This is a genomic window from Chryseobacterium populi (assembly GCF_000282115.1).
Lineage (GTDB): Bacteria > Bacteroidota > Bacteroidia > Flavobacteriales > Weeksellaceae > Chryseobacterium > Chryseobacterium populi.
This window is the reverse complement of sequence record NZ_AKJY01000005.1, coordinates 1-56,421: the sequence shown is the minus strand read 5'-3', so window position 1 is coordinate 56,421 and position 56,421 is coordinate 1. Positions and strand designations below refer to the sequence as shown.

Sequence of the window (56,421 nt, the reverse complement as noted above, 5' to 3'; positions counted from 1 at the left end):
GGGAAACAGACTTATCTCGTTTTTAATGATATCTGCATCAGAATTCATTTATTGATGTTCGGCTCTTACAGTGTTGATGAGCAGACAAAACCAGACAAAAGCCTCAGGTTGGCACTGCAATTTCGAAAAAGGGGTAATGTACTTTTATACCTGTTCTGTAAAAGCAGTTGAACCGGAATTTTTAGCGACAATCAACTGGAAAGCCGATGTACTGAGTGATAGCTGGAGTCCTGGAAATGCAGAAAAGAAATTAAAGGCCAAACCGGGAATGATGGTTTGTGATGCCCTGATGAACCAGGATATCTTTTCCAGCGTCAGGAATATCATTAAAAATGAAGTATTCTTCAGAATCGAAGTACAGCCTGAAAGTATTGTTGAAAATCTGCCGTCAAAAAAATGGAAAGAACTGATCGTTGAAGCCAGAAACTACAGCTTTGATTTTCTGGATTGGAAGAGGGATTTTGTATTGAAAAACCATTGGTTGGTCCATACTGCCCGAAATGGGGACAAAACTTATTAAGAAACAGACCGGGGACTTGGAAAAAGATCAGAAATTATATTAAAAATCATGTTTTTTAAACAAGAAAGTGTTTTACATTTATAATAAGTTAAAAGGATATAATGACTGATAAAACCTGGCTTAGCCGATGGGATGAAAGATACAGCAATAAAGGGTTTGCCTATGGTACAGAACCTAATAATTATTTGAAAAACCAGCTGAAAAAACTCAATCCTGGCACGATCCTTTTTCCTGCTGAAGGTGAAGGACGCAATGCCGTTTTGCTGCTCAACTCGGATGGAAAGTGTCTGCATTTGATATCAGCTTTGAAGGGAAAAACAAAGCATTACAGCTGGCAGAAAGCAACAATGTAAGGGTCGATTACCAGGTAGGCGAATTGCAGTCTTTAGATTTCCAGGACGGGCAGTTTGATGCTATTGCACTTATTTATGCCCACTTCCCTGCCGATATTAAATCATCCATTCATACAATTCCGGATCAATATTTACGAAAAGGAGGCCTTATAATCTTTGAAGCCTTCAGTAAGAGCCATCTTGACTATGTTTTAAAGAATGAAAAGGTAGGTGGCCCTAAAGACATTGAATCGCTATTCTCAACTGATGAAATCAGATCCGATTTTCCTGGGTATGATAGAACTGGCAGAAACCGAAATAGATCTTCAGGAAGGCCTGTTCCATAACGGAACCGGCTCAGTAATAAGGTTTGTCGGACAAAAGAAACCGTGAAATCTTATTTTCTGAAAATTTACAGATCAGTATTAAGAAATCCGTTCGCATATTTTGCAAAAAAATCGGATTTATAAACTTCCCCCAACGGAACTTCCGAGTCACCGATATAAATATTATGGCTGTCGAACGAATCGATATAATCGATATTTACGACATAGGATTTGCTTACCCTTAAAAAGGAATCTGATAAAATTTTCTGATGAATTGTTTTCAGATTCATTGCCGTGATCAGCTTTTGATTTTGGGTATGAATGACCACATAATCTTTCAGTCCTTCTATAAACTTTATTTCTGAAAAATTGATTTTATAAAATCGTCTTTCTGCTTTGATGAATAAAAATTCAGATGTATTGGATTCAACGGTATTTTTTACGGTGTCTTTTGATAACAGCTCAGTATAGAGCTCTGCTTTTTCAATAGACTTTTCCAGTCTTTGCTTATCAATAGGCTTCAACAGATAATCTATCGCATCCAGTTCGTAACTTTTCAGGGCATATTGTGAATAGGCCGTTGTGAAAATAATCAGGGTGCTTTTCGGCAGCATTTCTGCAAACTCCAATCCGGTCACCAAAGGCATCTCAATATCCAGGAAAATAAGGTCAACTTTATTGGTCCTAAAAAAATCCAGTGCTGAAGGGGCGTTGGAAAATTCTCCCAAAACTTCAATCTTTGAAACTTCATTAATCAGCGAGCGCATTTCTGCTCTTGCCAATGGCTCATCATCTACTATTATACAATTCATACAGGAATAATTAAATCAATGGTATATTCTTTTTCTGTGGATATGATCTCCAGATTATGGGTATCATCATACAGAAGTTCCAATCTTCTTTTGATATTGGCCAGCCCCAGCCCGCTGTAATGCTCATCTGAAGCAGGATAATCCGGGTCACGGGAATTCCGGCATACGAAATACAGCTTCTGATTTTGTATTTCAATATTTATTTTCACACTGGATTCTTTGTCGCTCATATCTACACTGTGCTTCACCGCATTTTCTACGAAAGTGGTGAATAAATTGGGTGGAATAAAAGTCCTGTTAAGGATTCGTTTATCGGTTTTACTTTCAATCTCAAAAGAGAAATTTTCCCGCCTTATTTTTTCAAGATTAAGAAAATTGGATAGAAATTCAATCTCTAAAGACAACAATGTTTTCTCTTCACCATTTTCGTAGAGCTGGTACCTTAAAAATTCGGATAATTTAATAATAACTGCTGATGCCTTTTCAGGATCAGTTCTTATCAATGCTTTTACATTATTCAGCATATTAAATAAAAAATGGGGATTGATCTGATTACGCAGTTCATTAAGCTCCATACTCAAAGTAAGGTTGCTGAGTTCAACAATCTTTTTATTATCCCGCGTCCATTTCTGGAGGAGTTTTACGGTCGTACTGATCAGAATAATCGAGATACACATCATAAAGCCCTCATACATTCCACCCTTACGGTCAAGCCTCTTCATAGCTTCTACCTTATAGTCTGAAAAATAGTGATCAAAGCAATAGCCTATTACATTCAACCCGACAGCCCCCATTAAAGCCAGTAAAATAAAATACGTAGTATAACGGGTTTTAAAAAAGTACAAAGGCACTAATATATAGGTATTAACATATACCATTATGATGAGTGAAGTATATACAAAGAACAGAACATAGTATTTATAAATCCCTACATACCAGTTCCAGAAGCTCGTAAAAAACAACATCAGAAAAAAGAAAATGAGAAATACCACATGGCGCAGAATCCGGTATTGATCTTCTACAAGAAAATCAATAACTAATGCATTTTTCAACTCCTGGGGGGTACACTTCATATGGTTTGAATCAGGTTCTAAAGAAACACAAAAATAAGTAATAACGAAAGTAACATGCATAATATTATACAAAAACAGGAATTTATTATACAAAAATTTCCGGCCCTGAATTTTGTATAAAATATCATCCGTTTTGTATAAAAAAATAAATATAAGACGGAATTCTCTATTCCTTTGTCCTGTTTAATTTATCATCTATGGACCTAGCTGTTTTTCAAGAATTAACTGAAAAGATAACTTTGGAATGTTTTTTTATGACTGATTCCCAACAGGAAGAAAAAGTAATTCAGCTTATCGATCTGCATCATTTTGTTGAATGCTATAATTCGAAAATAAAAATCTTTGACTACCTCCATCATTCCGTTAATATTGTTGAAGATAATGGTATTAAAAAAGGGATTTTCTTTTATGATCTTAAGCATTCAATGCCTTTGGATTTAAACGCGTGTGAAGAATTTAAAAAACAGCACCGCTTACAGGAGCTCTGGTTTGTTTTTGTAGAAGAAGAAATGGTCCGTGATTCCAACCGTCACACTGATTTTATCATAGAAAACCGTATCGAAGTTTTTTATGATAAAATATTCCTGTTCAATTTTTTCCAATCTGTAATCAGTACCCTTAAATAATTTATGAAAATCATCAGAAAAGCCCTTGTTCCGCTGGCCATGCTTCCGTTTAAAAATATAGTGTCGGCACAGAAAAAAGACAGTATTCCACATAAAGTAGTTGCTTTCGTTACCGATAAATTTCCGCAAACCCGAGATCTTAACATCGAATACATCCAGCTTACGCCTTATAAGTATTCTTCAGCCTTTCAGGGGATGGATCTTCCTGATAATAAAGTCAAAAATTTCAGCCAGGTCAATGCCAATGCCAATATCTATTTTATTAAAAACAGAAAATGGATACTAAGTACAGCTTTAAATTACCGTTTCACTTCCATAGAGACTGAAAATCCGACCTCTCTATTTTCCGGGGAAAGCAGCAATAAGGGAAATTTCCATTATCATTCCGAAGCATTAACTTTTACTCATTTTTCAAAATTATTTAATAAGATCGCTGTATATTCAGCAACAGCTTCAGTAGATGGAAGTGACCAGCATTTTGAAAGAGTCCGGGGAATGGCAACCGGAAATATCATTTTAAAGGCGAATGCTAAAACTAAAATGTCTGTAGGGTTAGCTGTTCTGATCGATCGGAGTGCACAAATTCCCGTACTTCCCGTTTTCACTTATGAACATAAATTTGATAACGGCTGGACTGCTGATATTATCCTGCCTCAAAAGCTCCTGATGAGAAAAAATATTTTCTCAAACGGACGGATCTCTTTAGGTTCGGAAATGAATAATACTTCTTTTTATCTTTATAATTCAGATAAAACATATGAATTCAGACAGCTGGCCATCAATTCGGGAGCTATTTATGAACATAATTTAGGTTCTAATTTTATTGGGACCCTGAAAACCGGATTAAGGTTTATGCCGAAAGCAAGAATATTTGATAAAGAGGAATCTTTTAAAGATTATATTTTTGAAGCTACTCCAAAACCTTCTTTCTATTTCAATATCGGGATTTCCTACAACCCTTTTGGAAAGCCGAGATCAAAATGATTTTAATGCCTTAAAAGTAATCCCGGTTAAGAAAAATATTAATTATAACTACATAATTATAATACACTTGCCCTTTTTTCGAGCGCATACATCAAAATAATTTTAATTTTTTTTTAAGGTAATATTTAACTTTTTTAAAAAAAATTTATCTATAAACAATTACCACGTATTGAATTTTCTCGCGCAGAACCTGTTATTCATTCACTACATTACTGTTGAGTGAATCATATATTACCTGTGCTTCTTTAACTTGTTAAATATGGCCATACCAAAACAAATATTTCAAACTTTTAAGTCCAAAAAGCTTCCCTGGCTTACAAAACTTCACATCTGGAATATGAAAAGAAAAAACCCTGAATATCGTTATCATTTTTATGACGACCACGATATACAAAAGTTTATCACCGAAGAATTTCCACCGGAATATATAGAAAACTATAACAGATTAACGATTGGTGCTGCAAAAGCTGACTTTTTCAGATATGCTATTTTATATAAAAAAGGCGGAATCTATCTGGATGTTGACAGCGCAATAACAAAACCGCTAAAAAATCTGATAAAAGAAGATGATGAAGCTGTGATCAGTAAAGAAAGGCATCCTGATTTATTTGTGCAATGGGGGTTGATCTTTAATAAAAACCATCCTTTTCTGAAAAAAACTTTAGAGCTGATGCTCGATAATATAAAGACCCATCGTTATCCTCATGATATACATTCTACAACGGGGCCTACCGTATTTAGTAAAGCTATTCAGCGAAGCCTGAATGAAAATCCGGATATCCCGCACAGATTATTCAACGGAATAGAGTTCCGTGGATATCTGAAATTCAAATATAAACTGGGAAAATTCTTTCTGTATGAAAAGAGAGCCGAGCATTGGAAACAAAAGCAAATCACGCAGGATATTATTAAAATTTAGCAATGTAAAATTTTAATCAGATTAATATTTAAATTTGTTCTCAGTATTCACTTGTTAAACATTAATCTGATTACATGATCAACATCAGCGATTTTATCGAAAATTTTTCCACTTTCAATTCAAATACCCGCCTTCAGCCCTGGGAAATCATTAATAATCTGGATGACTTTCTTCAGGAAAAGTTTAGTAATCTCGGAGAAGATTATATCATTTCCGGAGATACTGCTATTCATAAAACAGCAGTCGTAGAACAGAATGTAATCTTAAAAGGAAGAATTATTGCCGGAGAAAATACGGTTATTGGTGCCAATGCTTATCTGAGAGGTCCTGTTTATATCGGAAAGAACGTAAAAATAGGTCCCGGAAGTGAAGTAAAACAGAGTATTATTTTTAATGAAACGGCTGTTGCCCATTTCAATTATATCGGAAACAGCATCATTGGGAACGGAATTAATTTTGAAGCGGGTTCCATATGTGCCAATCATTACAACGAAAGGAGAAACAAAGAAATTTCAATCCTTTTTAATGGCAAGGCAGTCAGAACCGGAAGTGTGAAATTCGGTTCGCTGGTTGGTGATAATTCAAGAATCGGAGCTAATGCGGTGTTGTCACCGGGTACAATATTGGGTAAAGAAAGTATTGTAAAAAGACTGGAGCTTATTGAGCAGCTACCATTGGAAAACAATTAATTTTTAATGATCATTTCATTCATAAAAATAAGCATTCCGTTATTTTAAGTAACAAAATTAAATTCTTAAACCATTAAGTAATAAAAACTTTAAGACAAGAAATTACATTCATTAAAACATCTCAATGCACCGCATTTCATTTCACTACCCGAAGTAATGCATATTTTCAATGATTTATAATTAATGAACTCCCATTTTTGAGAACAGGTTAATTACAATAACACCGATAACGATTAAAGCAATTCCTATGATAGCAGGCAGATCAGGAACCTGTTTAAAAGCAACTATCCCAATAACCGTAATAAATATTATCCCTACTCCGGACCATATCGCATAGGTAATCCCTACAGGAATCTGACGGAGCGTTAAGCTCAGGAAATAAAATGCTGCTGAATATCCGATTACAGTTACTACTGAAGGTAGAAGCCTGGAAAATTCTTCTGATTTTTTCAAGAATGTTGTAGCAATAATTTCAAAAACAATCGCTAAAATAAGATAAAGGTAACTGCGTCCCATATGTTTATACTTTATGACAAAAATAGGAAAATTAAGCAGTCTCCTATTTTTTCTGTCCTATTTTCACTGTCATTTAAGCCATAGATATTGACAAAAAAGTACACACAAATTTCACACTGGCTAGAATAAAAAATAATTTTTCTTAACATTCAGGATCTTTATAGTATAATTTAAACCTTTCGATTCACACTTAAGTGGAATATTATGTACATCATTCTTTATTATTTGTATTATCAAGTCTGAAATATAAAGCTTAAAACAATTATCAGATTCATATTTTTTTACAGATAAGACAATAAAAATACATAAAAATTTTCAATAATATATTAAATTCATGTAAACAAATAGACACTAAAAATGAACAATAAAACAACATAACACACTGATAAACATCATAATTATTTGCTTTGGCATGTAATTTGAAAGCTGTAATATTGCAAATAAGAAATCATCAAAATAAAATCAAATAATTAAAAATAAAACAAAAATGGTAACTTACGCTTTTATCGCAACATGTGCAGTAGTATTCACTTCTTATTTCATGACTGTTAGAAGAGAAAGAAATTAATTAAAGACTCTTATCAGGTTTAAAAACTTAGAGAACTTTTACTAATTTGTATTGTTTTATGTTTTCGGTCTGATACTGTCAGGCTGCAGCTCTTTTACTCATTGGGAGTAAAAGGGCACAAAAACATAAGATACCTGATTTTATTACGTAACAAATTTTAATATCATAATTTAGCTGGGCTTTTAAGTCCGGCTTTTCTTTGTTATAAATTTCAGGAAAGCTTTATCTTTGTACCTCTAAAAGTTTTCTGATCATGAATCTGTACAACCTTATTATCCAGGATAAAGAAGAAATAACTCTTAATAATGTATTCCTTACTGAAACTAACAGAGAACAGTTTGTACAGCTCATCAAAGAGCAGACTTACAGCAAAGAACTGCTGGAATACGGGCTTCCTGTCAACAATAAGGTTTTACTGCAGGGAAGCTCAGGATGTGGAAAAACAATGACCGCAAAAGCAATTGCTAACGCTTTAGGCAAAAATATTATCATTCTGAATTTAAGCAATATCGTTTCATCAAGAATTGGGGAAACTTCGCAAAATATTAAAATGATTTTCGATAAAGCTTCCAGAGAAAGGTCTGTACTTTTTCTTGATGAACTGGACCAGATCGGGAAAGCGAGAGGCAGTGATGATAAGGATGTGGGTGAAATGAGAAGGCTTGTAAATACACTGATTCAGCTGATCGACTATTATCCTGAAAATGCATTACTGCTTTGTGCGACCAATCATGCCGAAATTATTGATACGGCTTTACTGAGACGTTTTCAGCTGAGAATTAAGTACGAAATGCCATCACAGGAATTTTTAGACCGCTTCTACGACAACCTTTTATCGAAGTTTCCGGAGGATTTAAGAACTATTGACCGTCAATACAATATTTCCTTTGCGGAAGCTAAAGACCACGCCTTTACATTAATCAAATCTGCTTTGATTAAAAAGCTTGAAACAAAGGAACTTTCTGCAAAAATTTGAAGATAAATATCATTTAAAATAGTACTAACTAAAAATGATGTATGAATACGGATAGTTAAAACCAAACTTTAACCTTATTAAAACAGCGTCATTTATAGTCTATAAATTCGGTATACTTTTTGATCATAAAAATTTAATAACCAAACAAATACATTATGATTAAAAAATTACTAATGGGCTGTCTTTTAATGACAGTATTATTCTTTTTTTCATGCGATAAAAAAAACACATCACAAGTAAAAAGTGAAACCTCAATTGAAACGATTTCAATTATCACCTGTCTTACAATGGGAATAGCTATTGCTGCAGCATATACTTTGAAGAGAAGACAGTAGAAATACAATGCAACAAACAAAAATACCGCTCAGATTGAGCGGTATTTTTTATTATTTAGAAAAAATCTATTACATATAAGCTTCAATCGGCTCACAGGTACATACTAAGTTTCTGTCTCCGTAAGCTTCATCTACTCTTGAAACAGAAGCAAAGAATTTGTGGTCCCTTACCCATTCTAACGGATAAGCAGCCTTTTCTCTGCTGTATGGCTTATCCCATGAGTCAGAGATCACCAATTGTTCTGTATGAGGTGCATTTTTCAACACATTATTCGCTGCATCAGCTTCACCGTTTGCAATCTCATCAATTTCTTGTTTGATTGCGATTAAAGCCTCTGCAAAACGATCGATTTCCGCTTTACTTTCAGATTCTGTAGGTTCAATCATTAAAGTTCCGGCAACCGGGAAAGAAACCGTAGGAGCATGGAAACCATAATCCATCAGTCTTTTCGCCACATCAGCCACCTCAATTCCTAATGATTTGAACTGACGGAAATCTACGATACATTCGTGAGCCACTTTTCCGTTTTTGTTTGAATATAAAATTGGGAAATGCTCTGCCAGAACCTCTTTTAAATAATTAGCATTTAAGATTGCATGTTCCGTAGCTTTTCTCAATCCTGAAGCTCCCAACATTTTGATATAGGCGTAAGAAATGTTCAGGATCAAACCGGAACCGTAAGGTGCTGCAGAAATACCCTCGATAGCATCTTTAGAACCTATTTTGATGTTTGCATTCGTAGGTAAGAAAGGAACCAGGTGTTTAGCCACACAGATCGGGCCAACTCCAGGACCTCCACCGCCGTGAGGAATCGCAAAAGTTTTGTGAAGGTTTAAGTGACAAACATCTGCTCCGATGTTTCCGGGACTGGTAAATCCTACCTGAGCGTTCATGTTTGCACCATCCATATATACCTGCCCGCCATGTTGGTGGATCAAGTTTGTAATTTCAATAATGTTGGCATCAAAGAATCCGTAAGTTGACGGATAAGTGATCATCACACAAGATAAATTAGCCGAATGTTCTTCTGTTTTTGCTTTTAAATCTTCGAAATCAATTTCTCCGTTTTCAAGATTTTTAACAACAACGATTTTCATTCCTGCCATTGCTGCAGATGCAGGATTGGTTCCGTGAGCAGACTGAGGAATCAATACTACATTTCTGTGGCCTTCCCCTCTTGAAATATGATATTCTCTGATCACCATCAATCCTGCATATTCTCCCTGAGCTCCGGAATTCGGTTGAAGAGAAGTTCCTGCAAAACCGGTGATTTCAGCTAAATCTTTCTCCAGTTCACGGATCATTTCCTGGTAACCTCCAGCCTGATCAACCGGCACAAACGGGTGAATACTTCCCCAGTTATCCCATGAAAGCGGTAACATTTGAGTTGCTGCATTCAGTTTCATCGTACAGGAACCCAAAGAAATCATTGAATGAGTTAATGATAAATCTTTTCTTTCCAGGCGCTTGATGTAACGCATTAATTCTGTTTCCGTATGATATTTGTTGAATACTGCTTCTGTAAGAATTTCGTCTTTTCTTAAATTCTCTTCAGGAATGCTGTATCCCTCTTTTATTTCTAATTTAAAAGTCTGCTTATCCTTAAACTGAGCGAAAGAAGCCATCAGATAATTTAACTTATCCAATGTTGTACTTTCATTGATTGCAATGCTTACAATTCCTTCTGTAAAATAATTCAGGTTAAGTTTATGATCAAGCATCATTCTCGATAGTCTCCCTTTTTCATCTTCATTCATGATGATTTTCACCGTATCGAAGATCGGTTCTTCAACCGTCTGGTATCCTAAAGCTTTAAGACCTCCTTTTAAAGCATTGGCTTTAAAGTGAATCTGATCAGCAATATAATTTAATCCTTTCGGACCGTGATAAACTGCATACATCCCAGCCATTACCGCTAAAAGAACCTGAGCTGTACAAATGTTTGAAGTCGCTCTTTCTCTTTTAATATGCTGCTCCCTGGTTTGCAAAGCCATTCTCAATGCACGTTTTCCATACATGTCCTGAGAAACCCCGATGATTCTTCCTGGAATATCTCTTTTATAATCTTCTTTACAAGAGAAAAATGCTGCGTGAGGACCTCCGTAGCCTAATGGAATACCAAACCTCTGTGAAGTTCCTACCGCACAGTCTGCTCCCATTGTAGCAGGTGATTTTAATTTAACCAAGGCCATCGGATCACAAGCTACAACAACCTGTAAATCTAATTTTTTATATTCTGTAATATCTTCTGTATAATCTAAAACGATTCCGTTTTTACCAGGATACTGTAATAAAACTCCATAGTAAGAGCCATCAAACTCATGGGTTTTATGATCACCTTCCACAATTTCGATCGCCAGACCTTCAGCTTTTGTTTTTAATACAGAAACTGTCTGAGGTAAAACAAGGTCTGAAACGAAGAATTTATTGGCATTTGCTTTTTTCTGATCTTTTGTTCTGTTGTTGAAGAACATGTGCATGGCTTCAGCAGCAGCCGTTGATTCATCTAATAGTGAAGCGTTCGCCAAACCAAAACCTGTAAGATCACACACTACAGTCTGGAAATTAAGAAGAGCTTCTAATCTTCCCTGTGCAATTTCTGCCTGGTAAGGAGTATAAGCAGTATACCAACTCGGGTTTTCAAAAATATTCCTCTGAATAGCCGATGGCAAAAGTGTATTGTGATATCCAAAACCAATATAGCTTGTATAGTCAGTATTCTTCGATGCCAATTCTTTCGAATGATTAAGCATTTCGTATTCTGAAAGCGGTTCTGAGATATCAAGATCTTTTTCTAAACGGATAGAAGAAGGGATGGTTTGAGAAATTAATTCTTCGATACTTGAAACGCCAACTTTTTCCAACATCGCCTGTTTATCGGCTTCATTTAAGGAAATGTGACGGCTCACAAACTGTTCTGTATTCATTTTTTATATTAGATTTTGTTTGTAAAAAAGATGGCTAAAATTACAATTTTTTAAGGGATTGTACAACAGTCAAAAAATTGATGGTCAATCATTGGAAAATGCTGATTAATTTTGAAAACCTGATTTTTCCGGAGACTTTTTGGAAATTATTTTAATTCCTGATTTAAAAAAAAACGGTTCAAAACTTAGAGATAACCTTCTAATAACCAGCTTTGGAAATTATTTCAAATTTTATTAATTATATTTATTCTAAATTAATATATTTGCATCATGAATATGATTATCCCATTTAAAGTTCCTGCTTTAACTCCCGTACTTGCATTCAATAATGAAGATATGTATTGTGAAAAAAAATCCTGCTGCAAAAAATTCAAGAAAGGGAAAAGATGCAAAAAGTGTCCGGGAAGAAAGAAAATGGCTTAATTAGCTAAAGCTTCTTATTAAAAAATAAATTGCAATCGCCAGGATCAGAATACCCCAGGCCAGCATTACAATTTTAGGAAACCCTCTCCGGTTGACGATTGTACGCGGCTGTGGTTTGAATAATTCTTCCACACTACTCTTAAATTTCTCAGAATCATTTTCAAAAACCTCTGTAATTGTAATTCCCTGAACAACTGTTTTATGTAACAATGAGTTGGTCGCATGAAGCAAAAGCTGAAATTTCCCGTCTTTAAATTCAGTAATTTTAAAAATTCTTTCACCGTAAGGTTTCTCAAGCCCGAAAGGAAGCACTTTCACTATATCTGCATTACTGGTCTGCCAGTTAATGATAATTTCTTCTCCTTTTTTCGCATGAACTTTATTCGATGTAAACGTTTTGATTGCCGGAGGAATGTTGTCCCTGAAACTTTTCTGGTGACTTTCCAGATTATGGTCATAGCCCCGTCTTCTGACCGGATCACTTAGTGTCTCATAAGCCTCCTGGATTTCACGGAAACGGTCTGCAAAAAAATCGTCATTTTCATTTTTATCAGGATGGTATTTTAAAGACAGTTTTCTATAGGCCTTTTTGATGTCTTCTTCTGAAGCATCCTGGGAAATACCGAGAAAATAATAGTAGTCTTTCATGTATAACCCTGCAAAAATAAGGAATTATTTTTCTTTTTAAACACAAATAACATTCATGACTTTATAGATATAGCTGATATGTGGCTTCGGAAGCCTCAGCCACCAGGGGGCGTATGACAATATATTTTTTCCTAGATTACAAAACTGCTATAAAGCCGGTGGCTGAGGCTCCCGAAGCCACCAGGTCACATAAAGACTCCGGCGCGGGAAGCTCTGCTTCCCGCGCCGGAATTAAACAATTTCAATTTAGCTTTGAAAACTTACGCTTCGTAAATTTCATCTTTCCTGCAGCATCTTGAAGCAAATTCTTTTTTAAACTTACCTTTTAATTCCTGATACTGCTCATCATTCATTTCTCTGATTTTATCTGCAAGACCGAAAGGCGATCTTTCTTTGATTCCATATTCATCAAAAATACCTTTTACAAATCTTTTTCTTTCTGCCATTTTCTTAGCAACTAATGCTACACCCACAACGGCTAATGCTCCCAGAGCACCTTTTAATGTTGAATTTTTCATTTTTCAAAATTTTAAATTTTACTACTTCCTGTTTTTTATATAGACGAATAAATTTTAATTTTACTTTACTACTTCTAAAATTTTTATTATTCGTTTGTTCTGTTGTGTCTGTTGAAAAAACCTCCTGAACATTTGTCTTTCCAGACTTCTTTGAATTTTTCCCTTTCTTCCGGAGATAGGCTCATCATTCTGTCTCTCATCATCTTCTTTTCCTTAAATTCTCTCATCCCTTTTCCGAAATGAAATCCTCCGAAAAGAATTTTACTTAAAACCAATATTCCCATCGCCTGCCAGTAAGTAATTGTTTTCGCCCCTAAAATATCGGGAAGCAGGCAATTCCAGAGGGCCATTACGATCCATGTAACCCCAAGGAAAATCAATGGTGGACATAATATTAAAAAAATCCAACCTTTTTTGTGTTTATAATTCATAACTTTCTTCTTTACTAACTATTTAAATCTTCGTATAATCTTCTCAATCTGTTTCTCAGATGTTTCACTGCGTAATTTTTTCTGCTGATGATTGTCTTTATATTTTCGCCTTGTTCATCGGCAATTTGTTGAAGAGTTTTGTCATTCAGTTCATTTTCTATATACACCAGCTTTTGTTTTTCAGGAAGCTCTTCCAGGGCTTCGAATAATTTTTTCCAGATTTCATCCTGGAACATTTTTACTTCCGGACCTGCACTTTCATCCAGCAGGAGTATATCTTTTATAGAAAAACTGCCGTCTTCATCTTCATATACAAAATCTTCAAGGTTTTCTGTTTTCTTTTTGCGGTAGCGGTCTGTGATTTTATTGGCGGTCACTCTGTACAACCATCCGCCTACATTCACAATCTCCGAAAGATTGGTAAGACTACTGAACTGATACCATACCTCCTGCAAAATATCTTCTGCATCCTCGGTATTTTTCACTTTGGGACGAATGAAAGACATCAGCTTACCGCCGTACTTTGAAACGGTTTGTGAGATGATACTTTCTTTCTCTTTCTGTGGCATTGATATTTTTTCGACAACCTCCATATTGCTATGACGATCAGTCTTTTTATTTTACTTTAATAAATTTAAAATATTTTTATGAATTTAAGCTTTTTCTTCTATCCACAGTATTTTCATTGATTTCATTAAAACTTTAAAAATCAAAATAAAGCCTGTCATTATGCAAGAATCTCAATAAAAGCTCATTAATTATAAAACAACAAACGGAAAGCAAAATACTTTCCGTTTTTATAAGGGTGAAAATTTGTCAGTTAATTTAAATAAATCCCGAAATACCAGGTCCATGCAATTAAAATAATCTGCATCGGAAGCCTTTCTTTAAAAAGATAGCCCATTCCGGGGCCTGTATAATCTGCTTTGAATAAATTTACTCTTTTTTTCGATGCGTTGATATTAGCAACAAAAACCAGAATATAAAAAATAATCAGCAGGATTGCGGTAGTTTCACGAAGGAAAGGAATCATCAAGCCGATTCCTGCGGCAATTTCAATGACTCCTGTAAAATATACCCAAAACATTTTAGCAGGAATAAAACCAGGAATCATCATCGCCATCCCTTTCTGGAACTTAAAATGGGATAATCCTGTAAAAATGATGAATACCGTCATCCCAAGGTTTCCGGAAAATAAAAAATCCCAGCTTCCCTGAAACACTTTTGTTCCCAATAAAGCCAGGATAAATGTTCCGAAAAGAATTGCCAGTAGCTTCATATATCTTTTGTCAGATTTTCACAGAATAAAAAAACTTTTAAAACTAATTCTTTTCAGCCATGTTTTTAACCACCTCCAGGCCTTTTGTAAAACCGGTATTCATATGGTCTTCCCAGTTTTTTTCAATCTGCACTTCAGCATGGAGTTTGGTTTTTCCGTCAAAATCGATCAGGAAATATTTTTCAAAAGCTCCGTTCCATTCCATGACTTCTTTACTTTGAGTATCTTCTACTCCATTTTTATCTACCATTCCCAGATGTTTAAATACAATCTGATTGGGTTCATCAAGACTGTCAATGGTAGAAACCATTCCTTCGTTTTCCGCATTAAGGAAATAAGTTTTTCCGCCTACTTTCCAATCGGATTTCATCTGAGAACCCGGACTGAAGAACTTTGTCCATTCTCCATAGGTTTCAGGGCTCCACAAGATGTTCCATACTTTCTGTAAAGGTGCATCGATTATTGTTTCGTACGATAATGTTTCCATATTTTAATTTTTTTTGGTTGGTTTTTATTGAGTTGAATCTGAACCACCCCGTCAAATCAAAGATTTGACACCCCTCCGGAGGAGGGGAATTTTAGATGCTAAAGTTGGTTTTCAGATAAATTCTTTACAATTCCCAAAGCTTTTGGAAATTTATCTTCAAAAAATGCAATAAACTCAACAGGTGAGTGAATTTCACTTTTCAGCCTGGTTCCGTCCTCGGTTTCTTCCAGAATATAAGTTTCTGTGGCATCGCCCCAATCCTGTGGGCTTTCCACTCCATCGTAAATTTCACCGAGATGTAAGAATTTCATTTCTTTATTAGGTATATTTTTTTCAACACGGCTGTACATTCCGTTGTTATTTGGATCGAAAAATTTCACGATACTTCCTTCTTCCAGTGTTCCCTGGTAAAAAGAACCGTCTGTGAAAGCTGTGGTCCATTGCCTGTAGGTAATTTCGCTCCACAATACATCCCATACTTTTTCCGGACTTGCATTGATTTGAACTTCATACAATAATGTTTCCATGTTTTTGTTTTTAATGTTGTGAGATTTCAGCTTATGCTAAGCTTTTATGACTTTACGGTTTAAAGATAAATTTAAAATATCACCCTCCTACAAAGTCTCCTCCATTAATATGAATAATTTCACCGGTAATAAAACTGGAATCCTCCGAAGCCAGAAAAACAAAAGCCGGAGCTACCTCCGAAGGCTGCCCTGCTCTTTTCATAGGGTTATCTTTTCCGAAGGTTGAAAGATCATCGAATGTTTCTTTTACAAGAGGTGTCCAGATCGGTCCGGGGGCAACTCCATTGACTAAAATTTTCTTTTCTGCAAGGTTGGTCGCCAACGAACGGATAAAAGTTGCAATAGCCCCTTTCGTTGCAGAATAATCAATCAGGTGATCACTTCCACGGTATGCAGTAACCGAAGTTGTACAGATAATCCTGCCTCCTTTTTTCATTAAAGGCAAAAAATCCCGCGTGAATGCAATCATCGAAATGATATTGACATTAAAAGTTTCCTTAATCTGATCATCGGAAATTTTTTCAATATCATTTTCAGGAAACTGAACCCCTGCATTATTAACCAGAATATCCAGGTTTTTCCAATCTTTCCTGATCCGGTCTATGCATTTAGTTCTGAAAGTTTTTTTGGAAATATCACCTTTCAGCAAAATACATTTCCGCCCTTCTTTTTCTACCAGTTTCAGGGTTTCCCTGGCATCTTTATCAGTTTCTTTATAGATGATGGCAACATCTGCTCCCTCTCTTGCAAAATGTATTGCTACAGCCTGCCCTATTCCACTGTCTCCACCAGAAATGACGGCTTTTTTGTCGAGAAGCTTTTTACTTCCCCGGTAGTTTTCACGGATGATTTCAGGGAACAGTCCTTCTTTAGGGACTTTTGATTTAGATTTTGACTTGTTCTGTGTTTTCATAAGCAAATCTTTTTCTAAATAGCATCAAACAGCAAGCCGAAAAAATTAAGACTGATATGCTTCTTCCAGATCTTTAATGATGATTTTCTGCATCTGCATCATTGCCTGAACCACTTTCTGAGCTTTTTCCTGATCCGGATCACTCATCAGCTGAATCAGCCTTTTAGGGACAATCTGCCAGCTCAAGCCGTATTTATCTTTCAGCCATCCGCACATGCTTTCTCTTCCTCCGTTTGAGGTAAGCGTATTCCAAAGATAATCAGTTTGCTCCTGGTCATTTGTCATTATCACGATTGAAATACCTTCATTGAAATCAAACTTGTGATCATATGAAGAATCCATGCAATAAAAATTATAACCGTCGATTATAAAGTGGGCATGCTTAACATTTTCAGGGGTTTCCCCCGCTTCTTCCCCTCCATCTTTATATCTTAAAACATTTCCAATTGTTGAATCAGGAAACGTCCGGGTATAGAATTCCATGGCTTCCATGGCTTTTCCACTATTTTCGTGCATGAACATCAGGGTCGGAACTATTTTCTGGTCATTTTGTTTTTCACCGAAAAACAGCTGCCATGAAACTCCGTAACGGTCCTGAACCCAGCCATATTTTTTACTCCACGGATAGGAATCTAAAGCCATTAAAGCCATTCCGCCATCCAACAGCTGGTCCCAGTATTTCTGAACCTCATCTTCTGTTTCACAGATTACCATGAAAGAAACTGAAGGATTTTTTTCAAATTGAGGACCACCATTAAGTAACATTATTTTCTGACCGAAAAGATCAATATTCATCACAACCGGTGTATCTGCAGTTATTTTTCCGTCGAATACTCCGGTATAAAATTCTGCGGACTGTTTTGCATCTCCGCCATACCAGAGACATGGGAAAATATCGTTATTCATGATTTTAAATTTAAGGGTGATTTAAATAGTTTATAGCGTAATCATTAAAGTTTAATAAGCCATTGTTTCCTTGTGTCTGTTTGTGTATTAAGAATCCGAGGAAGTCAATGACACAATAATCGCCACTTCCAACCAGAGAAATTATCCTAAAACAGACAGCCGAACTTATGTCTTTACCTGTATGCTTTAGTTTAATGTTTTAAAAGAAACCTGGTGCTCGTTCATATGATTTTTCAGTTTCGCCATTGCATTCTTTCCGAAACCATGGAGCTGCATAATCTCTTCTTCGGAATAGTCTGAAAGCTTTTCCAAAGAATCAATTTTCTCTTTTTCCAAAGCCCGTCTTGCAGGCATTGCCAGAATCCCTTCAAGAAAATTACCATTGGCAACATGATTAACAGCGCAAATGGAGCTTAAACATTTTGCCATTATGATTAAATTGATCATGATTGCAGAAAAATTTTTAGTGACTTTCAACATATTTATGGAAATTGTTAAGAATGGCATACCACCCTTCACGCTGCATTTCCACAGAATTTTGTTTCTCAGGATCGAAAATCTCGGTAACTTTTGTTGTACCGTCATCCAATTTATCAAAAACCACTTCTACTTTCCTCCCATCTTCAAGGTGGTATTTTATTTTTTCATTGGGAATAATCTCGTCATAAATTCCTTCAAAATCGAATCCGAAGCTTTTGTCTTTTGCTTCCATCCGGGTTTTGAATTTCCCGCCGACTCTTAGGTCATTTTCAGAGGCAGGGCACTGCCAGGATTCATCAGCAAAATTCCATTTCGTAATATGTCGGGGAGCATTAAAATAATCCCAAACCTTCTCAACAGGTGACAGAATTGTAATGTCAATTTTAACAGGATCCATAGTTTTATTTTTTAATTTGATGGGTAAGGGCAACCGGAAATCCAGTTACCCTTTATAAAATTAGTTAAATATAAGATTATTTTGTATATCCTTCGTTATAGTTCACCATCCAATGAACACCGTATTTGTCCTGAAAGCTTCCGAAATAATCTCCCCAAAACTGGTCTTCAATTGGCATTTCTATGTTTCCGCCTTCAGAAAGCCCTTTAAAAAGACGGTCTGCCTCATCTCTCGATTCAGGGAAAATAGAAACATAATTGTTATTTCCAACGGTCAGGCTTTGTCCGAATCCCGGAACAATATCTGAAGCCATCAATAAGTCTCCCCCAATCGGAAGAGCAATGTGCATTACTCTGTTTTTTTCTTCCTGGGACAAGTTTTCAGTTCCGGGAGCATTTCCCATTTTATGAACTTCGCCAAGGAATTCTCCTCCGAAAACAGATTTGTAGAAATTGAAAGCTTCTTCAGCTTTTCCGTCAAAATTCAGGTATGGATTTAATTTAGCCATGATATTTAATTTTTAAAAGTTAATATTATGTTTAATGTTGAGCCATTAAGGATCAGTAAGTCGTTAAGAATAAGTCAGAATAATCTAAATCTTGACAAAAATCTTAGTGGTTTAAGAATTTCTGTATCTCGTTCGTTGTTAAGCTGATCAGATTCTCATCAGTATTTCCCCCGAAATCTGCCATCATATAGGAACCATGGGTTGCCGGAAGGATCATTAACTGAGCCCCTTTGACCAGACGCCACATCTCCACAATATGTTCAGGCTTTATAACATCTTTATCTCCTGAAATAAATAATGTGGGACACTGTATTGATGTTAAAATTTTCTCATCCCAGTCTTTGAAAGTCTGCATTCTTTTGCTGTCTTTGTCAAAGAGGTTTTCAAGCTTTGAAAAGTCGGGATTCAAGTTTAAAAAATTGATTTTAAGAGGTTCGGGCATTGATTCTAATGTAGCTTCCGCCATGGACTCAAAAAAGCCGTCCATCATTCCGTTTCTTTTAAAAAATGAAGAAGCGACAACAAGTTTTTCCATCATTTCAGGATAAAGATGTGCAATCTGCATCACTGTATTTCCACCATTGCTGAAGCCCCAGAATGAAGCTTTTCCAGTATTCAGTTCTTTTAAAAGGCCTGCGACATCGTGTGCATCCTGTTCAAAAGTTTCAGGAATATCCCGGTGTTCTGTCATCCCATGGTTCTGCAGATCGATTCCGATGAGCTGAAACTGAGTTTCCAGTCTTGAAATCACTTCCTTAAAATCAAATTGGATTGAAGAGCCGCCTCCATGAATCAATACCAAAGGTTTTCCGGAACTATAGATCTCGTAATACATCTGGATTCCATTCACCTGCTTATATCCTTTTTCAACCGGATTCATTGATCAATATTTAAGATCTTTGTCAAAGTCGTATTTCATTCCTTCGTATCCGAGAATTCTGCGCATCAGTCCGATCTGTCCGCACAGATAATCTTCACGGCCTATGCACATGCCAACAAAATTCAGTACGGTTTCAGGGAAAAAATCAATATTCATTCCCATGGAGAAAGCTTTATCCAATTCTTCATCAGAAACTTCAAGCAATTTCTGATAAACAAGGGGCGAAATTTTGTGAAAATCATCTTTAAGCTACTGCAAAGAAGGGTATTTTATAGTTTCATCCAATGCTTTTCCCTGAAAGAAAAAATCTTTGTATTCAAATTCTTCACTGATCCCGAATATATTTCCCAGTGCATAACGCATATCAAGGAAATTGCCTACCATCCAAACGATATGATTGGTTCTACCTTCAATTCTTTTCAGTGCATTTTCTTCAGAAATTCCATCGAGAACCATCAGAAAATTCTGACTGTGTCCCCGATAAGCCGGAATAATAATGTCTAATTTTTTTGATTTTGGTGTGTCCATTTTATTTTGTTTTATTTTTTGTATCTCTTTGATTTTGCTTCGTCGAACTTAATTTACACAGATATTTTAGTAGTTTTCTCTCACAAATTCTGCAGATGATTGGAGTTGTTTGTGAAAAATATTTGTGAGCTCTGTGTTGGAATTAATCTTACGGAAAACACAGATTTATTTTATTGCTCCGGGCTTTCCGAGGATTCTTCTGAGATACCCCATTTGTCCGCTATGGTATGCTTCATGATAGGATAAAACTGAAATATCTTCAACCGTTTCAGGAACAAAACTTTCAAGAATGTTGAGCTTTGCTTCCAGCTTATCCTGAGATTCTTTTAAATAAGATTTTAATTCTTCAAAAGTGACGAACTCTTCTTTTCTGTTTAAAGGAATTTCCCCTCTGTTATAGCAGGAAAATTTTTCATTATCCCAAACAGATTCTTCTCCCAAAACATTCAGAAATGCATTTCTTATGTAAATTAAGTGGCCAAAAATCCAGTTCATACAATTGGCTTCACCATTCGGGAAAATCATTGATTCTTCATTGGTAATCCCTTCCATATTCAATGAAATAACTTTGTAATTGCTGGTCAACTGAATTTTTATAATTTCAATATCGTTGGATTTTGTTTCCATATATTCAGTATTTATAGATTATGGTTTAGTTCTTTAAATCAGGATTATTCTGCAGGAAGTTGAGAAATATCTGTAAATGTAACATTCCATCCATGCCCGTTGATGTCCCAGAAAGAGTTTTGATACATCCATCCGTAATCCTGGGGTTCTTCATGCTGATAAGCGCCATTTTCTACAGCAGTGTTTACCACTTTATCAACTTCTTCACGGCTGTTTAAACTGATCGCCACCAAAACCTGTGTGGTATCGCCTTTTGGAACCGGCCTTTCAGATAAAGTCTGGAAAAATTCTTCCGTTATAAACATTACGTAAATATTGTCACTCATCTTTATACAAACTGCTCTCTCATCAGAAATCTGTTCGTTGATTGAGAATCCGATTTTTGTCCAGAAGTTTTTTGTTTTTTGAATATCCTTTACCGGAAGATTCACATAAATCTGGTTGATTTTCATTTTATAATTTTTTTAATGTTAGTTTTAATTAAAACTATTGATTGGTTATTCTGCAGGAAACTGTGAAACATCAGCAAACATCACTTCCCACTGATGCCCGTTTAAATCTGAAAAAGCATTTTGATACATCCATCCGTGATCCTGGGGTTCGCTGTATTTTGAGCCTCCGTTTTCAATGGCAGTCTTCACCATATTGTCAACTTCTTCACGGCTGTTCACACCAATGGCAAGCAATGTCTGGGTTGTATCTCCTTTTGCAACAGGTCTGTTTGTAAAGGTCTGGAAAAATTCTTCATTCAAAAACATCGCGTAAATATAATCCTCTTTCATTACTACACAGATAGCTTTCTCATCAGAGAACTGTTCGTTAATAGAAAACCCCAATTTTGTCCAAAATTCTCTTGTTTTTTGAACATCTTTTATTGGGAGGTTTACATAAATCTGGTTGATTTTCATTTTAATAATTTTTAGTGTTAAACTTTAACTCAAAATTACTAAGTCGATATGAAAATCAACTTGCCATAAGACAAGATTTAATTTTTCTTCGGGTGGGAGACCAGTTCTTTACGGATTCTGCTTAAGGAAGTATCGGTAACCCCAAGGTAGGAAGCGATTTGTTTCAAAGGCGCAAATTGTATCACCTGGCATTTCTGTTCCATGAGATTAAGATAACGTTTTGTGGCGGAAAGAGTGAACATCTCTACCGAACGTTGCTTATAAACGAAAAGCTGGTGTGACATCCATGCCCTTCCCCATTCCCTGAGATTAGGGATTTTATGGAATAATTCCTGAAAAGTATCAAAGTCAAATCTCCAGCATTCACAATCGGTGATACAGACGATATTTTCCTGAGTAGGAATTCTCTGAAAAAGAGAGGAAACTTCGATAATGATTTCGTTTTCCACAAAAAAGTGGGTGGTCACTTCGTTTCCGTTAAAATCATTCACATAAGATCTGGCCAGGCCTTTTTCCAGAATATAGTATTCATTTGCAGTTTTTCCTTCTTCAAGAATGAAATCTCCTTTTTGAAATGCTACTTTTTCATGAGCCTGAAATATTTCTTCAAGCTCTTCCGATAAGAAAAATGGAAAATCATAACAGATTTCCAAAGATTTGCTGCTCATCAGGTGAATGTTTTTTAAGATTTTAAAAATAGAATTTTTATGGTAATTGAGAAAAAAAAATTAAACAAATTAATAAAACTATTTAAATTTAATCAATAACAAACTATAAATCAAAGGATTTTGTCTTTTTATAAAAATTAAACAATTCCTGTTTTGAGTTTACAGTAAATCTCCCACGTATGAAGCTTGAGAAAAATGATAAGCCTGCTAAACTAAAATAAAGACAATTGAATCGGCTTCCCGGGTTTTTCAGCGTCTCCGAAAACTGTTTTTCCTCCAAATCTCCATGAGTTCTGGCGTTCTTCTTCAATCACCTGCTGAATATCAAAATCCGGGGTGAAATCTTTTTCTGTTGCAGCAACAATCTGATGAAGCTTATTCAATGTTTTCAGTTTATCAGAATTCCCAAGCTTCGATTTTTCAATTCCGGATTTAAGAATATTAATGCTTTGGTCGAATACTTTGGTGGGAACCGGGAAAGGATGGCCGTCTTTTCCACCATGGGCAAAGGAAAATCTTGCCGGATCTTTGAATCTCGAAGGTGCGCCGTGAATCACTTCACTTACCAAAGCCAAAGACTGCATGGTTCGTGGGCCTACCCCTTCTAAAAGTAACAAATCTTCGAAGTTTTGAAGCTGCCGCTCCCGGGTCACGTATAAGAGAGCTCCAAGACGCTTTAAATCTACTTCAGCAGCCCGAACGTCATGGTGTGCGGGAAGAATCAGTCTTGAAAAATCACTCATGATTTCCGCAGAATCCGTATGAGAAATTTCCAGGATACCTTTTCTGTTTTCTGAAGCTTCCGAATCGGTAAGGTTAAGGATTTTCCCTCTGGAAATCCCATTGATTCCGGTGTGCGGTTCTTCAACAAAAGATTTTATATTTTCTGAATGCCAGTGATAACGTCTTGCTGTTCCGTCTGATTCATGCATTCCCTGCTGAACCACGCTCCAGCTTCCGTTATCAGCCAGTATAAAATTGTGCAGGTACAATTGATATCCATCATGAATAGCTGTGTTATCCACTTTTGCAGAAAGTTTGCTTGCCCTTACCAACTCAGTTCCGTTTAAGCCTGTTTTATCCGCAATCTGGATTAATTCTGACGGGGTATCTCTGGAAAATTTGCCTTTTCCCCCGCAAATATAAATTCCGAGTGACTGCGAATTGGGGTTAACGGAACGCTTCAGGGCTCCCATCACGGAAGTTGTAATTCCTGAGGAATGCCAGTCCATTCCCATTACCGCCCCAAAGCTCTGGAACCAAAAAGGATCAGCCAGCCGGCGAAGAACCTCATCTTTACCGTAATCCGTCAGAATTACTTCAATAATCGAAAGCCCGAGCGCAGACATACGTTCATACAGCCAAATAGGTACTTTGCCGTAGTGTAGAGGTAGATCTGCGGTTCCTGAGCGTTTCATTTAATTTTTTTATAGCAAACGTGCTAAATGATAAAATTATTTTGGAGGGTAAAGTTAGCTTTAATATTATAAAATTTTGATGATCTGAATCAATATTAATCTACTACTTATTACACTAATCGATTAATACTAATTTTCACAATAATATTTGTGTTTTTTTTAACATCAATACTGTTTGGCATTTAAAGCCAGTTAATGAATGGAGCAGAATACCAGGTCTTTGTGTTTATGATCCGAAACTTGCGTATTGTTTCCACCCTGAATGGCAAAACTGATCTGAACTTTTGATTCTTCATCGTTTCTGAAAGTTTTAATCCAGCCATGGTTCATCATGGTTTCAAGACCTAAAATCTCATGATAAAACCGATCTGCTTTCGACAGGTCATCGGCCTTTATATTGGCTACAATTCTTTTTACCATTTCAACTTAAATTTTTAAATAAAAAAGCCTTGTGAAATTGCATACAATATCACAAGGCTTATAAACAATTTATTATTCAGATCTGGAATGCGGAAGCGGCTAAGTCAAAAAACTTCCAAAAGCCCCTCATTTTACAGAAACTAAATGTCTATATGCTTATTTTAAAGCTGATAATGCAGCCTCATAATCAGGCTCATCTGCAATTTCAGAAACCTGTTCTGTATAAAGTACTTTATTATTTTCATCTGCAACGATCACAGCACGGCTTAAAAGCCCTTTCAACGGAGAATCTGTAATGGTCACTTCATAATCATCCCCGAAGCTGCTCCTGAAATCTGAAAGCGTTTCAACATTATTCAAACCTTCAGCAGCACAGAATCTTCCCAATGCAAAAGGTAAATCTTTAGAAACATTAATCACCACCGTATTATCTAAGCCTGAAGCCTCTTCATTGAATTTTCTGGAAGAAGCTGCACAAGTAGGCGTATCAATACTTGGGAAAATATTGAATACTTTTCTTTTTCCTTCAAAATTTTCAAGAGTTTTTACATTTAAACCTGAATCTACCAGCGCAAAATCTCTGATTGTACTTCCTACTGCCGGAAGTCTTCCTATGGTATGTACTTCATTTCCTTTTAAAGTGATAGTCGTTGACATAATTTTATTTTTTAAGTTTTTCAAATTTACTCAAATTGGGCAGTATTTTCTTTGAAATAATGGTTAAATAATTCTTAAAGTGGAAAATCTTGTTTAGGATTAATCTGAAAAAATTAAATTTTAACTAAATTTGTGGGACTTTAAAATTTCAAATAATAAATAACAGTATAATGTCAGAAAAATCAAAAATCTATTACACATTAACGGATGAGGCTCCAATGCTGGCTACACACTCCTTTTTACCTATTGTAAAAGCATTTACAAAATCAGCAAATATCGAAATTGCGGTTCCGGATATTTCTCTGGCAGGAAGAATTTTAGCCAACTTCCCTGAATTTTTAAAAGACGACCAGAAAATTGGTGATGCTTTGGCTGAACTGGGCCAGCTGGCTACAACACCGGATGCCAATATCATTAAGTTACCGAATATCTCAGCTTCAGCACCTCAGCTGGATGAAGCTATTGCTGAATTACAATCTAAAGGTTTCGCAGTTCCAAATTATCCTGCAGAGCCTAAAAATGATGAAGAAAAAGCAATTAAAGCTAAATATGCAAAGGTTTTGGGAAGTGCTGTAAATCCTGTATTGAGAGAAGGAAATTCTGACAGACGTGCTCCGAAAGCTGTTAAAAATTATGCTAAAGCAAACCCGCACAGAATGGGTGACTGGGCTTCTGACAGCAAAACTGATGTTACCCATATGAACAGCGGAGATTTCTATGGTACTGAAACGTCAACCACTCTTGAAAATGCTACGAAATATAAAATCGTATTCAAGGGAAATGACGGTTCTGAAACTTTACTGAAAGATTTTGCAGGCCTTCAGGCCGGAGAAGTTATCGATTCTTCTGTAATGAACCTGAAAGCCCTGAAAGCTTTTGTACAGGAAGCTATTGAAGAAGCTAAAAATAAAAATGTGCTTCTTTCTGCGCACCTTAAGGCTACAATGATGAAAATCTCCGATCCTATTATTTTTGGAGCAATTGTAGAAACGTTCTTCAAAGATGTTTTCACTCAATATGCCGATACTTTCAAGTCTTTGGATATCAACCCTAATAATGGGCTTGCCGATCTTTTTGAAAAAATCAAAGGGAATGCCCAGGAGGCTGAAATTAAAGCTGCTATTGAAACAGCTTTAGCGAACGGACCAAGAGTAGCCATGGTAAATTCTGATAAAGGAATTACCAACTTCCATGTGCCTTCTGATATCATCGTTGATGCTTCTATGGCTGCTTTGGTAAGAGGTGGCGGTAAAATGTGGAATAAGGAAGGTAAGGAAGAAGATACGGTAGCGATCATTCCGGACCGTTCTTATGCAGGGTTCTATCAGGCTGTAATTGATGATATGAGAGCTCACGGAAAACTGGATCCTACAACAATGGGCTCTGTTCCAAACGTAGGTTTAATGGCTCAAAAAGCTGAAGAATACGGATCTCATGACAAAACTTTCCAGGCTACCGCTGACGGAACAATTGAAGTTCAGGATGAAGCAGGGAATATTCTTCTTTCCCAAAAGGTAGAAAAAAGTGATATTTTCAGAATGTGCCAGACCAAAGATGCTCCGATCCAGGATTGGGTAAAATTAGCAGTAAACAGATCAAGGCTTTCTGATACACCTGCAATTTTCTGGTTAGACAAAGGAAGAGCTCATGACAGAGAAATTATCAAAAAGGTAGAAAAATACCTTAAAGATTATGATACTACAGGCCTTGACATCAGAATCCTTGATGTGAAAGATGCCATGACTGAAACTTTAATAAGAGCAAGAGAAGGAAAAGATACGATTTCTGTTTCAGGAAACGTATTGAGAGATTATTTAACCGATCTTTTCCCTATCCTAGAGCTTGGAACTTCTGCAAAAATGCTTTCTATTGTTCCGTTGATGAATGGTGGTGGCTTATTTGAAACAGGAGCCGGAGGTTCTGCCCCTAAACATATTGAACAATTCCTGGAAGAAGGTTATCTGAGATGGGATTCTTTAGGAGAATTCCTGGCTTTACAGGCTTCTTTGGAACATTTAGCCCAGACCCAGGGAAATACGAAATCCCAGGTTTTAGCGGATGCCTTGGATGAAGCCAACGCTAAATTCTTAGCTACTGATAAATCTCCCGCAAGAAAAGTAGGACAAATCGACAACAGAGGTTCTCACTTTTATTTAGCTATGTATTGGGCTGAAGCTCTGGCTAACCAGACTGCTGATGCTGAACTGGCGGCTCAGTTTGCTCCGGTTGCAAAGGCAATGGAGGAAAACGAAGCGGTAATTAATGAAGAATTAATTGCAGCTCAGGGGAAACCTCAGGATATTGATGGCTACTATAAAACTGACACGTATAAGACATACGCGGCAATGAGACCAAGCACTGTTTTAAATGAAATTATTGACGGAATTTAATCCCCGGAATAATATAAAGCTCCTTATTAAGACTAAGGAGCTTTTTTATTGACCTAATCTTTTTTATCCATGAAAAAATGTGAAGGAACTCAGTTTTAATAAAAATAGAAAACGGATTAAAAACCCCTTCCCATTAATATAATTTTAATCTTTTAATAAAATCAACTGCTTAAAATTCTTTCTGTTCCACAATCACCCTCCGGTGCTCTCTTCCCCAATTGATCATTTCACTTATAATTTTCCCGAAAGTTCTGCAGTATTCTGTAGGTTCATACTCAATTAAAACCGGTGTATCCGGGTAAACGGTACGCTTCACCAGTTTATTCAGCTCCATATCTTTCAGCTCTTTTGAAAGCATTCTTGTCGTGATTCCGGGGATGCTTCTTTCAATCTCACGGAAACGCCTGTTGCCGTTACAAATTGCATTAATCACAGGAATCCGCCATTTTCCCCCGATAAAATAAAGGGTATCCTGCAAAGCTCTCAATTCTTCGGTCTGGTCTCTTTCCATATCTGCAAAGTTAAATGATATAATGGATGATACTGGTATACTCTGTTATACTGATTACAAAAGTATACCAATTTGAAATAACTTTGTCAAAAAAATTTAAAGAAATGAATAAGTTTGATCACAAGCTCGCTATAGTAACCGGCGGAAACAGCGGGATCGGGTATGCAACAGCAAAAGAATTAATCACCGAAGGTGCAAAAGTAATCATTACAGGCAGGCGAAAAGAAGCAGTGGAAAAAGCAGCCGGAGAGCTGGGAGCAATCCCGTTTATTGCAGACCAATCTAATCTGGAAGATATTAATATGCTATGCAAAGAAATAGAAAGTCAATATGGCAAAGTTGATATTCTGTTTATCAATGCCGGGATTACAGGAACCTTGAGTTCTATTGAAAACATGAATACTGAGAATTTCGACAGCGTAATGAATGTCAATTTCAGAGGGGCCTATTTCACTTTAAGCAAGCTTATTCCTTTGTTGAATAATGGTGCATCAGTAGTGGTTCTATCATCCATTGTCGCTTCTACCCATAAACCTAACAGTTCGGTTTACCAGGCAAGCAAGGCCGCATTGAATTCCATCGCTAAAACAGCTGCCGCCGAATTGGCTCCAAGAAAAATAAGAGTCAATATGGTAAGCCCGGGCCCTACAAAAACTGAAATCATGAACAAGGCCGGCTTAGATGAAAAAACTTTAGAAGGAATTAATGACTGGCTGATCAACGAAATTCCGTTAAAGAAAATGGGAACTGCAGAAGATATAGCCAAGCTGGTGGTTTATTTATCTGATGATCATATTTCAAGCTTTATTACCGGAACTGAAGTCATCGTTGACGGCGGAATGGTACTGTAAAAATTTATCCATTTAAAAATACCGGCAATTATTATTTCCGGTATTTTTTATTTTACCTGTTGAGTCCAAAAAATTCCGGGTTCACCATTCAATTGGTCCGGTTGAGCTTTCTTTGGATTTCAAACCTTCTTTTCTGTCTTTACTTTTGAGCCATAAAAAACAAAAACTATTATGGATTCAATAAAGAAAAAAAGAACGGTAAGACCCGTTGCTATTCTATTTTTAGCTGTATTGGGAATTTTTGCAGGGTTACAGCTCTTCGACAAGCCTATCGAGGGGAGACCTGTTACCGGTAAAATTGAGGCGCCGCGTGAAGTGATTGCTATTCTGGAAAAATCATGCTTTAACTGTCATTCCAACGAACAAAAACTTAACTGGTATGACAAGCTTGCTCCCATTTCCTGGGCCGTCAATAAAGATGTGGAAAGAGCCAGAGAAGTTATGAATTTTTCGGAATGGGAAAAACTTTCCCCGGGAGAACACAAAGGGAATATGTATGCGATTCTGAATATGATGCAGGCCGGTAAAATGCCGCTTCATAAATATACATTACTCCATCCTTCAGCCAAAATTTCAAATAAGGATATTGAAGTGATCAGGAAGTACACCCTTTCTCTGTCAGGAATTGCACCGGCACCGGTAAAAAAAGAAGAAAAAGATCCGCATCAGGATATAAAAACAGGTTCAGTTACAAGCCCGGAAAACCTTCCGGTATCTCCAAACGGTGTAAAATATACCCCGGATTTTAAAAACTGGAAAGTGATCAGCATGAGCACTCTGTTTGACCATTCTATCCGGGTTATCTATGGAAATGATATTGCGGTAAAAGCAGTGGAAACAGAAAATTTTCACCCATGGCCGGATGGGAGTATCGTTGTCAAATCGGTTTGGAAACAACAGGAACAACCTGATGGAGAAATAAGACCGGGAGAATTTGTCAATGCCCAGTTCATGGTGAAAGATTCAAAAAAATATACGGATACTGAAGGTTGGGGTTTTGCTAAATTTTCAGGAAGGGATCTCCACCCAACCGGGGAAACGGCTTCTTTTGCAAAAGAATCCTGCATCGCCTGTCATCGCCAGTTAGCTGAAAAAACAGGATACCTGTTTGATGTCCCTATGAAAGTAAATACAGAAAGATTAATTAAAAACCTTCAGAAAAAATGAAAAAAATAGTATTCATGCTGCTGTCGAGCTTAACCATATTCACTGCATGCAAAATTGATGAACCGAATAAAGATTTGCAACGTATTGTTTTTAATCCCGGAAACCTTCATTTTATTTCCAATTCACTGAATCCAAACAAGGAAACCATGTCTGCATTATATGGAAACCGGGAAGCTCTTCAGTCTTTATCCGCCGGAAATACCCGTCCCGGCAAAGGATCAGAATTAAAGCTGGTTACCTGGAAATATCATGAGAATCCGCAATATACTGGAGGTACGATAACAGGTGAACTTTTACAAATAGAAACCGTTCAGGCAGATCAGAAAGGAACCATTTCTTATGAGGAAAAGAATCTGTCAGGAAAAGAGACAATTCATCCCGACAAAGAAGAAAGAATACAATATATCATGACTTACAAACCTGTTGTAAGACCATAGATTGACTATCCCCCATTCACTTTTTCAATACTCTTTTCTCATAATTTCATTTAAAAATATTAATTTAACATTTTTAAAATCCGTAATTTTTTAATGCAGCAACAAAAAATAAAAATATCACAGGCTGTTATCTGGATAAGTTCCATTTTTCTGGGAGTCCTTTCATCTGTTCCCCAACTTGCCTCCCATAATTTCAATCTGCCGGAAGCTGTTGTAAATGCCGCAATTACAAGCGCATTTGCCGTTGTGATGTGGTATCTCAATATTTATATGATGAACCGCAATGCTAAAAGACGTCAGGGAATTTCCTATTCCAGGCTTTTAATTGTACTGGCACTGGGAATGGTAGTCATGTTTGGCCTTGCATGGGTACAGCAACTGATCTTATCCCATATTAATTTTGGCCCGGTGATGCTTATGGTAGAAGTAAGAGGAATCCTGATCAACCTTGTATTTTATATGTTTTTAAATTTGGTTCAAAACAATTATGCCGGACAGCAGGTTCATCTTGAACTGGAAAAAGTTAAAAGTGATAATCTCGGTGCCCAGTATGAACTACTGAAACAGCAGGTTAATCCACATTTTCTTTTCAACAGTCTCAACACCTTAAAATCAATGGTTGAAACGCATGATGAAGAAACAGTAGACTTTATCATCAAATTATCAGATTTTTACCGTTTCACCCTGGAAAGCAGAAAGCTGGATCTTATTACGGTTCAGGAAGAGATGAAAATACTCAACGCCTATCTTTTCCTCCAAAAAGCCCGCTTTGGTGATGGTTTTACCTTTACCGATGCATTATTAGATGGGGAAACGTTAAAAACATTGATTCCGCCTTTTACTTTACAATTATTGATAGAAAACTGTATCAAGCACAATATTGTTTCACAAAGCAAACCGCTGCATATCAGAATATACAGTTCTGATCAAAAGATCATTGTTGAAAACCCGATACAGCGCAAATTGGTAGCCGAAGATTCTTTAGGGGTCGGCCTGAACAATGTAAATATGCGTTACAAACATTTGCTAATGCAGGAAATTGATATCACAGACAGCAACCATATTTTTCAAATAAAACTTCCTTTAATCCATGAATATCATCATTATTGAAGACGAATTCAGAGCTGCAAAATCACTGCAGAATTTAATCAAAGAATTAAAGCCCGAAGCCTCTCTCACCGGAGTCTATGACAGCATAGAAACCAGTGTGGAAGCACTCTCCAAAGATCATCAACCGGACCTCATCTTTATGGACATCCATCTTTCGGACGGGCTTTCTTTTGAAATCTTTAAGCAGGTAGAAATTACCTGTCCGGTGGTGTTCTGTACGGCATTTGACCAGTATATGCTGGATGCGTTTAAAAGCAAGGGTGTCGATTATGTTTTAAAACCGTTTTCACGCGAGGATATCGCAGAAGCTTTAAGAAAGGTTGACGAACTGAAAAAATTCTTTCAAAAAAAGGAACTTCCGGATCTGGAAGCTCTTCTTCAAAAAATAAGTCAGCCTCAAACCACGGCCAAGAGCAGTTTCCTGGTTTTTAAAAATCAGAAATACACAACTATTCTAACTGAAAACATTGCATATTTTTATATTCACAATGAAATAACCCATCTCGTTACTTTTAACAAGCAACAGTTTCCCCTGAGCCAATCTTTAGGGCAGGTAGCTGAGCTTGTTTCTCCCAAACAATTCTTCCGGGTCAACAGGCAGTATATCGTTAATTTCAGTGCCATCAAAGAAATGGAACATTATTTCCAAAGGAAAATCTATGTTAAGCTTTCCGTGGAAACTCCTGAAAAACTGCTTATCAACAAGGAAAAAACACACAGCTTTTTCTCCTGGCTTGAAGACCGTTAATCAACAAAAAAATTCAACTTTATATTTTCCGGGGTCACCTTTAAAATTGTCTGGTTGAGCCTTTTTTGTATTCTTTTGCCTCTTCCGGATGTCTACTTTTGATCAAAATTAAAAGAAATGATCTCTAGAAAACTATTTACAGCAGGTGCACTGGTAGCGTTAATGTTCATCATTTCCGCATTTGTACAAACGAAAAGCACAGACAGGAAAATTCAAAATAACATCTCCGGAAACAATGGTTTTGCCGTTCTGGAATTATTCACATCTGAAGGCTGCTCCAGTTGTCCGCCGGCAGACGCACTGATAGGACAGATCAATCAGGAGTGGAAAGGAAAACCGGTTTATATTTTAGCCTACCACGTTGATTACTGGAACCGTCTCGGATGGAAAGACCGCTTCAGTACTCCGGAAAATTCTGAACGTCAGCAACAGTACAGCAGAGTACTCAATTCACAGGTTTATACTCCACAGCTTATTGTCAACGGAAAACAGCAGTTTGTAGGTTCGGATGGAAATGCTGCAGAAAATTCAATCTCTACGGCATTAAGCAGTACAAAAAATATCAGAATAGATTTAACGGCATCTGCTCTTTCAAACATGCTTAATGTACATTATAAAGTGTCAGATACAAATATTCAAAACAGGCTGCTGATCACTTTAGTAGAAAAAAAATCCACTACAAATGTTGCTAAGGGAGAAAATGAAGGACGTCACTTAATCCATTGGCAGATTGTACGCAAACAAAACCAAATCTCCCTGAAAAATGGCTTGGAAGGGACAACCGGCTTCCCATTACCTGAAAATTCCAATGCTAATGACTGGGAAGTTATCGGGTTTCTTCAGAATACTAAAACCGGGGAAATCACGGGTTCTGCAAAAGTATTATTTAACTAGAAAATTTGTCGCACGCGAAGTTGCAAGGTTCATTACATACATCATGCTGTAGGAAACAAGGATTTTAATCTGTAATAAAAAATTATGGATAAGATTGAAGGGCTTGGATTCCTGCGGAATGACAAAAATACTGAAGAGGTACTGCGGAATATATAAAATTAAAAATCTATGATTTTCCTGTGCTTAAAAGACATCATCTTAATTCTTTGAGCCCTTGCGATCAACAAAAAAATATAAACATTAAACAACTTAAACAATAAAAAAATGAAAACAAAAACAACAAAAATCATCTATTGGTCAGGCGTTATTTTTATGTCACTCTGGTTTGGAGCAAGCGGTTTCTTTGAACTGACAAAAAACCCTGTGGTTTGGAATATTACCCAACAATTGGGATATCCTGCCCACTTTATTTACATTCTTGGGGTCTTTAAACTTTCAGGTATTACAGTTCTTCTGATTCCTAATAAACTGCTAAGGCTTAAAGAGTGGGTATTTGCAGGAATGTTCTTTGACATTATCTTCGCGTTCTTCTCCAAAATAGCTATCCTCGGGTTTCCGGCAACGATTGATGCCATTGTAGCATTTGCGGTGCTTTCCGTTACTTATGTGATGTTCAGGAAGCTTTACAGCCCTGAATTGGTCTTTGGAGAAATATAGTTTTTAACCACAGACGATCCAAAATAGCTTCATGAATAACACCTATGTAACGCTGATCTATTTGTGTTATTTGAAAGAAATATTAAGGGGATTAGTTCAATAAGCTGTAAGATTAAGCAATTAAAATTCTGATTCTGCAAAACGATCTAATTAAAAATAAATCCTCCCGGTAGAGAGGATTTATCTTTGAAACTATGTCGTAGAAAATTTAAATTAATAATAAAAATTTTTTCTTTTTCGTCTTGAAACAACTAAAAATGCTTAATCCATTGTGATCAACTATCATACATTTACGAAATACGCGAGGTTAGCCTTAATATTCTTAATCATTTGATCTGATCTTTTTAATTCATAAAGCTTTCCGGGAACCATTCAAATGCGCCGGCATTCTTTTTTGTAAAACCCAATCCCGGCCATGGCAAATGATAGGCAAAGGCCCTGGCTTTAGATTCAGCCAGTTGAGTAAGGACTTTCTTTCGTGATTTTGTTGCAATATCCAGATCGGTATCCCCGAAATATCCCCAATCAGGATGCGGGAAAAGAACCACATCTGAATGTATCAGATCTGCGATATACAATAATTTTTCGTTCCCTGAGACAATATTCACCAGGGTAAGTCCGGGAGTATGCCCCGGAGCCAGCTGAAAACTGAAATGATCGTACAATGATTTCTCAAGGTCATAAAATTTCAGTTTAGGTTTAATGATCTTTAAAATATTCTGAACAGCCGGAATGATCTGATTCAGAAACTCCGGTTGGTTTTTTAAAGCACTGTTGCTGAAATCTTTGACCGTGGCTTTCATCCAGAAATCATGTTCAATTTTGGAAATGAACAAATTAGCATTAGGAAAAGCCAATTTATCCTGCTTATCCACTACTCCACCAATGTGGTCAGGGTGCGCATGGGATAAAAATACATCTGTAATATCTGCAGGTGAAAACCCCGCTTTTTTCAGACTTTTTAACAGAAATCCGGTTCTGGCATCGGCAAAAATCCCCATTCCTGTATCCATTAAAATAAGTCTGTTTTTAGTTTTAACGAGCAGAACATTCATCGCCATATCGATAAAATCTTCAGAACGGAAGTTATCTTTAAGGATAGCTTTTAATTCAGCTACATTTCCACGTGGGGCAAAGGACAATAAATTCTCTTCATGAATATATCCGTCTGTGAGAATAAAAAGTTCAAGCTCTCCGAGTTGTATTTTTTTGAATCCTGAAAGATCGTTTTCCTGGTTCAAAATCATTTCTTGAGTATTGGCAAAAGCTCCCGTAAAAGGAATTACACTGAAAGCTCCTGCTAAAAGTCCGTTTTTTAAAAGTGCTCTTCTGTTCATATCAAATATGTGCTTTTCTTAATTTTATCATGCTCAGGATCAATAATCCTAAAGCACCTAATACAAAATATCCTTCGGCAACCTGCAGCTGAATTTCAGGCTTAATGACCGCTACAATTCCATAGCTTACCGCTGATGTGATGATAAAAGCGACTCCACCGGTCAGACCGCCGGCAATCCCTGCTGAATTGGGAAATCTTCCGATACAGTATGAAAAATAATTATTGAATATAAATCCTGCCGTTACATGAATGGCAAATGCAAATGCCACCAAGCTATAAATATTGCTTATATAATAGGAGAAGGCAAACATTGAAATAATCAAGATAAGCTGAATAAAATTGGCATACCGGATTTTAGGAAGAAATGCTTTATTGATTAATGCTTTTCCTAAGAAACCACCTGTCATCCAGGCCAATCCCAGAATCAGTGATACATAACCTGCAATCACTTCAGAATACCCCATTTTGTGTTCTATGATAAAGGCTCCGCAAAGATTGAAAAAAATCACCATTGCATAACTCAGTCCACACATCAGCATTCCATAGAAAAAGTCTTTGGCCCTGAACATGGTATTGTATTCTCTTATGAGGAAATCAATATGAAACGGATTTCTTATTTTTAAAGTTTCGCCTGAAAAAATCAGTTCTAAAATCAAAAGCAATAAACTATATCCTGCCAAAACATAAAAATTAGACTGCCATCCGAAATTTTTCTGTAGGTATCCACCTATAAAAGGAGCTATAATGGGGCCTACCGACCAGACAATGGTCATGATACTTAAATAATGCTTCCGTTTTTCCCCTTCATATACATCGACGAAGAAAGCCCGTTTGGAAACGACTGCAAAACCGGATAAAACACCATGTAATACCCGCATTGCATAAATAACAATAATATTCTGGGTCATTGCCGTAATCAGAAAGGTAACGACAAATAAAGCCAGGGAAAAGACAGACACTTTATATCGTCCGAATGAATCCACTACGCTTCCTGCGAAAAACTGCGTCAATCCGTAACTTATTAAAAATATGGATAAAGTAAGCTGAATACTGCTTTCCGGTAAATGAAGCTCTGTTGCCATACTCGGCATGGAGGGAAGATAAATATCCGTTGCCAGACCGGACATCGGAATCACCGCAAAAGCTAAAACAGTAGCTATAAACTGATTTTTTTCTTTAAGAGTTCTCATTTTCTCTCATTACATCTTTTCATAAAAACAGGATTCCTGAATGAATCAGGAACCCGGATTTTAATATTTATATCTTAGTTATTAACAAGTTTCATTGAGCCTTCGTTGTATCGTTCTCCTGTATTAGGATATTTTTTCAGGATGGCATCAATGGCATCCAGATCGGATGGTGAAAGGCTGATGTTGATTGCATCGATATTTTCTTCCAGATACCTGATCCGTTTTGTTCCGGGAATCGGAATAATATCATCCCCTTGATTAAGCACCCATGCTAAAGCCAGCTGTGTTCCCTTCACTCCTTTTGAAGCTGCTAAATCATTGAATTCTTTTGCTAAATTCCTGTTATTTTCGAGACTTTCAGCCTGGTATCTCGGTAATGATTTTCTGAAATCATCATCTGCGAAATTCTGAGCTTCATTGATATTGGCAAAGAGCCCTCTTGCTAACGGTGAATAGGGAACCAATGTAATTCCAAGCTCGCGGATTGTAGATAAAATTTCTTTTTCCACATCTCTCGTGAGGATAGAATACTCCGACTGCAAAGCTGTAATAGGATGGATTTCATTTGCTTTTCTGATAGATTCCGGAGAAGCCTCAGACAATCCCAGATATCTCACCTTTCCTGCTTTCACCAACTCTGCCATTGCTCCTACGGTCTCCTCAACAGGAATATTTGGATCAATTCTGTGGGCATAATACAGATCTATCGTATCTATTTTCAGTCTTTGAAGGCTTAAGTCTACGGCTTGCTTAATCCACTCCGGCGAACCGTCAAAATAGGTTCCGGGAGCTCCGCTGTGACTGGCTTTTCCGTCTTTAAACCTGAACCCGAACTTGGTAGCGATAAAAATCTTATCACGATTCGGAACCAGAACTTTGGAAATCAACTTTTCATTTTCTCCGTTGGCATACATATCTGCTGTATCCCAAAAATTCACTCCTAAATCCAAAGCTTTATGTAAGGTATTGATACTTTCCTGTTCATCTGCAGGGCCATAGGCGAAGCTCATTCCCATGCATCCTAAACCAATGGCAGATAACTGCTCTTCTGTGTTTCCTAATTTTCTAAATTTCATGATGGTATGTGATTTAAATTATATAAGCAAAATTATGGCAACACTTCCCGTTTATGATATAGAATTCAAACGAATAATTATAAAATTCAAACAAGGCTATTTCTAAGGACATTGGGTGTGATTCCAGTCTGTTTTTTAAAGTAATTGGTGAAGTAGGCAGGTTCTTCAAATCCGAGGCCATAAGCAATTTCAGAAACGTTCCAATCTGTGTGTTTTAAAAGCGCATTGGCTTCCTGTATGATTCTTGATCTAATCTGCTGAGTTGTGGTTTTACCCGTCATCTCTTTCACTGAACGGTTTAAGGAATTAACATGAATGGAAAGGCTTTCTGCGTAATCATTGGGAGTTTTCAGCTTCAGGTAGGCTTCCGGACTGTCTATAGGAAACTGCCTTTCCAGCAATTCCATGAACAATAAAGCTACCCGCTGCGAAGCGTTCTGATATGGTTCAAAATTTTCAGCAGGATGCATTTTCATGGCTTCGTGCATCAGTATATGAAGGTAGCTTCTCAGCATATCATATTTATGTATGTAATCCGATTGTATTTCTTCTGTCATTTTGATAAAAATCTTTGAGACAGATGCCTGCTGATTTTCATCAACAAAGAATACCGGTGATCCCCCTATTTTAAAGAGCTGCGAATCCTGAAGATTCCCCAGACGGTTTCCGTTCTGCAAAAACTGATCTGTAAAGAGACAAAACCATCCTGTCTGGTTTTCATCATCTGCTTCCCATGAATACGGTACCACAGGGTTTGAAAATAATAAGGCCGGCCGGTCTACTTTGAACCATTTATTGGCATAATGGAGCTTCCCTTTTCCGATAATCAGTGAAATTTTATAATAATCTCTTCTGCTGTAAGGCGTTACCAGCGAACAGTTATCCCGGGTAAAAACATTAAAATGCCCCAACCCGGAGTTTAAAAGGCCGGACGGAAAAATCTCCACCTGGGTACGCTGATAAAATTCCTGTATTGATTCTGAATTTTCCATTTTCCAAAATTATAAAATTCAAACAAGACTTTAAATATAAAATAACAGGAATTGATAAAATAAAAAATGGCCGCTCTTCTGAGCAGCCACTTCAAAATTGAATATATAGTAGATATTGGTTTCTGATAGCGTCTTTGTTTTTGTCAATAAAAATGCCAAAGACCCTTTAGATACCAGTTTTTTTTGTTAAAAAAATCTAAACCACTGGAACTGATTAAAATAATTTTTATATTTATAAAGAACCTCAGATCTTAATTATATCTATTATGGAGATCATCATCATTATTTTACTCATTTTACTCAACGGAGTTTTCTCAATGTCTGAAATGGCACTGGTTTCATCAAGAAGTTTCAAATTAAAAACCGAAAAGAAAAAAGGAAATTACAGTGCAAGGAAAGCTATGGAACTGGCAGAGAATCCGAATCAGTTTCTTTCTACAGTACAAATCGGGATTACCTTAATCGGCATTCTGCTTGGTATTTATTCCGGAAACAGAATAACGACAGATGTGGCTGAATTTATTTCAAAATATGAAATATTCTCCCATTACTCCAGAGAGATCGCTTCATTTCTGGTTGTGGTTATCATTACATTTTTATCTATTGTTTTCGGAGAGCTGATCCCTAAAAGATTAGGTCTTAAATTTCCTGAAAAAATCTCGATGTTTATTGCCCGGCCAATGTACTGGCTGTCAATATTGGCCTCTCCTTTTGTATGGCTCCTTACCATAACGAATGAAGGCTTTTTAAAGTTTTTCGGGATTCAAAATGATGCCAAAGACACGATTACAGAGGAAGAAATAAAATCAATGATCCGGGAAGGTAAGGAAGGCGGTATCATTGAAGAAAGGGAACATGATGTTTTAAAAAATGTTTTTGAACTGGGTGACAGAAAGGTGAGCTCTATGGCAACTCACAAATCAAAAATTATCACGGTAGATGCAGACGATAGCTATCAAACGGTAAAAGAAAAAATTAAAAACAGTTCGTTTTCCGTTTACCCTGTCACCAGCAGTAATAATATAGACAACATCATTGGTGTTGTGAAAATGAGGGATTTATTTGATCTTGACCATAACCAGTTCAATTTGAGAGAGCACCTCAGAAAGGCTATATTTGTAAGTGAAAACTCTTTGATCTATCCTTTAATGGAAAATTTCCAGAATAATAAGTCCCACGTTGCCATTGTGATTGATGAATATGGAACAACAAAAGGGATTATTACCCTGAACGATATTCTGGATGATCTCGTCGGCAATATTCCTGATGGTTCTGACAATGAGCCGGAAATTATCAAACGAACTGAAAACTCCTGGCTGGTTGACGGGAAATGTTCTATTTATGATTTTAAAAAATATTTCAACATTGAAATAGATGAGGCAATCGAAAAAAATTTCATCAGTATTTCAGGGCTGTTCATCAGTACCACGGATAAGGTCCCTAAAACCGGCGACCGGATAAAGATCGGAAATTTATTACTGGAAATAGTGGATAAGGATGGGACAAGGATTGATAAGGTGATGGTGAAAAAGAGTGATGAGTTATGAGTGATGAATGATGAGTGGTACTTGGTGTTTAGGGAATTCTCTTTTAATCTTTTAATCTTTTAATCTTTTAATCTTTTAATCTTATTATAAATTACGTTAATATTCCTGAAAACCCATCCTTCATATCAATTTAATTTGTAATTTTAAGAGAGAAAAGCTTTTATAACTATTTTAAATTCAATCCAATCTCAAAAATTATGGAAAATATAAAATTTGAAATATCTCCATATCAAGATGAATTGCAGATATTAATTGATGAAAAAAAAGCAGGCTATATGTCTATTGAGATTGACGGGAGGCTGCTGATTGTTTATTATACCAAACTTAACGAAGAGCTTGAAGGTAAAGGATACGCCAAAATGCTTCTGGATGAGCTGGTACGCTATGCCGAAGAAAAAGACCTGCTGGTAGATCCTGAATGCGATTTCGTAAGACAACAGTTTGAAAACCATCCGAAACGATATAAAGATATCTGGCACGCCTGATTAGTCTTCCCACCAGGCTCTGAACCTGTTCTCGGAAGTATTCAGATCAACTTTTTCACCAATCATTGGAGTGAGTATATTCAGATTTTTCTCTTTCCCGAGGCTTGTTACCTTTTTCAGAGGCTCATTCCAGGCGTGAAGGGCCAGGGCAAATTTTGAAGAATGCACGGGAATAATATTTCTGGCATTAACATCAATACTAGCCTGTATTACTTCTTCCGGAAGGGCGTGTATATATTTCCAAGCTGCATTGTACTGCCCGTTTTCTATAATGGCATAATCAAACGGCCCATATTTTTCACCAATCATTTTAAAATGGCTGTCGTAGCCGCTGTCACCACCCAGGAATATTTTTTTGGTTGGGGTTTCCAGTACATAAGAAGTCCAGAGGGTATTGTTTCTTTTCATTTTTCTTCCCGAAAAATGCCTTGCCGGAGTAAAGGTAATTTTAATATTATTTTTTAAATCTGAGGTTCCACCCCATTCGTCTTCAATCAGCTGGTTTTCCCGATAGTTCCATTTTTCAAAATGTGCTCCTACTCCCAGGGGCAGAATTACTTTCCCTACTCTTTCTCTGATCGCTTTTACCGTAGGATAATCCAGGTGATCGAAATGATCATGAGTGATGATAAGATAATCGATAGCCGGAATATCCTCAGGTTTAAATATATCTGAGCCCGTAAAAGCTTTATTAAAAAACTTAAACGGCGAACCATAGGAGCTTAAAACCGGATCAATTAAAAAGGAAACTCCATCGGTCTGAATATAATAGGATGAATGCCCCATCCATATAAAAACATCTTCTTCTCTGGGGAGCGTCTTCAGATCGGTATGAATAGCAGGAATATTTTTTAAAGGCTTTAAAAGCGGATCTTTTTTAGCAATAAAAAAATCATACAGCACTTTAGTCATGCTATACCCCTCCGCAAGTGAGGGTGTATGGCTAAGGTTATGAAACTGCTCATTTTTATAAAGCCGCGACTGCTTCATTCTTTCCAGCCTTTTTCCTTTGGGTTCTGTTCCAAAGGTCTCCATACCAATGATCATATAATAAACCAGTATGATTAAGATGATGGTAATTATAATTATGTAAGTCATGCTAATAAAAATAAACTTTCAAATGTATTAACTTTTGATCTATAAAAGAAAGAAACTTAATCTCTTTTACCTAAAATCCATCATTAATAAAAATTATATGTTCCCATTATCCTGATTTAATTTAAACCATTAAATTTGCCCTTTCAAAAAAAGCACAAAAACACCATTGAAAATTATATTATTATTTGGACTGATCATCCTTACCTCCTGCTCTTCTGCTGTCATTCAACAGCAACAGGACGTCTGTATATCTCCGGATAAGCTTAAAAATGATGTTGACTACGCCTATACAAAGCTTAAGCAAATCCATCCTCAGCTGTACCAGTATATTTCAAAAAGGGATCTGGATTATAAAATGGACAGCCTGAAACAGACCATTAATAAGCCGCTGAATCCGGTTCAGTTTTATTTCAAATTACAGCCTGTCATTGCCGGCATCCATGAAGGACACCTTTCTCTTCAGCCTCCTGTTAACAGACCGGCTAGGGATAAAAACAAATTCCCTGGTTACAAAGGCCGTTTATTCGGTTATTTTGGTTATTATATCCATGGCAATCACCTGTATATCACAGAGAATAAAGATCCCGTCTATCCTGTACAGCCCGGTTCCGAGATCCTGAAAATTAATAATGTTCCTGTATCGCAATATATTGAGAGGTACAAAAAAATGATCAGCAGCGATGGTTTTAATTCTACTTTTCTATCATACTATTTAAGGGATACATTTTTCTTTTTTTATACTCTGGAAAATGGATTTTCAGATCATGCGCAGCTTGAAATTTCATATAAACATAAAAAAAAGATTTATACTATTGAAAGAGGAAAAACCAATGAGAAAGACCTGTTACAGGGTAATGAAACCCATAAAAAGACTGCTTCTGCGAATTGTATCACTAACAGAGACCTTAAGTTTTTAACTCCGGATAATTCTGTTGCTTATATGGGCATAAAAAGGTTTTCACACTATGATTCCGATAAGTTTTATAAAGAGGCTTTTGAAAGGATAAAGGAAGCAAAATCATCTTATCTTATCATTGACATCAGAAATAATTATGGCGGCTCGTTACAGGAAATCAATAATCTGTATTCCTACCTGGTTTCCGAACCGTTTACACTTATAAAACCTTCAAGGATTAAATCTGAGTTTTCTCCTTTAAAGACCAATTATTTCAGGAAAAGCAGCACCTGGGAATATGCTTTGAAGGGTATAACCTATCCTACTTTTTTCTTTCTTAAAACCCTTAATACTTATAAAGGAAAGGACGGTAAATCATATTATAAAATAAAAGCGGACCATATCACCAAGCCCAGCAAAGATGCTTTCCATGGAAAAGTGTATGTTCTCATTAATGGCGGAAGCTTTTCAGCTTCTTCTATTTTCAGCTCTAAACTTAAGTTTGACCGCCGGGCTGTCCTGGTAGGAGAAGAAAGTGGCGGGGCCAATGATGGTACGGTTGCAGGCTTCTATTCCTATCAAACCCTTCCCAATTCTAAAATCACCCTTCCCATCGGAATACTTCTGGTGAATCCTAATATTACCCTTTCTCATTCCCGGAGAGGTGTTATTCCGGATATTGAAATCCGTGAAACCCTTAAAGACATCATCCATAAAAATGATGTGCAGCTGAACTGGGTAAAAAATCAGATTGAAAAAGAGAAAAAGAATACTCCGGAATAATTGTATTATTGTATATGGTCAAAAAACTTTTTAAAATATTCAAAATCATTCTATCCCTTTTTATTATTTGGTTGGGGATACATTCTTTGTATATCATTATTGACGGTGTAGCTGATTCCGGACAAAAAGCAGATCTGGCTGTTATTTTAGGAAGTAAAGTAAATGAGAACGGAACATTGTCTGAAAGGCTGCAAAAACGGCTGGAAACCGGTATTGATCTTTATAAAAACCGTAGAATCAAAATATTCTGGTAAGTGGAGGCTTGGGAAAAGAAGGGTATTACGAAGGGGAAAAAATGAAAGAATTTCTGGTTTCAAAAGGAATTCCGGACTCTCTTATTCTTGTCGATAATTATGGAGATAATACAAGAGCAACCATTGATAATACTTTAGCGTTAAAAAAGGAACTGGATTTCAATAGTGTAATTGTTGTTTCTCAATATTTTCATGTTACAAGAACAAAAAAACTTTTTAAGGACAAAGGATTTGTAAATGTAACCAGTGTAAGTTCAAAATATTTTGAACCAAGAGACCTATACTCTATTATCAGGGAATTTCCGGCTTATTACATTCAATAAAAGGAAACTCCATCTATTCTTGCTATGAAAAAAGTTTCGGCGGGCATTCTGCCCGCCGAAACCTTATTTTTTTAATTCTTTTAAAAGATTTTCAATCTGAGTGATGTATTTCCCATAGAAACTTTTAAACCACCATTTCCCGACAAGGTAAAGAAGAAACAACCCACCAACAACAGAGGAAAGAATAGTAGTAGCTATCGTAAAATCACTTATCGGTACCGGACGTGGAATAAACTCCATGACAATAATCAGTTCACAAACCAGAAACGGAATAAAGGCAAGATAAAATGAAAGATAATATTGTTTATTCAGATTGAGCTGGAGCAACAGATCCTGTAAAGTATCAAAAGTTTTCATCACCGGATTACTGATCTCTTTATAAAGCTTGAAAAATTTGCTGAAAAAGAAAAAAGTTACCAATCCCATGGAAGCCAGCAATATGGTGAGATAAAATTTAAATTTAAAGGGAGCTCCGCACATCCAGACTATGGCAAATCCGAAAATAAATATTCCTACGGTTGACCAGAATTCCATGCGCATATTTTTACGCATTTTTTCCAGGGGAAGACTGATCTTTTTATTTTGTTCAATGCTGATTTCCGGTGTTTCTTCAAAAACATCATCATTCCAGGCATTTTTTAGTTCATCTATATTCATTGGTATCGATTTAAAAATTAGTATGTATTTAAATTTAAGATATCTTTTAATTTATTTTTGGCGCGGTTCATTTTTACCCTTACATTTCCCTCCGAAATTCCCATCTGATCAGCAATTTCCTTTCCGGAGAAATTTTCCAGATAATAGAAAATAAAGGCTTTGTCTATTGGATTGAGCTGATGGATGGCATGATACATTTTTGATAGCTTTTCTTCTTTCCCATGATCATATTCATCCTGTTCAATTTTGTAATGAGATAGATCTTCGTTGGCAATAAAGCTTCTTCTTTTTTCAGATTTCAAGAAAATGATAGCCGTGTTCAAGGCGATTCTGTACAGCCAGGTAGAGAATTCGCTCTGGCCTTTGAAACCGGGATATGCTTTCCAGATCTGATAGGTGATTTCCTGAAAAAGATCATCACGGTCATCTTTTTCATCCATGTACATTTTAGAAATCTTGAAAATGATTCCTTTATGTTTTTCAATTTTATCTAAAAATTCTTGTTCTAATGAGGTCATGGTTTCTTACTCTATAGAGTTAGTTTGTGTTTGGAAAATATGTTACAAACTTTTATTAAAAAATAATAAAAAAACCCGACAGAAAAATTTCTGTCGGGTTTCCATTGTGTGTTTTTTTATTTTTAATTTTACTCAACTACTATTTTCTTGGAAACAGTATTGCCGTCTGCATTAATTTTTAATACATAAACTCCTTTCTGAGTTCCGCTTATATTAATTTTATTTGCTCCTTTATTTAATTTTTCGGTTTGCTTAACAAGTTTTCCTGAAACATCATAGATTTCAAATGTAGCATTATTCTTATTGTTATCTATGGTGAATACACCGTTTTTCGCAGGATTCGGATAAACATTGAACTGGCCTTCCAGCTTGGAAACTTCATTAGTTGCCAATACACCGTTTCCGATACCTACTGCATACCAGGCATTAATATTCTGAAGCTGTTCTGTTCCTGCAGCCCCGTACAAATCTGTAACCGCCTGTTTTGTTGCGTTATAAGCATCAAGAAAAGTACTGTTAGGCGTTAAATAAGTCGTTAATGTTTTGTAAGCAATTTTTTCAGCCTTTGCAAGGGTAATTCCTGTAACATTATAAGCATTTCCGATATCATTTGTTCCGGATCCTCCTTGTGAAAGCAAATAGAACCAATAGTTCCCTACTCCGCTATTAGCGTGTACACCACCGTAATCATTATCCGCAGAGGTATTAGCCGTATTTACCCAAAAGGTTCCCTGATAGGTATCCGGTTGTTTACCAAGAGACTGAAGCCCTGCATTCGGGTTGCTCATATTTCGGATATAATTAACGGAGGTATTAAGAATCCCTTCTCCCATTGTCCAGTTTGCCATTGAAGGTGCTCCGTAAAATTCAATAGCAGTTCCGAATATATCGGCAAAAGATTCATTTAATGCACCTGATTCCGCCTGATAATTAAGTCCTCCGGTTCCGTTTCTGGAGATAATCATGTGAGAATATTCGTGACCGCCTACATCAATAGATGCCATTGTATTGGCTACTCCAGGTTGAGCAGGTATATTACCGTTTCCAAATGCCATAAACTGCATTCCGTTGGATAGGCCTACAGCTGTTGCGTTAAATCCGTATCCTGCAGGAAGGCTTGGATTCAGGTTGGAAAAATCCATATTATAATAATTGGAGATTGCCGCGCCCTGCCCATCGTAGCTATTCCTGTTGAATTTGTTTAAATAATAGTCATAGGAAGATTTAATAGCCCAGTGTACTTCTACCGGTGCTTTTGTAGCTGCTGCCGTGAAATTTGCAGTGGCATTTGTATATTCGGTTGCTCCGTTCAGGATAATATATCCATTGGCATCAAGCCCGATCTGGCCATCAATGCTTGTTGCATCCATAGTACGGATCTTTCTTGCATTATCCAGCAACCTGTAGGCACCGTTATATGAATCTACTGTGATCGACTGATTCCCTTTGTAAAATGTAGCACTTACGGAAGGAGTATCTACGGTGTGGATCTGAGAAAGTGATTTAACGATTTCTTTCGATGAATTGTCTATATAATACACCTTGGAGAAAAGAGGTTTCATAGCGGAAGCCCAAACCATTGATGTGCTGTGCAGGCTTATTCCTCTTCCATTATAAACTTTTGCAATTACATTTTCAATATCGGAAAAAATCAAATCATCAGCTGCAGTATGGGTATCGGAAGAGATAATATTTTTCAGTTCCTGGGGAGAAACCTGCTGACCTGCCGTTACAGCAATATTATTAATCACCTCACCATTTACATAGGTTACCAGATTGTTTTTTTCGTGAATTGAAATGATATCATCCATCACTTTAATCCCTTGAAAATAATGCTGATATATGGAATGTTTGATTCCTAATTCATCTGTAGATGCGTTAACAAATTTAAAAGTGTGATCACTTCCTGTTCCCAACCATTCACCTAAATGATTAATCAAAAAATCTGAAGAAACACTCTGACCGCTAAAATTAGCCTGAAAAGTTCCCATTAAAGAGGATGTGGAAATCCGGGGTAAGTCTTTAACAGAAATTTCCGATCTGTCTTTTTGGTTTTGTGCCTGCACCAGAGAGAGTGGAGCTACACCAATAGCAAGGGTAAAAGCTAATGCTTTAACGAAAGTAGTAGTTTTTCTCATAATATTTACTTGATTAAATTTCCCAGTTAGTAGAAAAAAAATATAAATGTTACATAATTGTTGAAAATTTTTAATAAAAAAATTCTTATTTATAGGATAACACACACTGAATCAATTCAATCTGTCCAAAGTGTTAAGCAGGATATTTAAATCCAAATAACCGAGCTTGGCAGCCACAATAATAATGATCAGAAGTACTAATGTCAGAAAAAATATGATGAATATATACACTCCTACAAACCATAATACCGTATTGATAATATTGCCGGTAATGCCATATTTATTCATGAAAAACTGTTGTGATTTTTCAAACCACGTTTTTCTTCTTACGACTTTCGGTTTTACTTCAATTCCGTTGAGCTCATCTACCAGGCTCACCACATTTTCAATGTATTTGCCATACATATAATAGATCCAGTATTTGATGATGAAGCAGATTAATAAAATACTTATCATAAGACTTACTGCGAAAATGGCAACATTATAACGCTCTTCAAAATGAAACCCTATCTGAATAAGGCATAAAAGAAAAGCAAGGGGAATATAGGAAATATAATAAGCAATATAAATTTCCTTGGAGATTAAAAGCTGGGTTTTAATCGCAAACAGGTCATAATTGGTATTGATACTGCTTTTTTTAAGCAATCTGTACAATTTGATAAACCTGGAATAAAAATAAATAATAAAGCCCAGTGATAAGATCACTTCAAATATCGATATTGTTTTGATATTGGAATCATGGGTGGCAAAAGGAAAACCATACAAAAGTGTGGGTAATGTAACGATCATTAACCAAAATTCAGTTTTCATATTGATCCTTATCATCTCCAGGGGAGAATGAATTTCATTCTGTTTTTCCAAAGAGATCTCCGGAAGATCCTGTTTATCTTTATTCCAAAGTTCTTTAAAATTTTCTAATTCCATTTCCTTATTGTTTAGGTTTAAGCGGTCCTTTGCTTTTCAATTATTTCTTTCAGCTTTATTTTAGCTCTGTTAAGCTTCACTCTTGCATTTACTTCCGTAATTCCCAACTGCCTGGCAATTTCTTTACCCGGAAAATCTTCTAAAAAGAAAAAAATAAGTGCTTTATCAATAGGACTTAGCTGATGAATCGCTTCATACATCATTTTCATATTTTTATCATCGGTATCATTATAATTCTCCTGATGGATCGTAAAATTTTCGATGTTCTGATGCTGTATAAAATTGCGTTTTTTTTCACTTCGTAGAAATACAATGGCTGTATTAAGCGCTGTTCTGTAAAGCCAGGTTGAGAAATCACTTTTCCTTTGGAAATCTTTGTATGACTTCCAGGCCTGGTAAACAATCTCCTGATAGAGATCATTCTGGTCTTCCTGATTATCCATATACATCTTAGAGATTTTGAAAACCACTCCTTTGTGCTTTTCAATCTTCTCCAGAAATTCTTTTTCCAATAAAGACATCCCACTTCACTCTGTACAGTTAGTAAGATTTTCACACAAATGTTACATATTTTAACAAAAAAAATCATTTTAAATTAAGTTTTAACAAAAATCAATCTTATTTTTTCACTTACTGAATAAATTCATGTAGGACGATTGCTTATATCAGATGTAAAATTAAAGCTCCGGCAGGAAATTAAAATTTCCTGCCGGAGCTTCTTATGTAATCACTTAATTAAAAAATATAATCTGTGCTCAGGAAGTTGGAATCATGTTCTCTTACAATTGTATTTAACAGGTTCCTGTTGGAATCCGTTACTTTTGCCGCTACCAGAGAACGGATTGAGAATGAACGAAGCGCATCAAAAACAGAAAGGGTACCTTCCGCACTGTCTTTTCTTCCGGTAAACGGAAATACATCCGGACCACGCTGAGCCTGGCAATTGATATTCACCCGGCTTACCAGATTCACAAATGAGTCAATTAATTTTGATACTTCATGCGGATCTTCACTGAAAATACTTACCTGCATCCCGTGTGAAGCGTTCACCTGATAGTCAACAGGCTCATCGATACTATCAAAAGGAACAACAGGAATCACAGGCCCAAACTGTTCTTCATGATATAATTTCATTTCACTGTTCACCGGATACACTACTGCAGGAAACATAAAAGAAGCTTCATTATAGCCTCCGTTTTCATTTAATACTTTCGCGCCTTTTGCCAGGGCATCATCAATGCATTCTTTGAGATATGGTGGCTTATTAACTTCAGGAAGCGGTGTAATTTTCACATCTTTTTCCCATGGAAGCCCCGGTTTTAAAGCAGATACCGCAGCATTCAGCTTTTCAGTGAATTCGGCGACAACTTCTTTTTGTACAAATATCAATTTAAGGGCTGTACAGCGCTGCCCGTTAAAGGAAAGTGCGCCCAGGATACATTCACTTACCGCTACATCAAGATCTGCATTTTTGGTAACGATCGCTGCATTTTTAGCATCCAAACTTAATATCGCCCTTAAACGGTTAACTTTCGGGTGTAATTTTTTCAGTCCGTTGGCTACCTTACTTGATCCGATGAAAGCCAGAACATTCACTTTCCCGCTTTCCATAATCGGGGTGATGATCTCAGAACCTTTTCCGTATAATGTATTTACAGTACCTTTAGGGAAAGCTTCCTTAAAGGCATTCAACAATGGATAATGGGCCAGAACACCATGTTTGGGCAATTTAAATAAGATGGTATTCCCCATAATCAATGCAGGGATCAGGGTGGTAAATATTTCGTTCAAAGGATAATTGAATGGTCCCATACTCAATACAACTCCCAGCGGAGCTCTTCTGATCTGGGCAATGGTTCCTTCCGCCTGCTGGAAACGTGATGATTCACGGTCAAGGTCTTTCAAGGCATCAATGGTCTGGTTGATGTAATCTACGGTGCGGTCAAATTCTTTGGTAGAATCAGCCAGGGTTTTTCCGATTTCCCACATCAGCAGTTTGATAATCAGGTCCCGTTGCTGAATCATCAGGTATACAAACTTCTGCATGCATTGTATACGCCCTTCAACGGACATCGTGGGCCATTCTCCAAGGCCATTGTCATAGGCTTTAACTGAAGCTTCAAGCACTTCCATTGCATCTTCCGGGCCTATATTCGGGATACTTCCCAACATTTTTCTTTCCAATCCGTTTTCTGTAGGAATACAAACCGGGGAATAAATATTTGTGACCTCTCCTTTCCATTCTACAAGTTCACCATTCAGCAGATAGGTTCTCTGATGGATTTCAGGGACTTTATATTCTTCAGGGATTTCATTTTCGCTTTTAAAAATTTCGTGAAATGACGGCTTATGTATTGAATCCATAAATCTATTTTATTTTTTTAATAATTAAGAGTAATTTTTTTGTCAGAATAAAGGTAGATGTTAAAATTGATTTTAAAAATAGCCAGGTAATAGATTTGTTCTATTTGAAGACTGTTTGAATTAAAATTAATGTTGGGTACTAAAAAAATGAATAATTTTACTGAAAATAAAATTTATGCTTTCAAAATTAACTTTCAGCACGTTATTTTTTTTCTCAATATTTGCTTTTGCCCAAAACACGGTTTTGATGGGAGGAAAGCCTGTGCATACTTACGCAAAATTGCCATCGGTAAATAAAGCAGCTCCAAAATTTACCCTTACAGATGTTACGATGAAAGATCAGTCATTAGATTCCTATAAAGGGAAATTCCTGATCCTTAACATCTTTCCAAGCGTAGACACCGGCGTTTGCTCGGCTTCTGTACGTCATTTTAATGAAGATGCTGCCAATATTCCGAATACGGTTGTTCTTTGTATTTCCAAAGATTTGCCTTTCGCGCAAAAGAGGTTTTGTGGAGCAGAAGGAATAAAGAATGTAGTAATGCTTTCTGATTTCCGTTCTGATTTTGGAAAAACTTATGGTGTAGAGATCACAGATTCTGTGATGAAAGGTCTTTTAAGCAGGGCCGTTGTTGTGATTGAACCTTCAGGAAAAATCGTTTATGAAGAACAGGTTGCTGATATTTCACACGAACCGGATTATGAAGCGGCTATCGCAGCAGTAAAAAAAGTAAATTGATTTTTAAAGTATTTTAAAAACAGCTCCGGCGATCTTCGATCGCCGGAGCTGTTTTATCTTCTATTTAAGCATTGGAAAAACTTTCTTCCTGAATAGGAATACCACTACCGCTACAGCTATCAATGCCAGAATCGAAGTATAAAGGTTTATTCTCGGAAGATTCAATTCCAGAATTTCTTTTTTTATTTGCTCTTCCGAATAATCTGTTTCATTTTTAATGTCCGGGGTTTTAGATATTGTCAATCTTTCTTTTAAAACCAAATCATCAAACCCATATTCTTTTGCCAACTGATAATTTGCGTAGGCATCAGGCTTCCAGCCTACGAGATATGAGATATTTCCCAGATCAAATAAAAGCCGGGCAACAATTTTATCTTTAGGCTTAACAAAAGAGATTCTCTCATTCAATTGATAATATAACATTTTGCGCAGAGCATGCAGGTCTTCAGTATCAGTTTTCGGGTATTTCCCTTTTCCGAAATCTTTACCTATCAGAAAATCTGAAGTATAATATTTTTCTCCTTTTAATTTTGCTTTTAAAATATTGACATGAATCCACTCTGATCCTGAATGAGAATGGGGATCAATGGCAATAGATTTTTCAATCCATTTTAATGCTTCTTTATTATCACCTATTAATTCATAAGCTGTTCCCATATTTGAAGCCGTTGAATATCTACCGGGTTTTATAGACTCAATTTGTTTGTAAAGCTCAACTGCTTCTTTATATTTCCCCTGGATAATTAAAATATAACCCTTATCAGAGAGATAATCAAGGTCTTTTGTCTTTTTGTAACCTTTTTCAAGTGACAGAATAATATAATCCAGATCTTTGGGAAAATCGTGCCCATAAGGAACACCATATTCCTGATCTGTATATAATGTCAGTTTATTGGCAAGTTCCCGGGTATCTCCGTTCAAACAGGCCAGTGAAGGAGTAAATAATGAAAATATAAAAACTAAGGTTAATAATATTTTTCTCATATAATTTTATTTCTTTTTTGTCTTAATCTCAATCACTCCGTTTTCACCTTCTTTACCATACAGTTTTTTTGCTCCATCACCTGAAAGTACATTGATACTTTTAACCCTATCAGGGTTTAACTTCCGCATTTCAACTTCGGAGATTTTCTTACCGTTTAATAAGATCACCGGTTTACCGGCAGCTCTTGAAAGCGGTGCGCCCAGTCGGATTGTTCTATTTCTATATGCTGAATCATTGATGGGATGATTGATGTTAACCCCCTTTGTCCGGTCAATAATTTTCACTTTTTCATTTTTTATTTCCTGCGCCTTTACTGTTGCTAAAGTTCCACCCGTCGCCAGTAACCCGAATGCTATTTTAGCAGCTATTGAAAAACTTAAGTTTCTTCCCAACTGGTCACCCCTGAATCTTCCACATATTTTTTCCCCGGAATTCAGTCTGTTCAAAAGCTCTTCATCTGAAAAACCAGTAAAATCCTGAACGGTTTCAGAACATATCTGACAGAATCTTCCTTTTTCATCCGGCGTCATATATTCCCAGTTTTCATGACATGGTTTTGGAATGCTAAGTTTCATAAGATCTTTTTATTTTAAAAGATGCTCTGTTTGGGGAAAAGGTTGGAAAAGATTAATCAATATTTGACATTTTTTAATAAAAAATAAACTTTCATCCGCAATATTCGGAAGTGTCATTTTCAGATTCGACTCCCATTTCATTGCTCATATCATGAAAATAATATCTAGTCTTCGCTCCCTCCAATATAATTAAATTCCTGTACTGAATAATATAAAAAAAACAATATCAATAGGTCATCAATAGAATCATTAACTTCCACATAATACATAGATTCCTTACTTTTATTTTTCTCAAATTTAATTTCTATTAAAAGCTTTCCTTTTTCAAATAACTGATTCGTTTTATTTAATTTGAAATTGTAAATCCTAACATCTTCTCCAGACTTAATAATTCTTTCTTTTTGTAAGTCCGTAAAATAAATAATTCCTTTGGAGTTGAAAAGTTCTGCATCATTCTTTAGAAAACCAACATTCCTTATATCATAACTCCTGGAATTAAAAATAATATAATATCCTGAAGAAAAGAATTTATTCATCTCTACAATTCTTCCAATTTCTTTTCGATCCTCCGAAATTAAAACAAACTGTTTATTATTAATTTGAACGGTATATTTTTCCAAGTATTTTATTCTTTACTTTCAATAACAACAACCCGTATTCCCCTACCTTTCCATAAAGCTTTAATTCTCCTTCACCAGAAAGTACACTGATGCTTTTAACCATGATTTTGGCACTTCAGGTCTCGTAGGTAATATTTTTTTTATAAAGTTAATTTATTTTTGAAAAAGGTTAGAAAAGTTTAATCAATGTTTGTCGTTTTTTTCTTAAAAATAAAACCTGCTTCACAGCAGGTTTTTTATATTTAAAAAGTTTTTAAAACAAACTTTCATCTACAAGATTCGGAAGTGTCACTTTCAGATTCGGCTCCACCTCCATTGCTCTTTTGATCGCAAAAATCGCGCCTTCATTTCTTGCCCAGCTTCTTCTTGAAATTCCGTTATTGACATCCCAGAACAGCATAGATTTCAGTCTTCTGTCTGCATCATCACTTCCATCCAGTAACATTCCGAAACCACCATTGATCACTTCTCCCCAGCCTACTCCGCCTCCGTTATGAATGGAAACCCAGGTTGCGCCACGGAAGCTGTCACCAATCACGTTATGGATTGCCATATCTGCTGTAAACCTTGATCCGTCATAGATGTTTGAAGTCTCCCTGTAAGGTGAATCTGTTCCTGAAACATCATGATGGTCCCTCCCCAGAACTACCGGTCCGATTTCACCATTTTTAATCGCTTTATTGAATGCTTCGGCAATTTTCATCCTGCCCTCCGCATCGGCATATAAAATTCTTGCCTGTGAGCCTACGACCAGCTTATTCTCCTGAGCTCCCTTGATCCACTGGATATTATCTTTCATCTGCTGCTGGATCTCTTCCGGTGAATTCTGCTGAATTCCTTCTAAAATCTGACAGGCAATATCATCTGTTTTCTGTAAATCTTCAGGCTTTCCGCTTGTGCATACCCAACGGAATGGTCCGAAACCATAATCAAAACACATCGGCCCCATAATATCCTGAACATAGCTCGGATATCTGAATTCCCTTCCCAGGGTTGGATTTTCAGACATGACATCTGCCCCGGCTCTTGAAGCTTCCAGTAAAAAGGCGTTTCCGTAATCAAAGAAATACGTTCCTTTTTCTGTATGCTTATTGATCGCTGCTGCATGTCTTCTCAGTGTTTCCTGAACTTTCTGCTTGAATAATTCAGGATTTTCAGCCATCATTGCATTCGATTCTTCAAAACTCTGCCCCACAGGATAATACCCGCCTGCCCAGGGATTATGAAGGGAAGTCTGGTCTGAACCAATATCGATTCTTAAATTCTCCTGATCAAATTTTTCCCAAACCTCAACAATATTTCCAAGATATGCCAATGAAACCGTTTCTTTATTGTCCTGGGCTTTTCTTACTCTCTCTACCAATTCATCAAGGTTTTCATGGATTTCATTCACCCATTTCTGTTCATGACGGATTTTTGTGATTTTAGGGTTTACTTCGGCACAAACCGTCACACAACCTGCAATATTTCCTGCTTTTGGCTGGGCACCACTCATACCTCCCAATCCGGAAGTTACAAAAAGTCCGCCTTTAGGTTCTTTTTTTATTTTCCTGAAGGCATTCAGTACCGTAATCGTTGTCCCATGAACGATTCCCTGCGGACCAATATACATATAGCTTCCCGCCGTCATCTGCCCATATTGGGAAACTCCCAGTGCATTAAACTTTTCCCAGTCATCCGGCTTTGAATAATTTGGAATAACCATCCCGTTGGTTACCACCACTCTCGGCGCATCTTTGTGAGACGGAAATAATCCCATCGGGTGACCAGAATACATCACCAGGGTTTGCTCATCAGACATTTCCGACAAATATCTCATCGTCAGAAGATACTGTGCCCAGTTTTGAAAAACAGCACCGTTTCCTCCATAAGTAATCAATTCATGGGGATGCTGGGCAACTGCATAATCCAGGTTATTCTGAATCATCAGCATAATAGATTTTGCCTGCTCAGATTTACCGGGATAATATGTAATCGGCCTCGCCTTCATCTCATAATCCGGACGGAAACGATACATATAAACCCTTCCATACTCTTCAAGCTCCTGCTTAAATTCCGGTAATAACTCCTCATGAAACTGAGGTTCAAAATAACGTAATGCGTTTTTTAAAGCTAATTTTTTTTCTTCGTCAGTTAAAATTTCCTTACGCTTCGGAGCATGGTTGATATTGGTTTCGTATGGTTTAGATGAAGGCAGTTGATTGGGTATACCCTGCTGTATTTGTTCTTGAAAAGTCATAGTACTGTTTAAAGTTCAACGTTTAAATCTCAATTTTAAAATTCAAAATTTTTGACGTTTTAAAGATATTCAAATTAGAAAATACAATGCAAAGAAAACGAAAAAAATTCCCCTCCTCCGGAGGGGTGGATTCCAAAATTTGATAAATTTTGGAAGACGGGGTGGTTAAAATCCATAATGCTCAATAATAAAACGTTCCAGATCTTTCATCACCACAGCTAAATTATTTTTGATATCGAAGTCTGTAATTATAAAAACTTTTAAGGTTAAAGATTCAAGATATTTCTGTCTTTCTTCGTCATATATTTGTTTTTTACCATGGCTCCAACCGTTGATTTCAATAACCAGACCCAATTTTTTCACATAAAAATCAACAATATAATTCCCAATGATCCTCTGTCTGTCAAAATCAATATTGTAGAAAGATCCGGAACGGACCTGTTTCCAGAAAAGAACTTCACTCAGAATTCCAGCTTTGCGCTTATCTCTTAAAAGGTTTTTCAAATGTGGATTGTAGGGAAGTTTTTCAATGAAATTCCTATGGATAGGAATCCCATTGATATGGGTGAGGGTTTCATTCATGTTTGTGTTTTTATTTTAAACCACCCCCGCTTCTCCTTTCAGTTCGAAGCGAGGCTGTCTCAAAAGGGGCAGTCTTTTTTCTGTCTCAAAATTTGTAGTTTACGAT

At 36.5% G+C, this 56,421-nt stretch carries 64 protein-coding genes and 1 pseudogene (1 of these 65 only partly in view); 22 read left to right on the top strand and 43 right to left on the bottom strand.

Annotated elements, in window-relative coordinates; all coding sequences use genetic code 11:
* The 3 genes and pseudogenes from PMI13_RS21475 to PMI13_RS02380 form a co-directional block, all read left to right on the top strand.
* Positions 1 to 171, top strand: partial view of a DNA-formamidopyrimidine glycosylase family protein gene (locus PMI13_RS21475; protein WP_007840307.1) — the 3' portion only. The gene continues 141 nt to the left of window position 1, outside the view; the window shows 171 of its 312 coding nt (coding positions 142–312); its start codon lies beyond the left edge, outside the window; the stop codon is at positions 169 to 171.
* Positions 137 to 520, top strand: coding sequence for a formamidopyrimidine-DNA glycosylase (locus PMI13_RS21470; RefSeq protein WP_007840305.1), 384 nt, complete (start codon positions 137 to 139; stop codon positions 518 to 520). The genes PMI13_RS21475 and PMI13_RS21470 overlap by 35 nt, the downstream gene beginning before the upstream one ends.
* A 101-nt stretch (positions 521 to 621) precedes the next feature.
* Positions 622 to 1,245, top strand: a pseudogene (locus PMI13_RS02380) (class I SAM-dependent methyltransferase).
* 19 nt (positions 1,246 to 1,264) lie between these two features.
* Here the strand turns inward: PMI13_RS02380 and PMI13_RS02375 are convergent.
* Entirely contained in the window at positions 1,265 to 1,990 is a 726-nt protein-coding gene (locus PMI13_RS02375) for a LytR/AlgR family response regulator transcription factor (RefSeq protein ID WP_007840301.1), read from the bottom strand.
* Positions 1,987 to 3,063 carry a sensor histidine kinase gene (locus tag PMI13_RS02370; RefSeq protein ID WP_034670917.1) on the bottom strand — a complete coding sequence of 359 codons (1,077 nt, stop codon included), beginning with the start codon at positions 3,061 to 3,063 and terminating at the stop codon, positions 1,987 to 1,989. The genes PMI13_RS02375 and PMI13_RS02370 overlap by 4 nt, the downstream gene beginning before the upstream one ends.
* A 254-nt stretch (positions 3,064 to 3,317) precedes the next feature.
* Between PMI13_RS02370 and PMI13_RS02365 the strand changes: the two genes are divergently transcribed.
* The 4 genes from PMI13_RS02365 (at position 3,318) to PMI13_RS02350 (ending at position 6,281) form a co-directional block, all read left to right on the top strand.
* The gene (locus PMI13_RS02365; RefSeq protein WP_238536265.1) at positions 3,318 to 3,689 is read left to right on the top strand and encodes a hypothetical protein; all 372 of its coding nucleotides are present in this window, start codon (positions 3,318 to 3,320) and stop codon (positions 3,687 to 3,689) included.
* Between the two features lie 3 nt (positions 3,690 to 3,692).
* Positions 3,693 to 4,673, top strand: coding sequence for a DUF6268 family outer membrane beta-barrel protein (locus PMI13_RS02360; protein WP_007840296.1), 981 nt, complete (start codon positions 3,693 to 3,695; stop codon positions 4,671 to 4,673).
* Positions 4,674 to 4,932: 259 nt separating this feature from the next.
* The gene (locus tag PMI13_RS02355) at positions 4,933 to 5,592 is read left to right on the top strand and encodes a glycosyltransferase family 32 protein (RefSeq protein ID WP_007840294.1); all 660 of its coding nucleotides are present in this window, start codon (positions 4,933 to 4,935) and stop codon (positions 5,590 to 5,592) included.
* A gap of 74 nt (positions 5,593 to 5,666) precedes the next feature.
* Positions 5,667 to 6,281 carry a DapH/DapD/GlmU-related protein gene (locus PMI13_RS02350; protein ID WP_007840292.1) on the top strand — a complete coding sequence of 205 codons (615 nt, stop codon included), beginning with the start codon at positions 5,667 to 5,669 and terminating at the stop codon, positions 6,279 to 6,281.
* A 180-nt stretch (positions 6,282 to 6,461) separates the two neighbouring features.
* Here the strand turns inward: PMI13_RS02350 and PMI13_RS02345 are convergent, their stop codons facing one another.
* Positions 6,462 to 6,797 carry a DMT family transporter gene (locus PMI13_RS02345; RefSeq protein ID WP_007840285.1) on the bottom strand — a complete coding sequence of 112 codons (336 nt, stop codon included), beginning with the start codon at positions 6,795 to 6,797 and terminating at the stop codon, positions 6,462 to 6,464.
* A gap of 821 nt (positions 6,798 to 7,618) precedes the next feature.
* Between PMI13_RS02345 and PMI13_RS02340 the strand changes: the two genes are divergently transcribed.
* Positions 7,619 to 8,341: an AAA family ATPase gene (locus PMI13_RS02340; protein WP_007840283.1), complete on the top strand. Its 723-nt coding sequence runs from the start codon at positions 7,619 to 7,621 to the stop codon at positions 8,339 to 8,341.
* 404 nt (positions 8,342 to 8,745) lie between these two features.
* Here PMI13_RS02340 and gcvP read toward each other — a convergent pair whose 3' ends face one another.
* The 23 genes from gcvP to tpx (PMI13_RS02225) all read right to left on the bottom strand — a co-directional run bounded on the left by gcvP (position 8,746) and on the right by tpx (PMI13_RS02225) (position 25,227).
* Positions 8,746 to 11,604 carry an aminomethyl-transferring glycine dehydrogenase gene (gcvP, locus tag PMI13_RS02330; protein ID WP_007840281.1) on the bottom strand — a complete coding sequence of 953 codons (2,859 nt, stop codon included), beginning with the start codon at positions 11,602 to 11,604 and terminating at the stop codon, positions 8,746 to 8,748.
* Positions 11,605 to 12,027: 423 nt separating this feature from the next.
* Positions 12,028 to 12,675 (bottom strand): J domain-containing protein, encoded by a 648-nt coding sequence (locus PMI13_RS02325; RefSeq protein ID WP_007840279.1) that lies wholly within the window; start codon positions 12,673 to 12,675, stop codon positions 12,028 to 12,030.
* Between the two features lie 260 nt (positions 12,676 to 12,935).
* On the bottom strand, positions 12,936 to 13,193 hold the full coding sequence (locus PMI13_RS02320) for a hypothetical protein (protein WP_007840278.1): 258 nt from the start codon (positions 13,191 to 13,193) through the stop codon (positions 12,936 to 12,938).
* Positions 13,194 to 13,279: 86 nt separating this feature from the next.
* Complete coding sequence (locus PMI13_RS02315; protein WP_007840277.1) at positions 13,280 to 13,624, bottom strand: hypothetical protein; 345 nt, start codon at positions 13,622 to 13,624, stop codon at positions 13,280 to 13,282.
* Between the two features lie 14 nt (positions 13,625 to 13,638).
* Positions 13,639 to 14,193 (bottom strand): RNA polymerase sigma factor, encoded by a 555-nt coding sequence (locus PMI13_RS02310; protein WP_007840275.1) that lies wholly within the window; start codon positions 14,191 to 14,193, stop codon positions 13,639 to 13,641.
* A 251-nt stretch (positions 14,194 to 14,444) separates the two neighbouring features.
* On the bottom strand, positions 14,445 to 14,903 hold the full coding sequence (locus tag PMI13_RS02305; RefSeq protein ID WP_007840273.1) for a DoxX family protein: 459 nt from the start codon (positions 14,901 to 14,903) through the stop codon (positions 14,445 to 14,447).
* A 43-nt stretch (positions 14,904 to 14,946) separates the two neighbouring features.
* Positions 14,947 to 15,390 carry an SRPBCC family protein gene (locus PMI13_RS02300; protein ID WP_007840266.1) on the bottom strand — a complete coding sequence of 148 codons (444 nt, stop codon included), beginning with the start codon at positions 15,388 to 15,390 and terminating at the stop codon, positions 14,947 to 14,949.
* Positions 15,391 to 15,488: 98 nt separating this feature from the next.
* Positions 15,489 to 15,917 carry an SRPBCC family protein gene (locus PMI13_RS02295; protein ID WP_007840264.1) on the bottom strand — a complete coding sequence of 143 codons (429 nt, stop codon included), beginning with the start codon at positions 15,915 to 15,917 and terminating at the stop codon, positions 15,489 to 15,491.
* 79 nt (positions 15,918 to 15,996) lie between these two features.
* Complete coding sequence (locus PMI13_RS02290; RefSeq protein WP_007840261.1) at positions 15,997 to 16,830, bottom strand: SDR family oxidoreductase; 834 nt, start codon at positions 16,828 to 16,830, stop codon at positions 15,997 to 15,999.
* A gap of 45 nt (positions 16,831 to 16,875) precedes the next feature.
* Positions 16,876 to 17,736, bottom strand: a complete 861-nt coding sequence (locus tag PMI13_RS02285; protein WP_007840260.1) for a VOC family protein — start codon at positions 17,734 to 17,736, stop codon at positions 16,876 to 16,878.
* A gap of 186 nt (positions 17,737 to 17,922) precedes the next feature.
* Positions 17,923 to 18,183: a helix-hairpin-helix domain-containing protein gene (locus PMI13_RS02280; protein WP_007840257.1), complete on the bottom strand. Its 261-nt coding sequence runs from the start codon at positions 18,181 to 18,183 to the stop codon at positions 17,923 to 17,925.
* 16 nt (positions 18,184 to 18,199) lie between these two features.
* A complete protein-coding gene (locus tag PMI13_RS02275) occupies positions 18,200 to 18,613 on the bottom strand; it encodes an SRPBCC family protein (protein ID WP_007840255.1) in 414 nt (137 codons plus the stop codon).
* A 76-nt stretch (positions 18,614 to 18,689) separates the two neighbouring features.
* Positions 18,690 to 19,121, bottom strand: coding sequence for a VOC family protein (locus PMI13_RS02270; protein ID WP_007840253.1), 432 nt, complete (start codon positions 19,119 to 19,121; stop codon positions 18,690 to 18,692).
* 103 nt (positions 19,122 to 19,224) lie between these two features.
* Positions 19,225 to 20,001 (bottom strand): alpha/beta fold hydrolase, encoded by a 777-nt coding sequence (locus PMI13_RS02265; RefSeq protein ID WP_007840243.1) that lies wholly within the window; start codon positions 19,999 to 20,001, stop codon positions 19,225 to 19,227.
* A gap of 3 nt (positions 20,002 to 20,004) precedes the next feature.
* On the bottom strand, positions 20,005 to 20,205 hold the full coding sequence (locus PMI13_RS21465; RefSeq protein ID WP_238536263.1) for a hypothetical protein: 201 nt from the start codon (positions 20,203 to 20,205) through the stop codon (positions 20,005 to 20,007).
* A 45-nt stretch (positions 20,206 to 20,250) separates the two neighbouring features.
* The gene (locus tag PMI13_RS21460; RefSeq protein ID WP_007840239.1) at positions 20,251 to 20,529 is read right to left on the bottom strand and encodes a hypothetical protein; all 279 of its coding nucleotides are present in this window, start codon (positions 20,527 to 20,529) and stop codon (positions 20,251 to 20,253) included.
* A 165-nt stretch (positions 20,530 to 20,694) separates the two neighbouring features.
* Positions 20,695 to 21,156 carry a hypothetical protein gene (locus PMI13_RS02255; RefSeq protein ID WP_007840237.1) on the bottom strand — a complete coding sequence of 154 codons (462 nt, stop codon included), beginning with the start codon at positions 21,154 to 21,156 and terminating at the stop codon, positions 20,695 to 20,697.
* Positions 21,157 to 21,200: 44 nt separating this feature from the next.
* A complete protein-coding gene (locus tag PMI13_RS02250; RefSeq protein WP_007840235.1) occupies positions 21,201 to 21,608 on the bottom strand; it encodes a VOC family protein in 408 nt (135 codons plus the stop codon).
* A gap of 45 nt (positions 21,609 to 21,653) precedes the next feature.
* Entirely contained in the window at positions 21,654 to 22,064 is a 411-nt protein-coding gene (locus tag PMI13_RS02245; RefSeq protein WP_007840233.1) for a VOC family protein, read from the bottom strand.
* A gap of 77 nt (positions 22,065 to 22,141) precedes the next feature.
* A complete protein-coding gene (locus PMI13_RS02240; RefSeq protein WP_007840230.1) occupies positions 22,142 to 22,732 on the bottom strand; it encodes a Crp/Fnr family transcriptional regulator in 591 nt (196 codons plus the stop codon).
* A 212-nt stretch (positions 22,733 to 22,944) separates the two neighbouring features.
* Entirely contained in the window at positions 22,945 to 24,150 is a 1,206-nt protein-coding gene (locus PMI13_RS02235) for a DUF763 domain-containing protein (protein ID WP_007840228.1), read from the bottom strand.
* A 192-nt stretch (positions 24,151 to 24,342) separates the two neighbouring features.
* Complete coding sequence (locus PMI13_RS02230; protein ID WP_007840226.1) at positions 24,343 to 24,570, bottom strand: VOC family protein; 228 nt, start codon at positions 24,568 to 24,570, stop codon at positions 24,343 to 24,345.
* Between the two features lie 156 nt (positions 24,571 to 24,726).
* Entirely contained in the window at positions 24,727 to 25,227 is a 501-nt protein-coding gene (gene tpx / locus PMI13_RS02225; RefSeq protein ID WP_007840224.1) for a thiol peroxidase, read from the bottom strand.
* 170 nt (positions 25,228 to 25,397) lie between these two features.
* On the opposite strand from tpx (PMI13_RS02225), the gene PMI13_RS02220 reads away from it, so the two are divergent.
* Positions 25,398 to 27,617, top strand: coding sequence for an NADP-dependent isocitrate dehydrogenase (locus PMI13_RS02220; RefSeq protein ID WP_007840222.1), 2,220 nt, complete (start codon positions 25,398 to 25,400; stop codon positions 27,615 to 27,617).
* 169 nt (positions 27,618 to 27,786) lie between these two features.
* Here PMI13_RS02220 and PMI13_RS02215 read toward each other — a convergent pair whose 3' ends face one another.
* Positions 27,787 to 28,128, bottom strand: coding sequence for a winged helix-turn-helix transcriptional regulator (locus tag PMI13_RS02215; protein ID WP_007840220.1), 342 nt, complete (start codon positions 28,126 to 28,128; stop codon positions 27,787 to 27,789).
* Positions 28,129 to 28,232: 104 nt separating this feature from the next.
* Here PMI13_RS02215 and PMI13_RS02210 point away from each other — a divergent pair, with 104 nt between their 5' ends.
* The 7 genes from PMI13_RS02210 to PMI13_RS02180 all read left to right on the top strand — a co-directional run bounded on the left by PMI13_RS02210 (position 28,233) and on the right by PMI13_RS02180 (position 33,992).
* Positions 28,233 to 28,979: an SDR family oxidoreductase gene (locus tag PMI13_RS02210; RefSeq protein WP_034670922.1), complete on the top strand. Its 747-nt coding sequence runs from the start codon at positions 28,233 to 28,235 to the stop codon at positions 28,977 to 28,979.
* A 171-nt stretch (positions 28,980 to 29,150) separates the two neighbouring features.
* Positions 29,151 to 30,146: a heme-binding domain-containing protein gene (locus PMI13_RS02205; RefSeq protein WP_007840216.1), complete on the top strand. Its 996-nt coding sequence runs from the start codon at positions 29,151 to 29,153 to the stop codon at positions 30,144 to 30,146.
* Positions 30,143 to 30,583 (top strand): hypothetical protein, encoded by a 441-nt coding sequence (locus PMI13_RS02200; protein WP_007840215.1) that lies wholly within the window; start codon positions 30,143 to 30,145, stop codon positions 30,581 to 30,583. Before PMI13_RS02205 ends, PMI13_RS02200 begins: the two co-directional genes overlap by 4 nt.
* Before the next feature lie 93 nt (positions 30,584 to 30,676).
* Positions 30,677 to 31,693, top strand: a complete 1,017-nt coding sequence (locus tag PMI13_RS02195) for a sensor histidine kinase (protein WP_007840214.1) — start codon at positions 30,677 to 30,679, stop codon at positions 31,691 to 31,693.
* Entirely contained in the window at positions 31,674 to 32,441 is a 768-nt protein-coding gene (locus PMI13_RS02190) for a LytR/AlgR family response regulator transcription factor (RefSeq protein WP_007840213.1), read from the top strand. The genes PMI13_RS02195 and PMI13_RS02190 overlap by 20 nt, the downstream gene beginning before the upstream one ends.
* 117 nt (positions 32,442 to 32,558) lie before the next feature.
* Positions 32,559 to 33,335: a DUF1223 domain-containing protein gene (locus tag PMI13_RS02185; protein WP_007840212.1), complete on the top strand. Its 777-nt coding sequence runs from the start codon at positions 32,559 to 32,561 to the stop codon at positions 33,333 to 33,335.
* Positions 33,336 to 33,599: 264 nt separating this feature from the next.
* Positions 33,600 to 33,992 carry a DoxX family protein gene (locus PMI13_RS02180; protein ID WP_007840211.1) on the top strand — a complete coding sequence of 131 codons (393 nt, stop codon included), beginning with the start codon at positions 33,600 to 33,602 and terminating at the stop codon, positions 33,990 to 33,992.
* Between the two features lie 344 nt (positions 33,993 to 34,336).
* Here the strand turns inward: PMI13_RS02180 and PMI13_RS02175 are convergent, their stop codons facing one another.
* The 4 genes from PMI13_RS02175 to PMI13_RS02160 all read right to left on the bottom strand — a co-directional run bounded on the left by PMI13_RS02175 (position 34,337) and on the right by PMI13_RS02160 (position 38,589).
* A complete protein-coding gene (locus PMI13_RS02175; RefSeq protein ID WP_007840204.1) occupies positions 34,337 to 35,329 on the bottom strand; it encodes an MBL fold metallo-hydrolase in 993 nt (330 codons plus the stop codon).
* A gap of 1 nt (position 35,330) precedes the next feature.
* Entirely contained in the window at positions 35,331 to 36,521 is a 1,191-nt protein-coding gene (locus tag PMI13_RS02170) for an MFS transporter (protein ID WP_007840202.1), read from the bottom strand.
* 74 nt (positions 36,522 to 36,595) lie between these two features.
* Positions 36,596 to 37,597, bottom strand: coding sequence for an aldo/keto reductase (locus tag PMI13_RS02165; protein ID WP_007840200.1), 1,002 nt, complete (start codon positions 37,595 to 37,597; stop codon positions 36,596 to 36,598).
* An 86-nt stretch (positions 37,598 to 37,683) separates the two neighbouring features.
* On the bottom strand, positions 37,684 to 38,589 hold the full coding sequence (locus PMI13_RS02160; protein WP_007840198.1) for a helix-turn-helix domain-containing protein: 906 nt from the start codon (positions 38,587 to 38,589) through the stop codon (positions 37,684 to 37,686).
* A gap of 266 nt (positions 38,590 to 38,855) precedes the next feature.
* Between PMI13_RS02160 and PMI13_RS02155 the strand changes: the two genes are divergently transcribed.
* Both PMI13_RS02155 and PMI13_RS02150 read left to right on the top strand, forming a co-directional pair.
* On the top strand, positions 38,856 to 40,136 hold the full coding sequence (locus tag PMI13_RS02155) for a hemolysin family protein (protein WP_007840196.1): 1,281 nt from the start codon (positions 38,856 to 38,858) through the stop codon (positions 40,134 to 40,136).
* 197 nt (positions 40,137 to 40,333) lie between these two features.
* Complete coding sequence (locus PMI13_RS02150) at positions 40,334 to 40,621, top strand: GNAT family N-acetyltransferase (protein WP_007840194.1); 288 nt, start codon at positions 40,334 to 40,336, stop codon at positions 40,619 to 40,621.
* Here the strand turns inward: PMI13_RS02150 and PMI13_RS02145 are convergent, their stop codons facing one another.
* Entirely contained in the window at positions 40,622 to 41,719 is a 1,098-nt protein-coding gene (locus PMI13_RS02145; protein WP_007840192.1) for an MBL fold metallo-hydrolase, read from the bottom strand.
* A 166-nt stretch (positions 41,720 to 41,885) separates the two neighbouring features.
* Here PMI13_RS02145 and PMI13_RS02140 point away from each other — a divergent pair, with 166 nt between their 5' ends.
* From PMI13_RS02140 to PMI13_RS21380, 3 genes are all read left to right on the top strand, one after another.
* On the top strand, positions 41,886 to 43,397 hold the full coding sequence (locus PMI13_RS02140; protein ID WP_007840191.1) for a S41 family peptidase: 1,512 nt from the start codon (positions 41,886 to 41,888) through the stop codon (positions 43,395 to 43,397).
* Positions 43,398 to 43,483: 86 nt separating this feature from the next.
* A complete protein-coding gene (locus PMI13_RS21385; protein WP_202948027.1) occupies positions 43,484 to 43,651 on the top strand; it encodes a hypothetical protein in 168 nt (55 codons plus the stop codon).
* A 41-nt stretch (positions 43,652 to 43,692) separates the two neighbouring features.
* Positions 43,693 to 43,974 (top strand): YdcF family protein, encoded by a 282-nt coding sequence (locus tag PMI13_RS21380; protein ID WP_238536262.1) that lies wholly within the window; start codon positions 43,693 to 43,695, stop codon positions 43,972 to 43,974.
* A 63-nt stretch (positions 43,975 to 44,037) separates the two neighbouring features.
* Here the strand turns inward: PMI13_RS21380 and PMI13_RS02130 are convergent, their stop codons facing one another.
* The 6 genes from PMI13_RS02130 to PMI13_RS02105 form a co-directional block, all read right to left on the bottom strand.
* Entirely contained in the window at positions 44,038 to 44,631 is a 594-nt protein-coding gene (locus PMI13_RS02130) for a hypothetical protein (RefSeq protein ID WP_007840186.1), read from the bottom strand.
* 17 nt (positions 44,632 to 44,648) lie between these two features.
* Positions 44,649 to 45,149: an RNA polymerase sigma factor gene (locus PMI13_RS02125; RefSeq protein WP_007840185.1), complete on the bottom strand. Its 501-nt coding sequence runs from the start codon at positions 45,147 to 45,149 to the stop codon at positions 44,649 to 44,651.
* Positions 45,150 to 45,277: 128 nt separating this feature from the next.
* A complete protein-coding gene (locus PMI13_RS02120; protein ID WP_007840184.1) occupies positions 45,278 to 47,287 on the bottom strand; it encodes a M4 family metallopeptidase in 2,010 nt (669 codons plus the stop codon).
* A gap of 111 nt (positions 47,288 to 47,398) precedes the next feature.
* Complete coding sequence (locus tag PMI13_RS02115; RefSeq protein WP_007840182.1) at positions 47,399 to 48,211, bottom strand: hypothetical protein; 813 nt, start codon at positions 48,209 to 48,211, stop codon at positions 47,399 to 47,401.
* 17 nt (positions 48,212 to 48,228) lie between these two features.
* Positions 48,229 to 48,732, bottom strand: coding sequence for an RNA polymerase sigma factor (locus tag PMI13_RS02110; RefSeq protein ID WP_007840180.1), 504 nt, complete (start codon positions 48,730 to 48,732; stop codon positions 48,229 to 48,231).
* Positions 48,733 to 48,946: 214 nt separating this feature from the next.
* A complete protein-coding gene (locus tag PMI13_RS02105; protein ID WP_007840177.1) occupies positions 48,947 to 50,575 on the bottom strand; it encodes an NADP-dependent glyceraldehyde-3-phosphate dehydrogenase in 1,629 nt (542 codons plus the stop codon).
* Positions 50,576 to 50,750: 175 nt separating this feature from the next.
* Between PMI13_RS02105 and tpx (PMI13_RS02100) the strand changes: the two genes are divergently transcribed.
* A complete protein-coding gene (tpx, locus tag PMI13_RS02100) occupies positions 50,751 to 51,314 on the top strand; it encodes a thiol peroxidase (protein ID WP_007840175.1) in 564 nt (187 codons plus the stop codon).
* 60 nt (positions 51,315 to 51,374) lie between these two features.
* Here the strand turns inward: tpx (PMI13_RS02100) and PMI13_RS02095 are convergent, their stop codons facing one another.
* The 5 genes from PMI13_RS02095 to PMI13_RS02075 all read right to left on the bottom strand — a co-directional run bounded on the left by PMI13_RS02095 (position 51,375) and on the right by PMI13_RS02075 (position 56,315).
* The gene (locus PMI13_RS02095; protein WP_007840173.1) at positions 51,375 to 52,298 is read right to left on the bottom strand and encodes a tetratricopeptide repeat protein; all 924 of its coding nucleotides are present in this window, start codon (positions 52,296 to 52,298) and stop codon (positions 51,375 to 51,377) included.
* A 6-nt stretch (positions 52,299 to 52,304) separates the two neighbouring features.
* The gene (locus PMI13_RS02090; protein WP_007840167.1) at positions 52,305 to 52,874 is read right to left on the bottom strand and encodes a TonB-dependent receptor; all 570 of its coding nucleotides are present in this window, start codon (positions 52,872 to 52,874) and stop codon (positions 52,305 to 52,307) included.
* Positions 52,875 to 53,038: 164 nt separating this feature from the next.
* Positions 53,039 to 53,494 (bottom strand): hypothetical protein, encoded by a 456-nt coding sequence (locus tag PMI13_RS02085; RefSeq protein ID WP_007840165.1) that lies wholly within the window; start codon positions 53,492 to 53,494, stop codon positions 53,039 to 53,041.
* Between the two features lie 253 nt (positions 53,495 to 53,747).
* Complete coding sequence (locus tag PMI13_RS02080) at positions 53,748 to 55,733, bottom strand: urocanate hydratase (RefSeq protein WP_007840164.1); 1,986 nt, start codon at positions 55,731 to 55,733, stop codon at positions 53,748 to 53,750.
* A gap of 165 nt (positions 55,734 to 55,898) precedes the next feature.
* Positions 55,899 to 56,315, bottom strand: a complete 417-nt coding sequence (locus tag PMI13_RS02075) for an endonuclease domain-containing protein (protein ID WP_007840163.1) — start codon at positions 56,313 to 56,315, stop codon at positions 55,899 to 55,901.
* Positions 56,316 to 56,421 lie beyond the last annotated feature (106 nt).

Excerpts from the sequence above, each read along its gene's own strand:
- PMI13_RS21470 (WP_007840305.1), top strand. The coding sequence starts at position 137 with ATGTACTTTTATACCTGTTCTGTAAAAGCAGTTGAACCGGAATTTTTA.
- PMI13_RS02375 (WP_007840301.1), bottom strand. The coding sequence starts at position 1,990 with ATGAATTGTATAATAGTAGATGATGAGCCATTGGCAAGAGCAGAAATG.
- PMI13_RS02370 (WP_034670917.1), bottom strand. The coding sequence starts at position 3,063 with ATGAAGTGTACCCCCCAGGAGTTGAAAAATGCATTAGTTATTGATTTT.
- PMI13_RS02365 (WP_238536265.1), top strand. The coding sequence starts at position 3,318 with ATGACTGATTCCCAACAGGAAGAAAAAGTAATTCAGCTTATCGATCTG.
- PMI13_RS02360 (WP_007840296.1), top strand. The coding sequence starts at position 3,693 with ATGAAAATCATCAGAAAAGCCCTTGTTCCGCTGGCCATGCTTCCGTTT.
- PMI13_RS02355 (WP_007840294.1), top strand. The coding sequence starts at position 4,933 with ATGGCCATACCAAAACAAATATTTCAAACTTTTAAGTCCAAAAAGCTT.
- PMI13_RS02350 (WP_007840292.1), top strand. The coding sequence starts at position 5,667 with ATGATCAACATCAGCGATTTTATCGAAAATTTTTCCACTTTCAATTCA.
- PMI13_RS02345 (WP_007840285.1), bottom strand. The coding sequence starts at position 6,797 with ATGGGACGCAGTTACCTTTATCTTATTTTAGCGATTGTTTTTGAAATT.
- PMI13_RS02340 (WP_007840283.1), top strand. The coding sequence starts at position 7,619 with ATGAATCTGTACAACCTTATTATCCAGGATAAAGAAGAAATAACTCTT.
- gcvP (WP_007840281.1), bottom strand. The coding sequence starts at position 11,604 with ATGAATACAGAACAGTTTGTGAGCCGTCACATTTCCTTAAATGAAGCC.
- PMI13_RS02325 (WP_007840279.1), bottom strand. The coding sequence starts at position 12,675 with ATGAAAGACTACTATTATTTTCTCGGTATTTCCCAGGATGCTTCAGAA.
- PMI13_RS02320 (WP_007840278.1), bottom strand. The coding sequence starts at position 13,193 with ATGAAAAATTCAACATTAAAAGGTGCTCTGGGAGCATTAGCCGTTGTG.
- PMI13_RS02315 (WP_007840277.1), bottom strand. The coding sequence starts at position 13,624 with ATGAATTATAAACACAAAAAAGGTTGGATTTTTTTAATATTATGTCCA.
- PMI13_RS02310 (WP_007840275.1), bottom strand. The coding sequence starts at position 14,193 with ATGCCACAGAAAGAGAAAGAAAGTATCATCTCACAAACCGTTTCAAAG.
- PMI13_RS02305 (WP_007840273.1), bottom strand. The coding sequence starts at position 14,903 with ATGAAGCTACTGGCAATTCTTTTCGGAACATTTATCCTGGCTTTATTG.
- PMI13_RS02300 (WP_007840266.1), bottom strand. The coding sequence starts at position 15,390 with ATGGAAACATTATCGTACGAAACAATAATCGATGCACCTTTACAGAAA.
- PMI13_RS02295 (WP_007840264.1), bottom strand. The coding sequence starts at position 15,917 with ATGGAAACATTATTGTATGAAGTTCAAATCAATGCAAGTCCGGAAAAA.
- PMI13_RS02290 (WP_007840261.1), bottom strand. The coding sequence starts at position 16,830 with ATGAAAACACAGAACAAGTCAAAATCTAAATCAAAAGTCCCTAAAGAA.
- PMI13_RS02285 (WP_007840260.1), bottom strand. The coding sequence starts at position 17,736 with ATGAATAACGATATTTTCCCATGTCTCTGGTATGGCGGAGATGCAAAA.
- PMI13_RS02280 (WP_007840257.1), bottom strand. The coding sequence starts at position 18,183 with ATGATCAATTTAATCATAATGGCAAAATGTTTAAGCTCCATTTGCGCT.
- PMI13_RS02275 (WP_007840255.1), bottom strand. The coding sequence starts at position 18,613 with ATGGATCCTGTTAAAATTGACATTACAATTCTGTCACCTGTTGAGAAG.
- PMI13_RS02270 (WP_007840253.1), bottom strand. The coding sequence starts at position 19,121 with ATGGCTAAATTAAATCCATACCTGAATTTTGACGGAAAAGCTGAAGAA.
- PMI13_RS02265 (WP_007840243.1), bottom strand. The coding sequence starts at position 20,001 with ATGAATCCGGTTGAAAAAGGATATAAGCAGGTGAATGGAATCCAGATG.
- PMI13_RS21460 (WP_007840239.1), bottom strand. The coding sequence starts at position 20,529 with ATGGACACACCAAAATCAAAAAAATTAGACATTATTATTCCGGCTTAT.
- PMI13_RS02255 (WP_007840237.1), bottom strand. The coding sequence starts at position 21,156 with ATGGAAACAAAATCCAACGATATTGAAATTATAAAAATTCAGTTGACC.
- PMI13_RS02250 (WP_007840235.1), bottom strand. The coding sequence starts at position 21,608 with ATGAAAATCAACCAGATTTATGTGAATCTTCCGGTAAAGGATATTCAA.
- PMI13_RS02245 (WP_007840233.1), bottom strand. The coding sequence starts at position 22,064 with ATGAAAATCAACCAGATTTATGTAAACCTCCCAATAAAAGATGTTCAA.
- PMI13_RS02240 (WP_007840230.1), bottom strand. The coding sequence starts at position 22,732 with ATGAGCAGCAAATCTTTGGAAATCTGTTATGATTTTCCATTTTTCTTA.
- PMI13_RS02235 (WP_007840228.1), bottom strand. The coding sequence starts at position 24,150 with ATGAAACGCTCAGGAACCGCAGATCTACCTCTACACTACGGCAAAGTA.
- PMI13_RS02230 (WP_007840226.1), bottom strand. The coding sequence starts at position 24,570 with ATGGTAAAAAGAATTGTAGCCAATATAAAGGCCGATGACCTGTCGAAA.
- tpx (WP_007840224.1), bottom strand. The coding sequence starts at position 25,227 with ATGTCAACGACTATCACTTTAAAAGGAAATGAAGTACATACCATAGGA.
- PMI13_RS02220 (WP_007840222.1), top strand. The coding sequence starts at position 25,398 with ATGTCAGAAAAATCAAAAATCTATTACACATTAACGGATGAGGCTCCA.
- PMI13_RS02215 (WP_007840220.1), bottom strand. The coding sequence starts at position 28,128 with ATGGAAAGAGACCAGACCGAAGAATTGAGAGCTTTGCAGGATACCCTT.
- PMI13_RS02210 (WP_034670922.1), top strand. The coding sequence starts at position 28,233 with ATGAATAAGTTTGATCACAAGCTCGCTATAGTAACCGGCGGAAACAGC.
- PMI13_RS02205 (WP_007840216.1), top strand. The coding sequence starts at position 29,151 with ATGGATTCAATAAAGAAAAAAAGAACGGTAAGACCCGTTGCTATTCTA.
- PMI13_RS02200 (WP_007840215.1), top strand. The coding sequence starts at position 30,143 with ATGAAAAAAATAGTATTCATGCTGCTGTCGAGCTTAACCATATTCACT.
- PMI13_RS02195 (WP_007840214.1), top strand. The coding sequence starts at position 30,677 with ATGCAGCAACAAAAAATAAAAATATCACAGGCTGTTATCTGGATAAGT.
- PMI13_RS02190 (WP_007840213.1), top strand. The coding sequence starts at position 31,674 with ATGAATATCATCATTATTGAAGACGAATTCAGAGCTGCAAAATCACTG.
- PMI13_RS02185 (WP_007840212.1), top strand. The coding sequence starts at position 32,559 with ATGATCTCTAGAAAACTATTTACAGCAGGTGCACTGGTAGCGTTAATG.
- PMI13_RS02180 (WP_007840211.1), top strand. The coding sequence starts at position 33,600 with ATGAAAACAAAAACAACAAAAATCATCTATTGGTCAGGCGTTATTTTT.
- PMI13_RS02175 (WP_007840204.1), bottom strand. The coding sequence starts at position 35,329 with ATGAACAGAAGAGCACTTTTAAAAAACGGACTTTTAGCAGGAGCTTTC.
- PMI13_RS02170 (WP_007840202.1), bottom strand. The coding sequence starts at position 36,521 with ATGAGAACTCTTAAAGAAAAAAATCAGTTTATAGCTACTGTTTTAGCT.
- PMI13_RS02165 (WP_007840200.1), bottom strand. The coding sequence starts at position 37,597 with ATGAAATTTAGAAAATTAGGAAACACAGAAGAGCAGTTATCTGCCATT.
- PMI13_RS02160 (WP_007840198.1), bottom strand. The coding sequence starts at position 38,589 with ATGGAAAATTCAGAATCAATACAGGAATTTTATCAGCGTACCCAGGTG.
- PMI13_RS02155 (WP_007840196.1), top strand. The coding sequence starts at position 38,856 with ATGGAGATCATCATCATTATTTTACTCATTTTACTCAACGGAGTTTTC.
- PMI13_RS02150 (WP_007840194.1), top strand. The coding sequence starts at position 40,334 with ATGGAAAATATAAAATTTGAAATATCTCCATATCAAGATGAATTGCAG.
- PMI13_RS02145 (WP_007840192.1), bottom strand. The coding sequence starts at position 41,719 with ATGACTTACATAATTATAATTACCATCATCTTAATCATACTGGTTTAT.
- PMI13_RS21380 (WP_238536262.1), top strand. The coding sequence starts at position 43,693 with ATGAAAGAATTTCTGGTTTCAAAAGGAATTCCGGACTCTCTTATTCTT.
- PMI13_RS02130 (WP_007840186.1), bottom strand. The coding sequence starts at position 44,631 with ATGAATATAGATGAACTAAAAAATGCCTGGAATGATGATGTTTTTGAA.
- PMI13_RS02125 (WP_007840185.1), bottom strand. The coding sequence starts at position 45,149 with ATGACCTCATTAGAACAAGAATTTTTAGATAAAATTGAAAAACATAAA.
- PMI13_RS02120 (WP_007840184.1), bottom strand. The coding sequence starts at position 47,287 with ATGAGAAAAACTACTACTTTCGTTAAAGCATTAGCTTTTACCCTTGCT.
- PMI13_RS02115 (WP_007840182.1), bottom strand. The coding sequence starts at position 48,211 with ATGGAATTAGAAAATTTTAAAGAACTTTGGAATAAAGATAAACAGGAT.
- PMI13_RS02110 (WP_007840180.1), bottom strand. The coding sequence starts at position 48,732 with ATGTCTTTATTGGAAAAAGAATTTCTGGAGAAGATTGAAAAGCACAAA.
- PMI13_RS02105 (WP_007840177.1), bottom strand. The coding sequence starts at position 50,575 with ATGGATTCAATACATAAGCCGTCATTTCACGAAATTTTTAAAAGCGAA.
- tpx (WP_007840175.1), top strand. The coding sequence starts at position 50,751 with ATGCTTTCAAAATTAACTTTCAGCACGTTATTTTTTTTCTCAATATTT.
- PMI13_RS02095 (WP_007840173.1), bottom strand. The coding sequence starts at position 52,298 with ATGAGAAAAATATTATTAACCTTAGTTTTTATATTTTCATTATTTACT.
- PMI13_RS02090 (WP_007840167.1), bottom strand. The coding sequence starts at position 52,874 with ATGAAACTTAGCATTCCAAAACCATGTCATGAAAACTGGGAATATATG.
- PMI13_RS02080 (WP_007840164.1), bottom strand. The coding sequence starts at position 55,733 with ATGACTTTTCAAGAACAAATACAGCAGGGTATACCCAATCAACTGCCT.
- PMI13_RS02075 (WP_007840163.1), bottom strand. The coding sequence starts at position 56,315 with ATGAATGAAACCCTCACCCATATCAATGGGATTCCTATCCATAGGAAT.